This window comes from Paenarthrobacter sp. NPDC090520, assembly GCF_044769205.1.
In the GTDB taxonomy this organism is placed as follows: Bacteria; Actinomycetota; Actinomycetes; order Actinomycetales; family Micrococcaceae; genus Arthrobacter.
On the sequence record NZ_JBIVXM010000006.1, the window covers coordinates 144,958 to 202,628 of the forward strand.

Here is a 57,671-nt window from a genome sequence, read left to right on the forward strand (position 1 = left end):
ACCCCCCCGCACAACCAAAACCCCCCCCCCCCCCCCCCGCCGCCGCCCCCGGCCCCCCCCCCCCCCCCGGGGGGGGCCCCCACGTCGTTATGGGGTACTTGCCGTTAGTCCTCGATAGTCGCGATGACAGCGCCGGCGGCGACGGTCTCGCCTGCGGAGGCCGTCAGGCCGCGGACCGTACCGGACTTGTGGGCCGTGAGGGGTTGCTCCATCTTCATGGCTTCGAGCACCACGATCAGGTCGCCTTCGGCAACAACGTCGCCGTCGGCTGCTGCGATTTTGACGATGGTGCCCTGCATCGGCGAGGTCAGTGCGTTGCCTCCGGCAGCGGCTGCGGTAGCACCGGCGGAGCGGGAGCGCTTCTTCGACTTGCCTGACTTGGCGCCTGCACTGTTGGACGCAGCGGCAACACCGGCACCCAGGCCGGACGGCAGGACCACCTCAAGGCGCTTGCCGCCAACCTCGACGACGACGCGCTGGCGTTCACCGGCGTCGGAGGCGTCTGCTCCGGCGCCCGTGGGTGCCCAAGCGGGAATGTTGTTGACGAACTCGGTCTCGATCCAGCGGGTGTGGACCTTGAACGGGCCCTCTGCCGGTGCGAAGTCGGGGTCGGTGACCACGGCGAGGTCGAAGGGAATGACGGTGGGAATGCCTTCCACCACCATCTCCTCGAGGGCCCGACGGGAGCGCTGGAGGGCCTGCTCGCGGCTGGAACCGGTAACGATGAGCTTGGACAGCATCGAGTCGAAGTTGCCGCTGATGATGTCGCCCTGCTCAACGCCGGAATCAACCCGGATGCCCGGGCCCGTGGGGTTCTTCAGCGTGCTGATGGTGCCCGGAGCCGGCATGAAGTTCCGGCCCGGGTCCTCGCCGGTGATGCGGAACTCGAAGGAGTGGCCGCGGACTTCGGGGTCGTCGTAGCCGAGGGCCTCGCCGCGGGCAATGCGGAACTGCTCGCGGACAAGGTCGATTCCGGTGACTTCCTCGGACACGCAGTGCTCCACCTGGAGGCGGGTGTTGACCTCAAGGAAGGAAATGGTTCCGTCCTGGCCCACCAGGAATTCGCAGGTTCCGGCGCCCAGGTAGTTGGCTTCCTTGAGGATGGCTTTGGAGGACTCGTACAGACGCTTGATCTGCTCATCGCTCAGGTACGGGGCCGGAGCCTCTTCCACGAGCTTCTGGTTGCGGCGCTGCAGGGAGCAGTCGCGAGTGGAGACCACAACCACGTTGCCGTGGGCGTCGGCCAGGCACTGGGTTTCAACGTGGCGCGGGGAGTCCAGGAAGCGCTCGATGAAGCACTCGCCGCGTCCGAAGGCCGCAACGGCCTCACGGACGGCGGATTCGTAGAGTTCCGGGATCTCTTCCATGGTGCGGGCAACCTTGATGCCACGGCCACCGCCGCCGAAGGCGGCCTTGATGGCAACCGGGAGGCCGAATTCCTCGGCGAACTTCAGGATCTCGTCCGCGTCCTGGACGGGGTCGGCCGTGCCGGGAACCAGCGGGGCGCCAACCTTCTCGGCGATGTGGCGGGCCTGGACCTTGTCGCCCAGAGCGGAAATCGCCGCGGGGGAGGGGCCGATCCAGTTGATGCCGGCCTCGATCACCTTGGCGGCGAACTCGGCGTTCTCGGCCAGGAAGCCGTAGCCGGGGTGGATGCCGTCAGCGCCGGACTGCTTGGCGACGTCGATGATCTTGTCCATCACCAGGTACGACTCCGCGGCCGTGTTGCCACCCAGTGCGTAGGCCTCGTCGGCGAGGCGGACGTGCAGGGCGTCGCGGTCCGGGTCTGCGTAGACGGCTACGGAGGCAATGCCTTCGTCCCGGGCTGCTCGGATGATGCGGACCGCGATCTCGCCGCGGTTGGCAATCAAGACCTTGGTAAGAGGGCTGGAAATGGGCTGCGCCGGGTTAGCTGACAAGTTGTTGACTCCTTCTGTCCTTCAGGGAGCCTAGCGCGATTGTGAGGGTTCCGCCCATATTGATGGGGGATTCCGTGTGTGAAGCGCTGTTCCTTTGTAGGGTTGCTACAAAGTGGTCCCTTAGGCCTGGTGAGCCCACAGGTCTGTGACGCTGACGTTCGCGTGGACCAGCAGATCGCGGAGCGTTGAGATGGAAAGCCCGACGACGGCGTGCGGGTCCCCGTCCACCTTGCGGATGAAGGCCCCGCCCAAGCCGTCGATGGTGAATGAGCCCGCGCAGTGAAGGGGTTCGCCGGTGGCTATGTAGGCGTCGATGTCGTTTTCGGACATCTCCGCAAAGTGCACTTCCGCACTGGAGACGGCACCCAAGGTGGCGCCCGTGCCTTCGGCGGTCTCGTCGTCGTCCACGTCTGCTTCCGTGTCGCGGCAGTCCACCAACCAGTGGCCCGTGTGCAGCACGCCCTTCGAGCCGCTCATGCGGAGCATCCGTTCCTTCGCGACCTCGGCCGTGTACGGCTTGCCGTGCGACTCGCCGTCGAACTCGAATACGGAATCGCAGCCGATCACCAGCGCACCCTCGGCCTCGGGAAGCGACGCGACCGCCTCGGCCTTGGCGCGGGCCAGCAGGAGCGCCGTGTCGTGCGGGTCCGTCACTCCGTACTTGGCCTGCACCGCATCCTCGTCGACGTCCGAGACCAGGACGTCGTGCCGGATGCCCGCCTCCGTGAGGAGCTTGGTACGGGCAGGGGACTGGGAGGCGAGGATCAATCGAGTCACGCCTCCCAGCCTAATACGGACCCTCTCTCACCAAATCGCCCTTTTCGGTGATCGCTCTCTCACCGATTTGCTCTTTTCGGTGGTCGCTCTCTCACCGATTTGCTCTTTTCGGTGGTCGCTCTCTCACCGATTTGCTCTTTTCGGTGGTCGCTCTCTCACCTCGGCAGCCTCGGCTGGGCGAATGCTGCTTCTCGTAGATTTGGACAACACCTTGGTCGACAGGGCGTGGGCGTTCGATCAGTGGGCCAAAGAGTTTGTCCAACGCCTCGGACGTCCACGCCGCGACGCGGATTGACTCATTGGCGATGGATACGAGTCGAGGCTTTCCCTCGCGGGGCAAATGAAGATCAAGTTTGGCCTCAACCATGACATCGAGGATCTCGCAGGTTCTGCTTTTTGAGCATGTGGACCTCATGACCATGGACGCCCAAAACCTACAAGCGCTCGAGGCTGCCCGGGAGGCAAGTTGGCGGGTCGGCATCGTAACGAACGGAGCCACTGCACAGCAAAGCCGGAAAATCGATCTTCTGGGGCTGGAAGAATACGCCGATGCAATCGTCATTTCTGAGGAGGTCGGTGTCAGCAAGCCAGAGCGGGAGATATTCCAGATAGCCGCCCAACGCCTGGATACCGACCTTGACGACGGCTGGATGGTCGGGGATCACCCCATAGCGGACATCTTGGGTGGCAGAAACGCAGGTTGCGGACGGGTTGGGTTTCGCGTGGCACTCTCTGGTCCCGTGATGACGCCATCCCGACGCTTACCGGCTTAACCGCAGCTGACGTTATTGCTGAGGTCATGCGCCGAGCGTCGCGGTGAAAGAGGGTCCGCGGGGAGGGGCGGTTTGGTGAGAGAGGGTCCGCGGGGAGGGGCGGTTTGGTGAGAGAGGGTCCGCGGGGAGGGGCGGTTTGGTGAGAGAGCGTCCGGTGGGGAGGGGCGGTTTGGTGAGAGAGGGTCCGCGGGGAGGGGCAGTTTGGTGAGAGAGCGTCCGCGGGGAGGGTAAATGGAGACGACGAACGCCCCCTTGCCGGCGCCCGTGGGGCAACCGGTGAGAGAGCGTTCGTCGGAAGGGACGGTTTGGTGAGAGAGGGTCAGTGGACGAGTTCGCCGGAACTTGCCGAGCTGCGGTCGGAGCGCTGTAACTTGGCGCCTTCCACATCCACGTCCGGCAGGATCCGCTGGAGCCACTTGGGCAGCCACCAGGCCTTCTCGCCGAGAAGGTACATGATGGCCGGCACGATCGTCATGCGGACAACGAACGCATCGATCAGTACGCCGAACGCCATCGCGAAACCGAGCGGCCGGACCATGGTCAGGTGGCTGAAGATGAAGCCGGAGAACACGCTGACCATGATGATCGCGGCTGCGGTCACAACGGCGGCCGCGTGGCTGAAGCCGGTGCGGACTGCGTGCTTGGCGGATTCGCCGTGCATGAAGGACTCACGCATCCCCGAGGTAATGAACACCTGGTAGTCCATCGCGAGCCCGAACAATACGCCGATCAGGATGATAGGCAGGAAGCTCAGGACAGCACCAGGGTTGGCGACGTCGAACACGCTTCCCAGCCAGCCCCACTGGTACACGGCCACCACGGCGCCGAAGGCGGCGGCGAGCGAGAGCAGGAACCCGCCTGTCGCCAGCAGCGGAACAACGATCGAGCGGAACACCAGGAGCAGCAGGATCAAGGACAGCCCGACGACGATCGCCAGGTAAGGCGGCAGGGCGGCGCCGAGTTTGGCCGAGACATCGATGTTGCCCGCGGTTTGCCCGGTCAAGCCGATGGTCACACCGGTTTGATCGCGGATTTCCGTGCCCTTGTCGCGGAGTTCGGACACCACGTTTACTGTGCTGGCACTGGCCGGGCCTTCCTTCGGAATGACCTGGAACAGGGACGTGCGGCGGTCGTCGCTCAAGGCCACAGGAACCGCGGCGGTGACGTTTTCGACGCTGCGCAGCTTGTCGGCGACGTCGTACTGCTTGCCCTTGGCGTCGTTTTCGCTGAGCCCTTCAGGGAATTCGGCCACCACGATGATGGGTCCGGTCATGCCTTCGCCAAAGCTGTTGCGCGTGAGGTCATAGGCCTTGAAGGCCTGCGAATCCACCGGTTCCGAGCCGCCGTCGGGCAGTGCCAAACGCAACTGGGAGGCCGGCAGCGCAAGCGCGCCGAGCAGCACGATGCTTGCCACGAGCGACACCCATGGATGGCGGGTCACGAGGCCGCCCCAGCCGCGGGTGCTGCGCTTCTCTTCGAGGGCGCGATCGGCCGCCTCGTGGCCGGGTTCGGCGTTGTGTCGCGCGGCTTTGGCCCAGGCTCGCTTGGAAATCAGGCGACGGCCAATGAGCGAAAGGATGGCGGGTGTCAAGGTTAAAGCGACGACGACGGCGACAGCAACTGTCGCTGCGGCGGCAACACCCATGACCGCCAGGAAGGGCAGCCCGGGAACCACCAGTGCAGCCAGCGCGATGATGACGGTGAGCCCGGCGAACAGCACGGCGTTGCCCGAGGTGCCTGTAGCGAGGGCCGCGGATTCCTCGCCATCCATGCCGGCGAGGAGTTGGCTGCGGTGCCGGTTGACGATGAAGAGGGAGTAATCGATGCCCACTGCGAGGCCCAGCATGAGGGCAAGCATCGGCGAGATGGAACTCATGTCGATCACACCGGTCAGCGCAAACGTGCCCCCGACGCCTACTGCGACGCCGATCAACGCCATGATCAGGGGGAGGCCCGCGGCGATGAGCGTACCGAGCATGATGATCAGGACTGCGGCCGCCACGGCGACGCCGACGATTTCCGCGATGCCGAAGATCTGCGAGACGTCCTCGGTGATCTCCTTGCTGGCGTAGGCCGTGACGCCTGCGGACGAGACACCATGGACGATGTCCTGGACTTCCTTGCGGACGGCGGGATCCACTGCGTTGATGGAGGTCTTGAACTGGACCTGCGCGATCGCTGCCTTGTTGTCACTGGAGACGAACCGGAGGCCCGCGGACGCAGCGGCCTCCCGCTTGCCCAGCGCCAGCGTTTCGGCCCCGTCGGCAGCTTCCTTGGTCCCGGCGTCGAGCTTTTCCTTGCCTGCGGCCAGTTCGGCGCGCCGGGCACCAAGCTGGGCCTCGATCTGCTCGGGTGAAAGGCCCGAGGCGGCGAGTTGCTGCTCGGCGGCCGCAAGCTGAGCTTCCCCGGCTGTGATCTGGGCCCGGGAGGCGTCCAGTTGGGCCTGCCCGGCAGCTGCCTTCGCTTCGCCGTCAGCGATCCGGCTGGCGGCGGAGTCCAGCTGCTCCTGGGTGGTGAAGGGGTTCACCGTCCCCTGGACATCGGGCAGGGCCTTGAGCTTGTCCAAGGCAGCCGCGACGGCGTCTTTCTTGGCCTGGTCGAAGCCGGAGTCACCGGCGTCGAAGACCACGCTGGCTGAACCGCCGGACGACGCCGGAAGCGCTTCCTTCAGTTTGTCGGCCATCCGCTGGGTCTCGGTGCCCGGGATGGTGAAGTTGTTGGACATGGTGCCGTGGAAAGCAGCGGCCGATCCTCCCACGGCCACCAGGACGGCCAGCCACAGGGAGATGACCAGCCAGCGGCGGCGATACGAAAACTTGCCTAGACGGTAAAGGAGCGATGCCATGTCAGGACCGATCTGTGGAGGTTGGAACGGATGCTGTTTGAAGTGACGCTAACGACGACGGCGCGAAGCCGGCTCCGAGGAGCCACATCGCATCGATGAGGTGCTGGCGGAGGATCGCCAGGGATGTGGGGGACAGGTCCGGTCCGCATTCGGCGAACCAGACGGTCATGGCGGCTTTGCCGCAGGAAATGACGGCTCCGGCCAAGGCATAGAGGTACAGCTCGCTGACATCCGGACCCAACCTGGAGCGGGCAGCATCGATGATTTGTCCGGTGCAGTGCTCCCACGCCTCGAGTTCGGAACGGGCCAGCGAGCGGTTGTCCTGGGTCAGGCTGAACAGTTCCGCCATGGGGGCGACGGACATGGGATCGGCCAGGGCCATGAGGGCTGCCTGGGCTGATTCGAGGATGGTTTCGTCGCTGGGCCGCAGCCTGAACTGCTCCAAGGCCCGGTCCATGAAGCCGTCGGCAACCGAAGACAGGGCTGCCTCGAGGCTTGGGAAGTAGTTGAAAAAAGTCCGACGGGAAACGCCGGCGCTCGCGGCGATGTCCTCGACGGTGAAGTTTCCAGGACCGTTGCTTCGCAACAGGTCGAGGGCGGCTGCCGCAATGGAGGCACGGGTAGCGGCCTTGTTGAGTTCGCGGCGCGAGGGAGCACTTGGCTCCGTGGTGGCCGACGGGTTGGTTGGGGTCACATACTTACACTAAGTGCAACTTTGCACTCTGCGCAATTTGATTCAGGTTTTGCGCATATTGGCGCTTGGTCGGGCGCCCGCGACGGGTCCCGGAGACGTCTCGAAGCAGGACGCGAATAATGTCAGACCCCTCTGGAAGAGTTGAGGCATGGACGGAAAAGAGGTGCTGCTAGCGGAGATGGGGGACGTGCGGTCGCTTGCCTCGGGTAGTGGGCAGGAGACCTTCCGGGAGGCCCTCAATCGAGACGCTGTGACCCTGGCCGCGCTCCCGTCAGCGTCCGTCCGGAGCGCTGCAGGTCCGTCCGCTGCCGTCCGGAACGGCGCTGATCCTGCGACCGTTGCCACTCAGTTGATTGACCAACTGCGCATCCTGGAGGACATGAAGTCCGCGATTTCCGGCCTCCAAGCCAAGATCGCCGTAGTGTTCGATCACGCACAGCGCCAGGTCCAAGCTGAGCAAGGCGTTCCGGCATCAGAACGCGGCAAGGGGGTTGCTGCCCAGATTGCGTTGGCGCGGCGTGAATCGCCGAACCGTGGATCACGGCTGCTGGGGCTCGCGAAAGCGCTGGTGACCGAGATGCCCCACACGATGGCCGCTTTGGATGCCGGCCAGCTCAACGAATGGCGCGCAACGCTCTTGGTCAAGGAAACTGCATGCTTGTCAGCCGAGGATCGCTGCGCTGTGGACGAAGAACTCGCAGCGGATACTGGAACTTTTGAAGGCGTCGGAGATCGTTCGATCATCGCCGCGGCCAAGGCTGCGGCTTATCGGCGGGATCCGCGTTCAGTGACGCAACGAGCGGCGCGGGCGGCCTCGGAGCGGCATGTGGGCCTTCGGCCGGCGCCGGACGCCATGGCAATTTTGACTGCGCTGCTTCCTGTCGCCCAAGGGGTAGCGGCTTACAAAGCCCTGAAGGAGGCTGCAGATTCGGCTCGTTCGGCAGGCGATGAACGTTCCCGCGGCCAAGTCATGGCGGACACCCTCGTCGAGAGACTCACGGGTAGGCCGGGCGGCATTTCCAAGGTGGAAGTGCAGGTGGTCATGACTGACCGCACGCTGTTCCAAGGAGACAGCGAGCCCGCAAGGCTTGAAGGGTACGGGATAGTCCCGGGGGGTTGGGCCAGGGAACTCGTGGGCAGGGCTGAGCAGGCGCTGGTGGACGCCGGTGCGCCGTTCGAGGTGTATCTACGCCGCCTCTTCACCGCCCCGGTCAATGGGGAACTCGTGGCCATGGATTCCAGGGCAAGGCTCTTTCCTGGCGGCATGAGGAGGTTCATCGAGGCGAGGGACGCTCTGTGTCGAACGCCTTACTGCGACGCGCCCATTCGGCATATCGACCACATCGTTCCGTGGCATGCCGGAGGCCCAACCACCCTGCGCAACGGCGCAGGGCTCTGCGAGCAGTGCAACCATACTAAGGAAAACCCCGGTTGGACAGCGAAGCCACCGACCAGTGGGCAGGGCGCGCACCACCCGGGACCGCACACCCTGGAAGTGACCACGCCAACGGGGCACACCTACAGATCGAAGGCTCCGCCGCTGCCGGGGCATGGTCCTGCATTGAACCCGGCTGCCCGTCTGCCGGGTGGGCCGTAGCGCGAGGGCATCAGGCTTACGCAAGCCCCGTCCCTGCTCGCCAAAGCGCCGCGAATGAGAGGTGCCACGAGCATGGACGGGACCTGGTTTGCCGAGGTGGGGCTAGTACTGCGACTGACCCGGGAACTGCTGACCCGGCTGCTGCGCGCCCGGCTGCGACTGGCCGGGGAACTGCTGACCCGGCTGCTGCGCGCCCGGTTGCGTCGGGGGCGCCGGCTGGGAGGGGGCGGACTGCCCCGTGCCCGGCTGGGGCTGCTTGGTCAGGTAAATCGACTGGCCGGTAGCGCCGGGCTCACCTTCACCGAGGGGGAGGACATAGACGGCCGTTCCGTAGGCGCAGACTTCCGTCCAGTTGGTGCCCATTTCCGAGGTGTCGAAGCGCATAGCCACAATCGCGTTGGCGCCACGCTGCTGTGCCTCGTTGACCATGCGCGCCATGACTTCCTGGCGGCTTTCATACAGGGCCCTGGTCATTTCGGGGAGCTCGCCTCCGCCCAGGGAACGGAAACCGGCGAGCATTTGCGATCCGATGTCGCGTGAACGGACGGTAAGGCCCATGACTTCGCCGAAGACGGCGTCAATGCGGTGGCCGGGAATCTCATTGGAAGTAACGATCAGCATGAACCTGAGCCTACTCAGTGTCCGGCCTTAAATGGCGCAATCCCTTGGGAGAAGTCCCCAAGGGATTGCGCAAGGCTACCGGAACGAGGTTCCTAGCCCTTGGCGTCCGCCAGTTCGCGTTCGTCAGCCGCAGCGGCAGCGGTCTCGGCTGCGTACTCGTCGGAGAAGGCGGCACCGTTGCGCGGTGCGTTGTACAGCGACTCGTCCAGGATGCCCTGGCGCTTGGCCACGATCGCGGGGACCAGGGCCTGTCCGGCCACGTTGACGGCGGTGCGGCCCATGTCCAGGATGGGGTCGATCGCCAAGAGAAGGCCGACGCCGGCCAGCGGCAGTCCCAGTGTGGAGAGCGTCAGCGTCAGCATGACGACGGCGCCGGTGGTGCCTGCCGTTGCTGCCGAACCGAGGACCGAAACCAGCACGATCAGCAGGTACTGGCTGAAGTCCAGGTTGATGCCGAAGAACTGGGCCACGAAGATCGCAGCGACGGCAGGGTAGATCGCCGCGCAGCCGTCCATCTTGGTGGTGGCGCCCAGCGGCACGGCGAAGGATGCGTAACCGGAGGGAACGCCGAGGTTGCGCTCAGTGACGCGCTGCGTGAGCGGCAGCGTGCCGATGGAGGAGCGGGAAACGAAGGCGAGCTGCACGGCGGGCCAGACGCCGGAGAAGTACTGCTTGATGGAGAGTCCGTGCGTGCGGACCAGGATCGGGTACAGCACGAAGAGCACCAAGGCCAGCCCGATGTAGATGGCCACGGTGAACTTGCCGAGGGAGCCAATGGTGTCCCAGCCATAGATGGCCACGGCATTGCCGATCAGGCCGATGGTGCCGAGCGGAGCCACGCGGATGATCCACCACAGAACCTTCTGGATCACGGCCAGGGCGGAGGCGTTGAACGTCAGGAACGCTTCGGCCTGCTTGCCCACCTTGAGGGCGGCAACGCCAACGGCGATCGCCACCACCAGGATCTGGAGGACGTTGAAGTTCACAGAGGTGCTCACCGTGGTGGCTGTGTTGGCAGCTTCGGTGACCGTGGAGTTCGCGCCCAGGCCAAGGAAGTTCTTGGGGAACAGCCCGATCAGGAAGGCCCACCAGTCGCCGGTCTTGCCTGCGTATTCCGCCTTCTGCGTGATCCCGGTGGCCGCACCGGGCTGCAGGAGGACGCCCAGGCCGATACCGATCAGCACCGAGACGAGCGAGGTGATGGCGAACCAAAGCAGCGTGTTCCAGGCGAGGCGCGCAGCGTTGGACACTTGGCGCAGGTTCGCGATGGAACTCACTACGGCGGTGAAGATCAGGGGAACGACGGCGGTCTGCAGCAACGAGACGTAGCTGGAGCCGATCGTCGCGAGGGTAGCGCCGAGACCGTTGGGGGCGGTTTTCGTGCTGCCGGTGTACTTGGCAACCAGGCCAAGAACCAACCCGACGATGAGGGCGGCGATGATCTGGACGCCGAAGGAACTGGCCCACTTGGGGAGCCGGGAACCGGTCTTGCCGGTCGCGGGAGTGATGGTGTTTGAGGTGCTCACCGGAACACGGTAGGTGCTTCGCGAATAACATAGCGAACGGACGTTTAGAAATGTTACGTGCGTAAAAGTTATTCCGTGTTCGTTTGTGACGTTGCTCTCCGGCAGTCGGAAATATCAGCGCACCCATTGCCGCCGAGCGCACCCGTAACCACTGGTGCGCTCGGCGGGAGCGGGTGCGAACCCGGCGCCTGAGTGGTGCGCTCGGCGGGAACGGGTGCGTACCCGGCGCCTGATGCTCCCCGGCCGAAAGAGCGCTAGCCCAGCAACGCCCTTCGCAGCACGTCCAGGCCTACCGAACCAATGTTGAGTGCTTTGCTGTGGAAGGACTTGAGGTCGAAGCCGTCGCGGGTTTCGAGCTCGGCCCGGATCTGTTCCCACAACCGCTGGCCCACCTTGTAGGACGGCGCCTGTCCGGGCCAGCCGAGGTAACGGGTGAATTCGAACTGCAGTTGGCCCTCGCTGATGTCCAGGTTGGCCTTGAGGAAGTCGAAGCCCTTCTCCGGGGTCCAGGTGCCCGTGCCCCAGCGTTCGGGGACGGGGAGCTCCAGGTGCACGCCAATGTCGAAGACCACGCGGGCCGCACGCATGCGCTGCCCGTCGAGCATTCCCATGTGGTCGCCGGGATCCTTGAGGTAGCCGAGTTCCAGCATGAGCTGTTCTGCGTAGAGCGCCCAGCCTTCACCGTGCCCTGAGACCCAGCAGACGTTGCGGCGCCAGTTGTTGAGCAATTCCCGCCGGTAGGTTGCCGTGGCCACCTGAAGGTGGTGGCCGGGAACGCCCTCGTGGAACACCGTGGTGGTCTCGGACCAGGTGGTGAAGGTGTCCTCACCGGCAGGAACGGACCACCACATGCGGCCCGGCCGGGAGAAATCGTCGGAGGGCCCGGTGTAGTAGATGCCGCCCTCATCCGTCGGCGCGATCATGCATTCGAGCGTCCTCATGACGTCCGGGATCTCGAAGTGGACGTCGGCGAGCTCGGACACGGCCCGGTCGGAGAGCTCCTGCATCCAGGCTTTCAGGGCGTCGGTACCCTTGATCTGCCGCGCGGGATCGTTGTTGAGGATGCTCTTGGCTTCCTCGATCGACGCGCCGGGCTTGATCTGGTTGGCCACCTTTTCCTGCTCGGCGATCAGGCGCTCAAGCTCCTGGACGCCCCAGGCGTAGGTTTCCTCGAGATCAACCGTCGCACCAAGGAAGGACCGTGAGGCCAGGGCGTACCGTTCCCGGCCCACAGCTTCCTTTTCGGGGGCGAGGGGGAGGAGTTCGTCCCGCAGGTAGGCCCCCAACGCACTGTACGCTTCACGCGCTGCGGCAGTGCCGGCGTCGAGCTTTGCCTGGACGTCTGCCGGAAGCGGCGAACCACCAGCGGAGGCATCGGCGGCGAGCTTCGCGAAGAAGCCGTCTTCGGCGGCGTACCGGCCGGTCTGTTCGATGACGATGCGGACCTGGCGTGCCGCGGAGACCTTCCCCGAGGCTGCGCCGGCGCGCAAGGACGAGATGTAGCCATCAACTGCGCCAGGAACGTTGGCTGCCCGGCCTGCGATGTGTCCCCACTGCTCCACCGTATCCGTGGGCATGAGGTCGAAGATGGCGCGGATGTCCTGGGAGGGCGACGCGATGTTGTTCAGGTCTGCGGCGTCCCACCCCGACTCGTGGATTTCCAGTTCCAGGCCGAGGCGTTCGCGCATGGCGTCGAGCGTGACGGCGTCCACGTCATCGCCCGGTTCAAGGCCGGCCAGGGCATCCAAGGCCAACCTTGCGGCGTCCGCGTGGGCTTCCGCGCCGGCGGGAGAGTAGTCCTGGTATTCGGTCTCGTGGCCAGGAAGCCCCAAGGTGGTGGCGAAGCTGGGATTGAGTTCGATCAGCTTTTCTGTGTACGCGTCAGCTACGGCATCGATGGCGGACTTGGCTCGTACGGGCGTGTTTGCAGTAGTCACCCGAAGAGCCTAACCGCCACCTCCGCCATGTGAAAGGGTTATTGAAGGCTTCAGCCGCGACTGCGCCGCCACGCGCCGGGCCCCGGGGTGGGGTCCAGGCGCAACTGTTGGCGGCGCACCCAGTGGCGGACGTTCGGCTTGGCGGCCGGTTCCGGTGTCTGGGGTACTCCAACGGAAGCGACGACGGCGGCAAGGGCCGCAAGTTCTTCGGGCGTGGGATCTCCCTTGACCACGGAGAACATGGGGAGCACCGGCTCGTTGGCCGGTACCGGGTTCTGGGCCGCGCTCACAGGGGAATGTTCCCGTGCTTCTTGGTGGGCAGGCTGGCGCGCTTGTCCCGCAGGGCGCGCAGGCCCCGGATGATCTGCACGCGGGTATCGGACGGTGCGATCACGGCGTCAACGTAGCCAAGCTCGGCGGCCTGGTAGGGGTTGAGCAGTTCTTCCTCGTAACCCTGGATGATCTCCGCGCGGCGGGCTTCCACGTCGCCGCCGGCCTCGGCAACCGCGGCGAGGTCGCGGCGGTAGAGGATGTTCACGGCGCCCTGGGCTCCCATGACGCCGATCTGGGCGGTGGGCCAGGCGAGGTTGAGGTCCGCGCCGAGCTTCTTGGAGCCCATCACGATGTACGCGCCGCCGTAGGCCTTCCGGGTGATGACCGTGAGCTTGGGGACAGTGGCCTCAGCGTAGGCGTAAAGGAGCTTGGCGCCGCGGCGGATGATGCCCTGGAATTCCTGGTCCTTGCCCGGCAGGAAGCCCGGAACGTCCACCAGGGTGATGATGGGGATGTTGAAGGCGTCACAGTGCCGGACAAAGCGGGCTGCCTTCTCGGACGCCGAGATGTCCAGCGTGCCGGCAAATTGCATGGGCTGGTTGGCCACGATGCCTACCGTGTGCCCTTCAACGCGGCCGTAGCCGATGATCACGTTGGGGGCGTAAAGGGCCTGCATTTCCAGGAAGTGTGCGTCATCGACGATCTGCTCGATGACCTTGCGCATGTCGTACGGCTGGTTGGCGGAATCGGGGATCAGGCCGTCCAAGGCGAGATCGTCCTCGTCGATGTCCAGTTCCTGGTCGTGTTCCACAACCGGGGCCTCGGACAGGTTGTTCGAGGGCAGGAAGTCCAGGAGTTCGCGGACAAACTCGATGGCGTCGGCTTCGTCGGACGCGAGGTATGTGGACGTACCCGTGGTGGCGTTGTGCTGGCGTGCGCCACCCAGGGTTTCCATGTCCACGTCTTCGCCGGTGACGGTCTTGATCACGTCCGGGCCGGTGATGAACATGTGGGAGGTCTTGTCCACCATCACCACGTAGTCGGTGAGGGCGGGGGAGTACGCGGCGCCACCGGCGCACGGACCCATGATGAGGGAGATCTGCGGGACGACGCCGGAGGCGTGGACGTTGTTGCGGAAGATGTCCGCGAACATGGCCAGGGAAGCAACGCCTTCCTGGATGCGGGCGCCGCCGCCGTCGTTGATGCCCACTACAGGGCAGCCGTTGCGGAGGGCGAATTCCTGCACCTTGACGATCTTCTCGCCGTTGACCTGGCTGAGGGAGCCGCCGTAGACGCTGAAGTCCTGGCTGTAGATGGCGATGAGGCGGCCGTCCACGGTGCCGTAGCCGGAGACCACGCCGTCGCCGAGGGGCTTCTTCTTCTCCATACCGAAGGCCGTGGAGCGGTGGACGGCGAGGGCGTCGAACTCAACAAACGAGCCGGGATCAACCAGGAGGTCGATGCGTTCGCGTGCGGTGTTCTTGCCGCGTGCGTGCTGCTTCTCGATCGCTTCCGGGCCGGAAGGCTGCTCGGCACGTGCCTGGCGGTCGCGGAAGTCGGCGATCTTTCCCGCTGTCGTTGTCAGATCGTGGCTCATCAAGTGTCTCCGGCTCTGTAGCTGATATTCCTTGGCGCGGTCCATGTCCGGGAAAGCAACTGGTTAAGTAGCTTCCGTACAAAGAACAGGCCCTGTTGGCCAGTCTAGTGACGCCTTTGCCGCGAACCGCTGTAGAAACCCTACAATTTTCGGCGCCCTTGCCCGATGGGGCTCGCCGTGGCGGATGCGGAGGAGTGCCTTCTTCTGCCAACCCGGACCACCCTAAGTTACCCGTGAGTAACATAACTGGGCTAGAGTGTCCCCATGACTCAGAGCAACGTTGCTTCGTCCCCTTACACCGCCCAGGGATCGCTCAAGGGCCGCACCATCATCATGTCCGGCGGAAGCCGCGGCATCGGCCTGGCCATCGCCACACGCGCTGCCCGCGATGGTGCCAACATCGTCTTTCTGGCCAAGACCGGCGAACCGCACCCCAAGCTTGAAGGGACCGTCTTCACCGCGGCCGAACAACTGGTCGCCGCAGGCGGCCAGGCCCTGCCCCTGGTGGGGGACGTCCGCAAGGACGAGGACGTCGCCGCTGCCGTGACTGCCGCCGTCGAACGATTTGGCGGGATCGACGTCGTGATCAACAACGCCTCAGCGATTGACCTGTCCCGCACCGATGCCGTGGACATGAAGCGGTACGACCTCATGCAGGACATCAACGTCCGAGGAACCTTCCTGCTGTCCAAAATGGCGCTGCCTGCGCTGCGTGAATCGGGGCATGGCCACATCCTGACGCTGTCCCCGCCCCTGAACCTCGACCCCAAGTGGGCGGGCATGCACCTGGCGTACACCATGGCCAAGTACGGGATGAGCCTCACCACCCTGGGGCTCGCCGAGGAGTTGAAGGACGACGGCGTGCAGGTCAACTCCCTCTGGCCGTGCACCTTGATCGATACTGCCGCCATCCGGAACATGCCCGGTGGGCAGCAAATGGTGCAGGCCGCCCGGGGGCCGGAAATCATGGCGGACGCCGCCCACGCGATCCTGGCCGGGGCGGGCAACTACGGGACCGGCAACTTCCATACGGACGAAGAAGTCCTGCGTGCGGCTGGTGTGCGCGACTTCTCTCCGTACAGCCTCGGGGCACCGGAAGACCGGCTGGTTCCGGACATCTTCCTCTAAGCGGATTCACACCTCCGGGGAGCGGTCCGGCGCCCGGTAACTGGATAGGATTCAGCTATGGACGCCGAACAGCCTGAAAGCCGCGAACCGAACGAGCCCCAGCTCCGCGCCGCCTTGGACCGCGAGGCGCTGTTGTCGCCCGATTTCCTTGCAGCGAGTGGCATTTCCCAGCTCAACATCGTGGAATCCACGGGATCAACCAACGCCGACCTGGTGCGCGCCGTGACGGTTGAGCCGAAGAAGTGGGCAGACCTGGCCGTGCTGACGGCCGAGCACCAGACAGCAGCGCGCGGGCGGCTCGACCGGCATTGGGAATCGCCCGAGCGCTCGGCGGTGTCGGTGTCCATGGTGCTCCGTCCGGTGACGGCCGAGGGCATGCCCGTTCCCACGCAAAGCTATTCCTGGCTGTCCCTGCTTGCCGCCGTTGCCTTGCGCGAAGCGCTCCAGCAGACCGCGGGAGTCACTGCGGAGATCAAGTGGCCCAACGACGTCCTGGTCAACGGAAGGAAAATCGCGGGCATCCTGGCGCAAATGACCCCTCTGGGCGACGGCTCGGTCCCGGCCGTGATCCTCGGCGTGGGACTCAACGTCACGCTGTCCGAGGACGAACTGCCCGTCCCCACGGCAACGTCGCTCGCCTTGGAAGGAACCACGACGACGGACCGCACCGCGCTGCTGAAGAGTTACCTTTCGAGTTTCGCCCGTCTCTACCGGAGCTTCTGCAACGCCGAAGGCGACCCCGCGGCCGGACTCGCCGGCGGACCGTCGCTGCACAAGCGGGTCGAATCGGCCATGGTCACGCTGGGCCGCGAAGTCCGGGCGCACCTGCCCGGCGACCATGAGCTGGTGGGCCACGCATCGCGCCTCGACGAGCACGGGTCCCTGCTGGTGGTGGACCACGGAGGCCGTGAGCACGTGGTGACGGCCGGAGACGTGGTGCACCTGCGTGCCACAGAAAGCGGTTATGCGTAAGGAACTGCTTCCGGGGGAGCAGGTGCTGACCATCACGCGGCAGCAGCCGCGCGCCCTTTTCTTTCCGGTGCTGGTGCTCATCCTTCTTCCCGCCGTGGCCGGGTATGCGACTGCGTGGATTGCCAAGGGAAATCCGCAGCGCCTGGCACCCTTCATCACCAGCGCATGGACGCCGTGGCTGATGGGTGTTTGCTTGGGTCTCGCTGCCTTCGCGATCCTGGCCTACAGCGTCAAGCGTTTCCTGCGGTGGCGGTCCCTGCGCTACATCCTGACAAGCCGCCGCATCATTGCCAAGCACGGGATGCTGCGGCGAGGTGACTGGCAGGTTCCGTTGATGTCCGTCCGCAATGTAGGCATCCAGCAGAGCCTCCTCCAGCGGACCTTGCACTCGGGGAATATATCCTTGGATACCGGGCACTCCGGAATGACGATCCTCGCGGACGTTCCCGAAGTGGGGAAATTCCGTGGCTTCATCATCGATGCCTTGGAGGATCTGCCGAGGGACGGAGTCCTCGAAGGAGAAGTGCTGCCGGATTTTGAGGAATTGCCGTGGGAAGTGAGAGAAGGTGGAAGAGATGAGCGTTGAGGATCAGCAGTCCGGCGAGGACCTGGACCGGGAGTTCGACGCCGTACCCGAACCTTCAGTGGATGAAGACACGGAACCAGTACCCAGCCAGGCTGTGCCCACCGGGCCGCCGACCGGCGTGATGTCCGCGGAACGGCTCGCCATCAAATCGCTGGAGGCCCGCCTGCTGGGCGGCGAACGCAAGCTCCGCCGTCGTGAAGTTGCTGCCGGTGCCGGCGTCTCCGTGCTGTCCGCCCGGAAACTGTGGCGCGCTTTGGGTTTCCCCAACTGGGGTGATGAGGACGTGGCCTTCACGGAACGGGACCAGGCCGCGTTGACGACCATCCTTGACCTGGTCCGCGCAGGTCTCCTGACTGAGGAAGCGGCCATCTCGGTGACCCGGTCCATCGGCCAAATGACGGACCGCATGGTGGTGTGGCAGGTCGAAGCCCTGGTGGAGGACATGGTCCAGGAGCAAGGGATCCCGGATGCCGTTGCCCGCAAGCAATTGGTGAACCAACTCCCCGCCTTGGTGGATTCCCTGGAGGAGATCCTGGTCTACTCCTACCGCCGTCAACTCAACGCCGGTGTGCAACGGCTGGCCGTCCGCGCCGAAGCGGGCCTCCAGGCCAGCGAGGAAGGCCGTGAAGGTGACGAAGACGATGCTCCGCTGCCCCTGGCCCGCGCCGTAGGCTTTGCCGACCTGGTGTCCTACACCAGTTTGTCGCGCCGCATGAACGAGAAGACGCTGGCGCAAATGGTGCAGCGCTTCGAAAACAAATGCGCCGAAATCATCTCGGTGGGTGGCGGACGCTTGGTTAAGACCGTGGGCGACGAAGTCCTGTACATCGCTGAAACGCCTGCTGCCGGTGCCGAGATTTCCCTGGCGCTGGCCCATGCGTTCACGGAGGACGAGATTCTTCCGCAGGCCCGCGTTTCCATGGTTTGGGGCCGCATCCTGTCCCGCCTCGGTGACATCTATGGACCCACGGTGAACCTGGCGGCGCGTTTGACCAGCTTGGCCCAGCCGGGAACGGTGCTGGTTGATGCCATGACGGCGGCTGCCTTGGGACAAGACGAGCGCTTTGTGCTGGTCCCGCAGGCTTCGGAAAATGTGCGCGGCTTCGGTGAAATCCACCCCGTGATGCTGGCCCGCGGCCAAGGCAGGGGCCTGGTCCTCGACTAGTCCCCGGCCGGGCTGTCGATCGGCCGTGAACGGGCAGTTGTACCCATCACATCTTCGCTAATCGATGGATTAAACCGGTAGGCTGGGTGACTGTTCGCGTCAAGCCAGCCGCGCGAAGGGTGACGGCTGCCAATTTCACGGGGGATTGTTGATGGCACCGTCCATGAGGCCTGGCCGCCGGGCGCCCGGAAACAGCGCGGCAAAGCAGCGCCGCAACAGGGTCATCGGGGCAGCGTCGCTGGTGGTGGCCGTTGCTGTAGTTGTCACCGGCGCCATTCTCTACCCGGGGTTCAAAACCACCGAAGTGGACCTGAACGACGGCGGCGTGTGGGTGGTCAGCAAGGCCAACAACGCTGCCGGCCGCCTGAACTACCCGTCCAAGTCTCTGGACGGCGCGGTGGTCCCGGCCAGCGACGATTTCGACATCCTGCAGCAAGCGGGCGATATTTTCATCGACGACTCACGCGGGGCAACCATCAACCCCGTCAGTGCCGCAAACATGCGGCTCGGCGGCGACCAGAAACTTCCAGGCTCCGCGAAGGTGAGCTTCGGCAGCAAGGTCCTGGCTGTCACGGACCCGTCCAAGGGCAAGGTGTGGGCGGTCTCTCCGACATCCGTCAGCGGATTCAGCGACGAATCCAAGCCGCTGATCGAACAATCCGCGGGAATCACCTCCATAGTTGGGGCTGACGACGCCATCCACACCCTGGACCCCAAAACCGGCAAGCTCACCACCACCACAGTGGATGGAGAAGGCAACGCGGTGGACTCCCGGGTCCGGACCGACGACGCCCTCAAAGCTGCCGGTGAGGTCCAGCTGACAGCCGTGGGGGACAAGGCAGTGGTGCTGAACCTGGCCAACGGAAACCTGGTCCTTCCGGGTGGCTCCACTGTTCACCTTGACGATGCCAAGGACGCCAAACTCCAGCAAGCCGGACCCGACGCGGACGCCGTGGCCATCGCTACCAAGAGTGCGTTGCTCCTGCAGCCCCTGGACGGTGGGACGGCCAAGACCGTCAAGCCCGATGGCCAGGGCATTCCTGCGGCGCCCGTCCACATGGGCAGCTGCACCTACGCCGCCTGGTCCGGAGCCAACAAGTACCTTCGCGAGTGCGCCAACCAGGCTGACAGCCACCGCGCCGCTGTACCCAAGGCGAGTGCATCGCCGTCGTACGTTTTCCGCGTGAACCGGGACCTGGTGGTCCTCAACGACGTCAACTCCGGCAACGTCTGGATGGTCAACCAGAACATGCAGCTGGTGAACAACTGGCTGGACGTGATTCCGCCCCAGCAGACCTCAGACGATGCAGACAAGGATTCCGCCGATGAGGTCCAGCAGACAGTACTTCCGGACCGCAGCAAGCCCAACACGCCTCCCGTGGCCAAACCGGATGCTTATGGCGTGCGGGCCGGAAAGACCACGTTGCTTCCCGTCCTGGACAACGACGCCGATTCCGACGGCGATGTCCTGACGGTCAGCGCCGGAGAACCGCTCAAGTCCGGCGCGTTGTCCGCGGTCTACGGTGGAACCGGCTTCCAGATCGCGGTCCCGGCCGGAACCACTGGTTCGGAATCGTTCAAGTACACGGTGGACGACGGCCGTGGCGGGACGGCGTCCGCGGAGGTGGACCTGCGGATTGTGCCGCCGGAAGAAAACAACGCTCCGCAGCCCAAACCCAACCGCAACACCACACTGGTGGTCCAGTCGGGCAAGATCGCCAACCAGTACATCCTGACGGACTGGATGGATCCCGACGGCGACGACCTCTTTGCGGTCTCGGCCTCCAGCAGCGATCCCGCGGACCAGGTCCGGATCAGGCCCGATGGCTTGCTCACGTTCCAGGACTCCGGCGCGGGTCCGGGCCGGAAGACGATCAACGTGACCGTCTCGGATGGCTCACTGACCACCGAAGGCCAGATCAGCGTGGACGTCCGCGCTGCCGGGGCACTGCCGCCCATCGCGAACGCGGACCACGTGGTGGCCGTGGCCGGCCAGGACACCGTCATTGCGCCCCTGAAGAACGACACCGATCCGCAGGGCGGCACGTTGCGGCTGGCCCAGGCACAGCCCGACGGCCAGTCCACTGCAGTGGTGGGACCGGACCAGCAGACCTTCACGTTCAATTCCACCGCAGTGGGCGCACACTACGTCACGTATATGGTCACCAACGGACCGGCGAGCGCCCAGCAACTGGTTCGCGTGGACGTGGTCTCCGGAAACAGCGACGGCGCGCCGGTAGCCGTTCGCGATATCGCCTTGCTGCCCAGCGGCGGGAGCACGGTTGTGGACGTCCTGGGCAATGATTCGGATCCTGCCGGCGGAGTGCTGGTAGTGCAGTCGGTTACGGCGGCCGATGGCCTTCCGGTCAGCGTGGCGGTCCTGGACCATTCGGTGGTGAAGATTACGGACATCCGGGCCGAGGGCCAGTTGTCGCTGAAGTACACGATTTCCAACGGGAAGTCCTCGGCCACCGGGGACATTTCCGTCCAAGTGGTCCCCGCGCCCACCAAGCTGCAGGCTCCGCAGGCCAAGCCGGACGAAGTCACCGTCCGTGCCGGGGACGTGGTGACCATTCCCGTGCTGGAGAACGATACCGATCCCAACGGGGGCGATCTCACCCTGGACCCCGTCCTGGCGCAACAGCCGGACGAAGCGGATGGGCGCATGTTCGTGGCAGGCAAAACGCTCCGGTTCATCGCCGGCGAAGAGGCCAAGACGGTCTATGCGATCTACAAAGTAAGCAATGCATCCGGGCAGACGGATTCCCAGCAGGTGACCATCCGGATCCGCGCCCGCGACGATGCTGCGAACACCCGTCCTGAACCGAAGAACCTGACGGCGCGGGTGGTTGCCGGGATGACCGTGCGGGTTCCCGTTCCGCTGGACGGCATCGATGCCGACGGCGACTCGGTGCAGTTGATCGGGATCGACAAGGCACCCTCCCTTGGCACAGCCATCCTCCGGGACGGGTACCTCGAATACACGGCCGGTGGAAAGTCCGCCGGAACAGACACCTTCAGCTACCGGGTCCGGGACAGGATCGGGGCCGAGAACACCGGCACCGTGATCGTAGGAATCGCCCCCGCGGAAGCGGACAACCAGAAGCCGATCGCCGTGGACGACGTCATCGACGTCCGTCCCGGACGGCGCGTCGCCGTCGATGTGCTCAAGAACGACTCAGACCCCGACGGCGATCCCATCGCCTTGGTGCCCACGTTCGAGGCCAAGCCTGAGCTCCAGGTAGAGGCTGCCGCCGGCAAGGCTGTCCTGACGGCGCCGGGCGTGGCCGGGGTGGAAAGTGTCAGCTACCGGATCCAGGATGACAAGAAAGCCGAAGCCAGCGCCGTGATCCGTGTGCAGACCAGTGCCACGGCACCCCTGCACGCCCCCATTGCCGTGGACGACCACGTGACGCTCGCGGAAACGCTCGGCAAGACCGCCGTGGATGTGCCGGTGCTGAAGAACGATTCCGATCCCGATGGCGTGGCCGAGGACCTGAAGATTTCCCTTCCGGACGGCAACCCGAACGCGCGGGTGGGAACGTCCGGCAACGTGGTGGTCACGTTGGCTCCCGTGGACCAGTTGATTCCCTATACCGTCACGGACATCGACGGACAGTCCGCGACTGCCGTCATGTGGATTCCCGGCCAGGGGCTGCAGTACCCGACGCTGGCCAAGACGGACGTGGTGGAGGTGACCGCCGGCAAGGAAGTGACGTTGTCCCTGGCGGACTACGTCAAGGTCCGGGAAGGTCGAAGCCCCCGGATCACCGTTGCGGACGCCATCAAAGTCCAAGGCGGCGACCCCCTGAATGTCATTGCCGGAAACGGCACGGCGCTCCGTTACGCAGCGCAGGCAGACTACGTGGGGCCGGGCTCCATCACCTTCGAAGTGACCGATGGTTCAGGGCCTGACGACTCCGAGGGCCTGAAATCGACACTGACCATCATCACCAAGGTGCTTCCTGACCCGAACGCCAACCATCCGCCAACATTCAGCGGAGCCTCCATGGACGCGCCCAAGGGCGATACCACCGAACTGGAACTGGGCAACCTTGCCAAAGACGTGGATGAGCAGGACCAGGGCAAGCTCAAGTTCGAGTTCGACGGCCAGCAGCCGGGCGGTTTCGACGCACGCATTGACGGCACTGTCCTGAAAGTCACTCCGGGTGGCTCCCTGAACCCGGGCGCTCGCGGCGTCCTTCCCCTGCGCGTCACCGACGGGCGGTCCGAGCCCGTCAAGGCAGCCGTCACTGTCACGGTTGTGTCCTCCAACCGCCCCAAGCCGGTGGCCAATGACGACACCGTGGACAAAGCCGATGCCGGCAAGCCGCAAACGGTCAACGTGCTCGGCAACGACTTCAACCCGTTCAGCGAACCGCTCACGATCGTTTCGGCCGTGACCGAGACAGGTTCAACCGCCGGGCAACCGTCCATATCCGGAGACTCGATTTCCGTGACCCCGGCTCCCGGGTCCAAGGGCGTGCTGGTGGTCAGGTACACCATCAAGGACAAGACGGACGATCCTGGCCGGCAGGCCGTTGGCCGGGTCCGGATCACCGTCCGGGACAAACCTGACGCGCCATCGGCACCGACGGCAACCGATGTCCGGAGCCGCACTGCCGTGCTCAAGTGGGCGCCGCCGTCGGACAATGGCGCGCCCATTACCAAGTACACCGTCAAGTCGGCAGGCTTCCAGCAGGAATGCCCCACCACCACGTGTACGCTGACCGGGCTGACCAACAACGTCAAGTACGTCTTCACCGTGACCGCCACCAACGAAGTAGGGGAGTCCCCAGCCTCGGTGGCGTCGAACGAGATCAGGCCCGACGAAAAGCCTTCGCCGCCCGCGCCGCCCACGGTCAAAGCGGGCGACAAGGACCTGGCCATCACCTGGACCCCCGCCAAGACCGAGGGCTCGCCCGTGAAGCACTACAACCTGGAAATCTCGCCACCTCCTGCCAACGGCATTGCCGTGAAGAACGACGTGACCGGGCTCAGCTACACCTGGCCTGGCCTCACGAACGGCGTGAAGTACAAGGTGCGGGCGCAGGCCGTCAACGACCTCGGACCTTCGGACTGGAGCCTGTATTCCGCCGAAGACCACCCGGCGGGCCTTCCCGGTGCCCCCGCGGCGCCGACTACCGCCGTCGTGTCTTCCGTTGGCTCCCAAAACCAGCTCCGGGCCAGTTGGACCGAGCCGGACATCAACGGCGACCCCATCAAGAACTACTACGTCACCATGAGCGGTGGCGGTGGGAGCCCGCAAACCCAGACGGTGGCAGGCAGCGTCCGCACCGCGACGTTTACCGCCAACAACTCCGAAACCGGCTACACGTTCACGGTCCAGGCCGAGAACAAGGCCGGGAAGGGCGGGGTCAGTGCCGCATCCGCCCCGCGACGGGCCACCGGCAAGCTGGGAACCGTAGGCAACGTCAGTGCAACCCCGGCGAACACCGGGGGAGCGGGCGGACAAGTGACCATCAACTTCACTGTGCTCAACCAGGCCCAGCGCAACGGCTCGAGCGCCAGCGAGGTCAGCTACACCTACCGGGCCAGCACGGGGCAGTCCGGACCCATCCAGCCGGGCCAGACCGTAGGTGGCTTCGCCAATGGACAGGCCAGCAACATCACAGTGACGGCGCAGTCGTCGGTGGCGCCGAGTTCGGATGCGAGTGCGCCGGCATCAGCCACTCCGTACGGGGCGCCGGGGACGCCGTCCGCGTCGGGTACGAATGGTGCCATGAATGATCCATCGGTAACCCTCAATTGGTCTTCGCCGTCCTCAGCAAGCAACGATGTCCGGACCACCAAGATCCGCATCAACGGCGGAGGATGGGAAACCGTGGCGGCCTCGGGCAGCAGGACCATCAACACCGGCGGCTATGAACAGACCCGGACCATTGACGTGCAAACGTTCAACTCCCTGGGCCAAGGCGGACCGGTGGCCAGCGCCAGCGCCAAGTCCGGCAAGAAGGGGGAATGGACCACCACCATGAACCCGGGTGCTGTGCAACGCTCGTGCAGCTACACCCTGGGTGGATCGAACTACGATCCGAACAAGTACACCTGTGACGGCAAGGGCGGCAACCAGCCTCCGTGGATGTACACCTCGGACCAAGGGCAAATCGTCGTCCGTTGTTACATCGACCAGACGGACGGCTGGGTAGGGATGCAGCGCTGGTGGCGGATCGAATCCGGTTCCTACCGCAACGTTGGCCGCTACATCATTGCAGGTCACACGTACCTGGGCGATCCAGCAGGCCTCGGAGCACCCCGATGCTGACGCTGACCCCATGGTTGCAGAGCCAAGCCCCGCCGTTACGCCGGGTACTTGTACCCATCGCGCCGCCTGCTGCGAAGACAGTATGCTGTCAAAGCCAATGGAGAGCCCGGTATCGGGTTCCCATGGATGGCCGTGTGGCGTGTGGGATATTCTTAGGCACTGAAAATTCCGCCGCTGTATGGGGGTACTGCGGAATGTCTGGCTGCCGGCGCCTGCCGGTTGGCCTGGAAGCTGCTTCGCGCAGCTGGAACAACAAGGGAATTTTGGGGCTGTGACTTCTTTCTTCGGCAAGGACTGGCTGAAAAAGCGTCGAAACAAGAAACTCGTCTCTGCCACAGCCGTGACCGCGGCCGGGGCAGTGCTTGTGGCGTTCGCCGTGCTGTACCCGGGCTTCAAGACCGCCGAGGTGGACCTGAACGACGGCGGCGTGTGGGTGGTGAGCAAGACCAAGAACGCGGTGGGCCGGTTGAACTACCCCAGCCGCGTCCTCGATGGTGCCGTGACGCCTGCGAGCACGACGTTCGACGTCCTGCAACATGACGGCAACGTCTTCGTGGACGACGAGTCCGGTTCCACCATCAACCAGGTGTCCGCAGCGAACCTGAAGCTCAGTGGCGACAAGCAGCTCCCGTCGTCCTCGCGGGTCAGCTATGGTTCCACCGTCCTCTCGGTGACCGACCCCGCAAAAGGCAAGGTGTGGGCGCTTTCGCCTTCCACCGTCAACGGCTTTGACGAAGAAGGCACCGAGCCGGTCCTCACCGGCTCCCAGGGCATGGTCTCGGCAGTAGGCCAGGACAACCGGATCTACACCGCGGATCCGGGCAAGGGCGAAATCACGGTGACCACCGTTGATGCCAACGGTGAGCGGACCACCTCGGACGTCACCAGAGTGGACGAACTGAAGGGCGCGGGGGACCTGCAACTCACGGTGGTGGGTGACAAACCGGTAGTCCTCGATGCAGCGTCCGGAAACCTCTTCCTGCCTGGCGGGCGGAAACTCAACCTGCAGGACGCCCGCGAAGCCAAGCTCCAGCAGAGCGGCGGGGACAGCGGCTTCGTGGCTATCTCCACGCGGAAGGCGCTGCTGAAGCAACCGCTGGACGGCTCGACGGCGGATACGGTTGCCGCCGGGGGCGAAGGCGTTCCGGCGGCTCCCGTACAGGTGAACAAGTGCGTCCACGCTGCGTGGGCCGGTGCCAACAAGTACGTCCGTGACTGTGAAAACGACGCTGACGACAAGAAGAACGATGTCCCCAAGGCAAGTGCTTCGCCAAGTTACGTTTTCCGGGTCAACCGTGACCTGGTGGTCCTGAACGACGTCAACTCCGGCAGCGTGTGGCTGGTCAACCAGAACATGCAGTTGGTCAACAACTGGGACGACGTTGTCCCGCCGAAGAACCAGTCCAACGACCAGGACGAAGAATCCGCGGATAACAACACCATCAACGTCCTGCCGGACCGCACCAAGCCCAACAGGCCGCCGGAAACCAAGCCGGACGAGTTCGGCGTGCGTCCCGGCCGGACGTCCATCCTGAGCATCCTGGACAACGACTCGGACCCCGACGGCGACGTTCTCACCGCGGCAGTCGGCGCCAACGGTCCCAAGGCAGGCGCGCTGGAGAGCATCTACGGCGGCTCGGCCTTCCAGATCAAGGTTCCCGCGGAAGCGAAGCCGGGCACGGAGACCTTCGATTACAACGCCTCCGATGGCCGTGGGCTCTCCGCAGGCGGCAAGGTCACCTTGCGTGTGGTTGGACCGGAGGAAAACAAGCCGCCGTTCTTCAAGCGTGCCGAGCCCACCACCATGCTGGTGGAGCAGGGCAAATCGGTCAGCCAGAACATCCTCACCGACTGGATGGACCCCGATGGCGACGACCTGGTGCTGCTCGATGCCAAGGCAGACAATGACCAGGACCAGGTCAAGGTCCGCCGCGACGGCCTGCTCACCTACCAGGACGCAGGCGCCGCGCCGGGCAAGAAGAATGTGACGATTACCGTGTGGGACGGCAGGGCTACCACCACCGGCCGCGTGGTGGTCAACGTGCAGCCACCGGGCGCACTCGCTCCCGTGGTCAATGCCGACCACGTCACTGCAGTGGTGGGCCAGGACCTGGTGATTTCGCCACTCAAGAACGATGTGGATCCCAACGGCGGTGCCTTGCGCGTGGCCCACGTGGAGGCGGCGGGCCAGGCCGAGCTGGGCGCCATCACCGATGGCGGCACCTTTACGTTCAAGAGCAACACTCCCGGTCCGGTGTACCTGACGTACATCGCCAGCAATGGCCCGCAAAGCAGCCAGGGGCTGATCCGCGTGGACGTGGAGTCCGGGAAGGATTCCGGCGCGCCGGTGGCGGTTCACGACGTCGCCTTGCTCCCGGTGGGCGGCAGTGTACTCGTGGATCCGCTCGCCAATGACTCCGATCCATCCGGTGGCGTCCTTGTGCTGCAGTCGGTGACGGTCCCGGAGGGGTCCACAGCCTCGGTCAGCGTGATCGACCACAGCGTCCTGCGCGTCACGGATGTGCTGGGTTCCAAGGATCCGTTCGTCTTCAGCTACACCATGTCCAATGGCCGTTCCTCGGCCACCGGAACAGTGGGCGTCGTTCCGGTGCCGGCTCCCGCCGTCGTCGAAGCTCCCCAGCCGAAACCCGACGAAGTCAACGTGCGCGTCAACGACGTGGTCACCATTCCCGTGCTGGACAACGACACGCATCCGCAGGGCGAAGAGCTCAAGGTTGATCCGGTCCTGGCCCAGAACATCGTGGAGGAGGACGGCAAGGCGTTCGTGTCCGAGAACACGTTGCGCTTCATCGCAGGACCCACGCCCAAGACCGTGCGCGCCATCTACAACGCGGTTGACCCGCAAGGCCAGAAGAGCGCGGCGGCCGTGACCATCCACATCCTTCCGCTGGAAGGGGCACAGAACTCGCGCCCGCAACCGCAGAACCTGACGGCCCGCGTGGTGGCCGGAGGAACGGTGCGGATTCCGGTACCGCTGGACGGCATCGATCCCGACGGCGACTCGGTGCAGCTCACCGGCATCGACAGCACCCCCACCATGGGAACCGCGACGGCGGGAAGCAACTTCATCGACTTCGTCGCCGCCGGTGACAGCGCGGGCACCGACTCGTTCCGTTACAAGGTGGTGGACCGCCAGGGCGCGGTCAACACAGGCACAGTGACCGTCGGTGTTGCGCCCCGGGGCGAAAACAACCAAAAGCCCGCCCCCGTGGATGATGAAGTGAAGGTCCGCCCGGGACGCCAGATCGCCGTTGACGCGACAGCCAACGACACCGATCCCGACGGCGACCCCATCCGGATCCTCACGGACAGCATCGAGGCTGACAAGTCCCTCGACGCCCACGTGAGCAAGACCAGTGGCCGCATCCTGGTCACCGCTCCGGCGGTGGAAGGAACAGTGAATGTCCGCTATTCCGTGGCCGATGACCGCGACGCGGTGGGGCAGGCGAGCATCAGGGTGATCGTGAAGAACGACATTCCGCTGCAGGCGCCGATTGCCCGTGACGACCGCGTCACGTCCGCCCAAACCCTGGGCAAGACGGCCGTTGACGTGCCCGTGCTCAAGAACGACGAGGATCCGGACGGCGTGGGGGAGAACCTCAAAGTCAGCACCGACATTCCCACCGCACGGCCAGGCTCCGAGGGCAACGTGATTGTCGAGCTCACTGAGCAGCCGCAGCTTGTGCCGTACACCGTTGAGGACGTCGACGGCCAGAAGTCCACGGCGATCATTTGGGTCCCCGGCGTTGGACAGCAGGTTCCCACGCTCGCCAAGGACGAGGTCATTGAACTGGTCTCCGGCCAGTCCGTCACGGTAAACCTCGCCGAGTGGGTCAAGGTCCGTGACGGGAAGTCGCCCCGGCTCACCCAGGCCGACCGCATCAAGCTGATCGGCGGGGACGGAAGCGATCCCATCGCCAACAACGGAACGGCCATCAAGTACACGGCTGGTGCCGAGTACGTTGGCCCCGGTTCCATCAGCTTCGAGGTCACCGACGGCAGCGGACCTGACGACCCCAACGGTTTGAAGGCCACGCTGAGTATCCGCACCAAGGTGCTGCCCGATCCGAACAAGAACAACCCGCCGGAACTCCTGGGCAGTGACGTCGAGGTGCCCAAGGGCGATTCGGCGAGCCTGGACCTGGGGAAGCTCACGTCCGATCCGGACACCGATGACGTGCAGAACATGGGCTACGAGCTGGTCGGTTCGGTGCCGGGAGGCTTCCGGGCCAGTGTGGACGGCAAGACCCTCAAGGTCTCCGCCGACGACTCCGTCCAGATCGGTCAAAGCGGCACGGTACAGGTCAAGGCCAAGGACCGCCGGGGACTGGAGGCGATCGCCAACTACAAGTTGACCCTCACGGCGTCCAACCGTCCCAAGCCGGTGGCCAACGACGACGTGGAACCGGACGCCCAGTCCGGAAAGCCCGTCACTGTCAACGTTCTGGCCAACGACTCCAACCCGTTCCCGGACACGGCCTTGAAGATCGTCTCCGCCGTTGTGGAAACCGGCCAAGGCACGGCCGAGCCCGGGGGCGACAGCGTCACCGTGACGCCGGCCGGCGGTTTCACCGGGACCATGGTGGTGGCGTACACCATTTCGGACAAGACCGGCGAGTTGTCGCGCTATGCCACGGCCCGTGTCCGCCTGACGGTGAAGGACAAGCCGGCAGCGCCCACCACCCCGCAGGCCCAAAGCGTGGGCGACCAGACAGCGCTGTTGACGTGGACTGCGCCCGCAGACAGGGGCTCACCCATCACCAAGTACACCGTGTACGGCGAGGGTGGCTTCAAGCAGGACTGCCCCGCGAACACTTGTACGCTGACGGGCCTGACCAACAACGTGAAGTACCACTTCGCGGTGACGGCAACCAACGCCATCAACGAGTCCGAAAGGTCGCCGGTCTCGGCCGAGGTCCGGCCGGACGTCAAGCCGGACACCCCGGTGGCGCCGTCGCTGAAGTTTGGCGACAAGCAACTGTCCGTGGCCTGGGTTCCGCCCGCCAGCAAGGGCTCCCCGGTCAAGTCCTACGACCTGGAGATTTCACCGGCACCCGCCGGACAGAACGCGCAGATCCAAAACCTCACCGGTTCCAGTTATGTCTGGAAGGGACTGACCAACGGCGTGGCCTACAAGGTCCGTGTACTGGCGAGGAATGACGCCAAGGAGCCTTCCGAGTGGAGCCCGTACTCTGCTGCCGAGACTCCTGCCGGAATTCCGGCGACGCCGTCCGCGCCCTCAGTCTCGGGGGCTGGATCGGTGGGCACCCAAAGCCAGTTGCGGGTCAGCTGGGCGGCACCGAACAACAACGGTGACGCGGTGTCCGCCTACACCTTGACCACCTACCGCGGCGGCGCCGTCGTGGGTTCCCAATCGGTGGCAGCGACGTCGCAGAACGTGACCGTTGCCAACTCCGAGGCGGACTACACCTTCACCGTCTCGGCAACCAACAAGGCAGGCGTCAGTGGAGTCAGCCAGCAGTCCGCTGCCATCCGCGCCGCGGGCAAGCCGGGGACCGTGGGCAGCGGCTCGGTAGTTGCCACCGGTACGAGCGGGCAGTTGCGCGTGACCTTCACGCCGCTGACGGCTGCCGAACGCAACGGTTCGCAGGACAACGAGATCACCTACCGCTGGCAGACGGCTTCGGGTTCCGGCCCGATCGGCCGCGGCGGTGGGGACATCGGTGGCCAGCCCAACGGCACCAACGTGGTGGTCAACATCATCGCGACGTCGGTCAAGAACAACCAGTCCGGCGACGCCAAGGCGATCGGTACCGGCAACCCGTACGGACCACCGAATGCACCGAACGTCAACGGCGGCAAGTCGGCCAAGGGCGACGGCCAGGTCCACTGGACCTGGAACAACCCGGCCACCAACGGCCGCCCGCTGGACCACTACGAGGTCAGCCTGGACGGCGGCGGCTGGACGGGTGTGGGCAAAGCCAACCGGTTCGATGCCGGAGGCGGAGGCTGGGACAAGCAGCACACCCTGCGGGTGCGTGCCGTGACGGTCGTTGCCGGTCCCGTAGGCAGTGCCAACGCCACCAGCGGCGACGATCCCACGCCTCCGCCTCCACCGCCCACACCATCGCAAATTCTGGTGCACAACAACACGTGCCCCGGAAAGCCGGGCCAAGCGGACACGTACAACCCGAGCGGACCATCGTGCGGTGTTGGCTGGGTGTCCCGTTCCGAGGGCAAGTTGAACGTCAACTGCACGAAGGACATCTACAACAACGGCACCCCCTGGTACCGCGTGACCGAGGGAAGCCACCCAGGCTGGTTCGTGAAGTCCACCACCGTGGACCTCAGTGGACCCAGGCCCGGTGGTTGCTGATGCTGCCCCAGTCCGCCAAACAACTTCATCCGAACACCCACACAATGAACAGGATCAACCGATGACCATGACAAACGAGCAGGCCGCGTGGTTTGCAGAGACGTTCGAGAAGCTCGTTGCCAACGTGGGCCAGGCAGTCCTGGGCAAGGAACACGTCATCCGGCTGACCTTCACGGCGATGCTGGCAGAAGGCCACGTGCTCTTCGAGGATGCCCCGGGAACCGGTAAGACCTCCTTGGCCCGTGCTTTGGCGGCAACGGTCCAGGGCTCGCACAACCGCATCCAGTTCACCCCCGACCTGCTGCCCTCGGACGTCACGGGTGTGACCATCTACGACCAGAAGACCCAGAAGTTCGAGTTCCACAAGGGCCCGGTCTTCAGCAACATCGTCCTGGCCGATGAAATCAACCGTGCTTCGCCGAAGACCCAGTCTGCGCTGCTCGAGGTCATGGAAGAGTCCCGCGTCACCGTGGACGGCACCACGTACGACGCCGGGCGGCCGTTCATGGTCCTGGCGACCCAGAACCCGATCGAGCAGGCAGGCACGTACCGCCTGCCGGAAGCACAGCTGGACCGCTTCCTGATCAAGACCTCCATTGGCTACCCGGACCATGCCTCCACCGTGCGGTTGCTGGGCGGCTCCAACCTCAAGGACCGTTCGCGGGACCTCTCGGCCATCATCACCACCCAGGCCGTTGCGGACATGGCCGACCTCGCGGCCACCACGCACGTGGACACCGCAGTGCTGGAGTACATTTCCCGGCTCTGCGAGGAAACCCGCAACGCTTCGGAGACCCGCCTGGGAGTTTCTGTCCGTGGCGCACTGGCCATGGTCCGCGCGGCCAAGGTCTGGGCTGCCGGCCAGGGACGGAACTTCGTCCTGCCGGACGATATCAAGGAACTGGCCCCCGTGGTGTGGACCCATCGACTGGTGATGGATCCGGAGGCGGAGTTCTCCGGTGCCACCCCCGAGGTGGTCCTCACGCGCGTCCTTGCGGACGTCGCCGCCCCGCAGCAACGCGCCAGCGCCTAAGCCTGCGCCAGTCACGGCTCACGCACGAACCACCCGCACCCCGGCACGAACAAAGGTCCACACATGTCCTCCAGCACACCCCTGAACAGGGCTGCTGATTCGCTCAAGCGCGCAACATCGGCGCTTGGCAGCAAGATTCGCTCCCTGGGCGGCTCCGGCAAGGGGACCGGCGCCCGGCCGGGCGGCTCCCGGCCAGGGAAGCCCGGCAAACTCCATCCCGCAGCCGTGTGGGCCGAAGCCGCCGGGACGCTGGGGGAGGTGCTGGCCCCCGCGTGGGCCACCGTGCGCCGGCTCTGGCTGCGCTTCGTGTGGCCCGTCCTGTCCGTGGTGAGCGTGCTCGGTTGGGTGGTGCTGGCCACGGCCATCGGCTTGTGGATTGCAGGGCAGTCCTGGGGCTGGCAGGAAGCCAAGTCCGCCTCCATGGTGGCATTCCTGTTGTTCGTGTTCGCCATCGTGTTCATTGTTGGCCGCTCGGCCTACGGCGTGGTGCTGGACCTTGCACGCACCCGCGTGGCCGTGGGTGACGATGCCGTGGGCAGCATTGCCGTGTCCAACGTGTCCACGCGCCCGCTGCTGCCGGCCACGCTGGAACTTCCTGTGGGTTCCAACACGGCCATCTTCCACTTGCCGCGCATGAAGCCCGCCCAAGTACACGAGGACTTGTTCACTATTCCCACCGCCCGCCGCGCCGTGATTGTTGTTGGCCCGGTGCGCTCCGTGCGGGCCGATCCACTGCACCTCCTCCGCCGCCGCGTGTTGTGGACCGAACCCGTGGATTTGTTCGTGCACCCGCGCACGGTTCCCCTCGGCGGATCGGCAGCAGGCTTCATCCGCGACCTTGAAGGCATGCCGACTACGGAGCTGTCCAGCGCGGACGTTTCCTTCCACGCCCTGCGCGACTACGTTCCCGGCGACGACCGCAGGCACATCCACTGGAAGACCACTGCCCGCACCAACAAGCTCATGGTCCGTCAGTTCGAGGAGACCCGCCGGGCGCACCTGGCCATTTCACTCTCGATCAACCTGGACGAATATGACTCCGAGGCCGAGTTCGAGATGGCCATTTCCGTGGCTGGCTCCATCGGGCGCCAGGCTATCCGCGAACAGCGCGAGCTGGATGTCATGACGCAAAAAGGCCCCCTCCGCTGCGAAACAGGCCGCAACCTGCTGGACGACATGACCAGGATCGTCGGAGCACCGATGCGGAAGACCGCCGTCGACCTCGCCCGGACCCTGGCCGATACGGTTCCGAACGCCTCCGTGGTGTTCTTCGTGGTGGGCAGCCAGGTGACGGCGACGCAACTCCGTTCGGCGGCTGCCTCTGTTCCGCCCGGAGTCCGCAGCCTCGCTGTTCGCGTCCAACCTGGCGCCGCGCCGTCGCGGGCCAACATCGCGGACCTGACAGTCCTCACCGTGGGAGATCTCGACGACCTCGCCATAGTTCTTCGAAAGGCGGCAGCATGAGCACCGCGCCGAATACCCGCAACCGCCAGCGGCGGGACGGCAGGCCGGATGCCCGCACGCGGAGGCGGGCGGCCAACAGCAGCGCCTCGATCTTCGCCGATGGGCGGCCCCTGTGGCATTTTGCCGTTGACTGCGGTGCCCTCGTGGCGTTGTTGTTCCTGGGCGTGCTTGGCTTCAGCCTGAGCTTCGGCGGAGACGCACGCTACCTGGTGGCCGGATTGGGCGGCATCCTGCTGGGCCTGGGCATCGCGGTGCTGAACGCGCACCTCCGGCTGGGCCTGCTGATCACCACAGCCATGGCCTTCGGCGCCTACATGCTGTTCGGCTCGGCCCTGGCAGTGCCGGACACCGCCGTGCTGGGATTCCTGCCGAGCCTGGATTCGCTGCGCACGCTGTTGCTGGGCATCGTGTTCTCGTGGAAGGACATGTTGACTGTAGGCGTGCCCGTGGGCACCGCGAACGGCATGCTCATTGTTCCGTTCCTGAGTTCCCTGCTGACGGCCCTGGCAGCGGGCCTGCTGGCCTGGCGCCTCAAGAGCCCGTACTGGCCGCTCCTGCCCGTGCTGGCACTGTTTGTCACCGGCATTGCCTTCAGCACCAGTGCAAGCTTCCTCAACGTCGAGCGCGGTGTTTCCCTCACCATCATTTCGATCGTGTGGGCCACCTTCCGCCGGGACGTGTTGCGCCAGAGCAGCACCCGGATGGTCTCGGCCAACCGGCCGGATCACGACGCCGGTACGGCCCGCCGCGGCAGGCTCCGCCGCCTGGGGACTGCTGCAGCCGTGATCGCCGCCGCCGTCGGCATCACCGCGGTGGCCTCGCCGTTGGTCACCGCGAGCGATGACCGGAAGGTGCTGCGCAACACGATCGTTCCGCCGTTCGATCCCCGCGACTACATCACACCGCTGGCGAGCTTCCGCAACTTCGTGAAGGACCAGAAAGACGAGACGCTCTTCTCCGTCAAGGGCCTGCCCAAGGATGGCCGTGTCCGCCTGGCCGCGCTGGACTCCTTCAACGGCTTGAACTACACCATGGACCCCAACAGTTCGGGCAACTTCAGCAAAGTAGGCGATGCCCGTTCACTGAACACCCTCGCCGACACGGGCAGCCCGGTGGCCAGCACCAACTACACGCTGGACATCACCATCGAGGACTACCAGGGCTACTTCGTCCCCGGCGGACGGCACACCACGGGCCTGGGTTTCCTGCAGAATTCAGAGGCAGCTTCCGGGCTGTACTTCAACGCCGGAACGGACACCGCGGTGACCACCAAGGGCCTGGCCAAGGGCGATGAGTACACCGTCCAGGTTTCCGATCCCGGGATGCTGGAGCACGGGCAGCTCACCCAGTACGACTTTGCCAAAATCACGCTGCCCGACGCGCAGGAAGTCCCGCCGATCGTGGCCTCCCAAGCCAACGAACTCTCCGCCGACGCACCAACGGCGATCGACCGTGTCCGGCAGATCGAAGCGCACTTCCAGAAGAGCGGCGCCTTCAGCAACGGACTCGTTGCCGACGGACAGTTGCCCAGCCTGCCTGGGCACAGCGCTGCGCGCGTACGCAACCTGTTGTCTGCCAAGCAGATGCTCGGCGACGACGAGCAGTACTCGGTGGCCATGTCCTTGATGCTGCGCCACCTGGGTATCCCTTCGCGCGTGGTGATGGGTTTTTATCCTGACCCCAAGAGCCCGGAGAACGGCGCCGGCGATATCAACATCACCGGCAAGGACGTGCACGCCTGGGTGGAAGTCGCCTTCGACCGTGTTGGCTGGGTGGCCTTCGATCCCACCCCGCCCAAGGACAACGTCCCCATTCCGCCGGACCCCGAGACCAAGTCCAAGCCCAAGCCGCAGGTGCTCCAGCCGCCGCCCCCGCCGCAGGAGCCCGCGGACCTGCCGCCGGACTCCACACCGGACGCGCTTGATGCTGACGAGAAGAAGAACAACCCCTGGCTTTTCTGGGGTCCGCTGTTGGCTGCGATCGGTGTTGCGTTGATCCCGATCGGGATCCTCGCCTTGCCGCTGTTGCTGATTCTCCTGTTGAAGGCACGACGCCGGAAGGCCCGGTTCCGGGACGGTCACGCCGCCCAGCGCGTGGGCGGAGGCTGGAACGAAGTCTTGAGCCTGGCTACGGACATGGGTGCCTCGATCGACGGCAAGTCCACCCGGCGCGAGTCGGCTTCGGTGATCGCGGAGGCCTTCCCGGTCACCGGAACCACCACAACGTTGTTGGCGCACCGGGCCGATGCTGCTGTCTTCGGCGCCGGCCAGCCCAGCGAAGCCGAGGTCAAGGAGTACTGGGAGATCGTGGATTCGTCACTGGACGGCATCACGGGAAGCGTGGGCTTCTGGAAGAGGCAGCAGGCCCGTTTCTCGCCCCGCTCCCTTCTCTCGGACGGCCGGGCTGCCCTCCGGCGCAGGGACCTGGAGGGGCGGGCTCCGAAGGACCCCGCAGCCAAGGGACTCCGCGGCAGGCTCGCGTGGTTGTTCACGAAGGGCGGCAAGGGTGGGCAGTGAGGCCGAAGCATGCCCGGCTTGCCGCCACACGGTGCGTCCCGGTGCATCGTTCTGTACCTTCTGCGGCTCCCCGCTGAACAACCGTGGAGCCCGCAGGGACCGGAACGTCAACCACGCCCAGGCGGCTGCACAGGATCCCTTGACCCGGCAGGTCACGCCCGGTGCCGGTAGTATCTCGGTAGTGTCCGCGCCAGCCGGATCCGTTCAACCGTTCCCGGTACAGACCGGAGCCGGTGCCGGCGCAACGTCGAATCCAGGGGGAGGGACCACTTTGACGACGAAGCTTGAACTCGCGCCGGCGTCTGCCGGTAAACGCTTGGGTGCCGCCGTTTTGGACTGGCTGGCTCCTGTCGCTGTGCTTGCCACTACCTTCGCCATCGGCATCGCCGGCATCACCCAGACCCGCCGGAACGGCTTCATTGTCTACGACACCGGGCTGCTGGTCCTGTTGGGCAGCATCGGCCTGGGCTTCACTGTGGTCTACATGATGGTGCTCTTGGCCTTGGAAGCCAAGTCCGGCAACACCATCGGCAACCAGGTGATGGGCATCCGCAGTTCGGATGCTGACGGCTATGCGCCCGGAGCGGGTGCCGTCTTTGTCCGTGGCATCATCACCGGGGGAGTGCTGCTGCTCGGCAGCATAGCGGCCGGCGTGTTCTCCGGTCTGGGACTTATTGGGCTGATGTTGTTCATTGGCCTCCCGTTGATGGGCCTTGGCGTGGTGTGGGCCATCCTGGTGGTGGTTTCCAACGCCTGGGACAGCAACGGCAAGCTCCGGGGCTGGCATGACAAGGCAGCCAAGTCCCTGGTGTTCGATGTCCACGCCGGCCGAAACCCCGTGGCGACGGGCGGCATCCAGGGACCTTACAGCTTCGCTCCCGTGGACCTGCCGCCTGTGCAGCCCGTGGCTTCGCCGGTACCCGGTTCGGCAACGGCATCCCAAGCCCCTGGAGCAAAGGCGGCCGCGGTGCCTCCCGTCGTGCCTGCCACGGCGCCCCACGCTCCCGACGTCCAGCCTTCCCACGACCCCAACCAGTGGCGGCCCCCGGTGGCTCCGCGGCCCGGGAACGCAAGCCCCGCCGTCGTACCTCCACATGCCGCAAGCCCCGCGGCTGTGCACCCCGATGATGACCTGGACCGGACCCAGATGCGGCCGGGTGCCGCACGCGTGCAGGCGGTACTGCGGATCCGCGTGGACGACGGGCAGGACGTCCAGCTCGGGGGCACCGTGCTCGTCGGCCGAAACCCTGCACCCCAGCCAGGAGAAGCCACCCAACAGCTGCTCCCGGTTTCCGATCCCGGCCGGTCGATCTCCAAGACCCATCTGCATTTGCGGGTGGACGGCGACGGCGTCTGGGTGACCGACCGCAACTCCACCAATGGCAGCGCGGTCACCACGCCTGACGGCATCCAGACCCGGTTGCATCCGGGCGAGGCCGTTTTTGTTCGACCCGGTTCCACCGTTCACTTCGGGGACCGTTCCTTCCACCTAGGACAAGCATGAACTCACAGCCGGCGAGCCCGGATGCCGACGCCCTTGCCGCCCCCAGTGGCCCCAGTTTCCAGCTGAGCTACGGCTACGGGACGGACCGCGGCCTGCGGCGCGAATTGAACGAGGATTCGTTCATCGCCTCCGATCCCGTCTTCGCAGTGGCGGATGGCATGGGCGGCCACGAGGCCGGGGAGATCGCCAGCGGCATGTGCGTCCGCACCCTGGGCAGCGCTCCGGAACTGGCCACCGGCACCCGTTCGGCGACGGCCGGGGAACTCCAGGCGTGCCTGCTCAAGGCAGATGCGGCCATCCGCAACGCGACCGGTGGCCGGGCCGGGACCACGTTGTCCGGCGTGGTGGTGGTGGAGCAGATGGGCGTGCCCTACTGGCTGGTCATGAACATTGGCGACTCCAGGACCTACCTGCTCAGCCAAGGCGGCTTCTCGCAGGTCAGCGTTGACCACTCGGAGGTCCAGGAACTGGTGGATTCCGGAGACATCACCCCGGAACAGGCCTCGATCCACCCGCGCCGCCACGTCGTTACCCGCGCCTTGGGTACCGGCGACGAGACCGAGGCGGACTTCTGGCTCTTGCCCATCCAGGAGGGTGACCGTGTGATGGTCTGCTCCGACGGGCTCAACGGAGAGCTCGGCGATGACCACATGTTCCGTGTCCTCAGCACTGTGGCGCACCCCCAGGATGCCGTGGATGCCTTGATCCAGGCAGCGCTCCGCAGCGGCGGCCGGGACAACGTCACGGTGATCGTGGTTGACGCCAAGAACGTGCTGAACGACGCCGGCATCGCCACCACCGCTCCGCGACCGGAGGTGGAATCCGAGGTGGAGGAAGACACCCTCCCACGCGCTTGGGTGAACGGTACGGAAGAGCACGGCACCGATGCCGTTGACGCCGGCCCGGAGACCGAGGCCGGTGCAGATGCCAAGCAGTAACAGGCCGATGGTTGCCCGCTACGGCCAGGGTGACTGGTTCGGTGTGGTGCGCCAGGGAACCGTGGTCCTGCTGGGGCCGGACACCCCTGCATCGCTGATCGAAGCGGTGTGGAGTGTCCTGGCGTCCGCGCCGGAAGCCCACGAGGTCCTCCACGAAGTCACCGATGCCTTTGGTGTCTCCCTGAGCCGGATTCCGCCGTTCGGAATCATCGACGCCAAGGACGGTTTGCGGGTGTTCCTCCGCGGCGACCTTGAACTCACGGTCCAGTCCACCGGGATGCCGTCCGGCTCCGGCTCCGGCGGCGAGCAGGTCAGCGGCAGGGACGTCACCACGTGGACGGAGCGGCGGTTCAGCTCCGCTGACGCCTACAGCCTGCGGATCGTTTCAAGCACGACGGCGGGTGCCAGCCTGCCGCTGTTGGACGGCTCAACCCTGCCTTTACTTGAAGGTGTGGTGCGCTTGTCCGGCGTGGATGTTGTGCTCACGGACGGGGTGGCCCTTGAAGCGCTCGTACAGCCGGCCGCGGGAGTCACGGCCACAGCGGTGGGGGTCCCGGGCGAGGCCAACGCGGCTGAAGCGGCGGCCGGGATTCCGAATCAGCCTGGCTCCGAGGCACCGGATACTCCGGCACCGGTGTCCGATGAGACGGTTCTCGGCTACCCCGACGCCGATCTTGGCTTGACCATTGCGCCGCACGCGCTGGCCTTCGGGCAGGGTGAAGAAGACGCGGTGGACGAGGAGAGCTCCGCCGCACGTGGCGACAGCGCTGGACGTCGTGAAGGATCCGCCTACGCCGGGCCTGCCAGTGAGACTTCGGCAGAAGACGGATCCGGCGAGCCCACACACGAACCGGAAGTAGCCTCGGGTGGCGCGGCGGATACGCCCTCGGCAGTGGTTGAAGGGCTGGAACAGGGAAGTGGCCCGGGTGAGGTGGCAGGCTCGGATCAGGCGGGCGGCTCTGATCAGCCCGGTAGCCCCGAACTTCAGGACTCCGATCAGTCCGGACCAGACAAGCCTGCCAACTCCGGCTCCGAGCCAGAGGTCTCGGAAGATTCCACCGGAGTTCCCGTGCACACCAGCACCACGGATCCGCTGCTTCCCACCTTGGAAACCACCACCAACTATGACCATTTGTGGGACAAGACGGTGATGCGGAACATCGAGGATGCTGCCGTACGGATCGCGGACGATTCCGACGAGCACGATGTCCCCGCGCCCCCGGCACCCAAGACCACAGATCTCGCTGAGCCGGCCCCGACGGTGGGGGAGCAGGCAGTCGGGGAGCCGGCAGCGAACGGGGGCTCCGGCGTCGTGCCTTCGCCTGCCGCTCCGGCTGGGCCTGCCGCCGCTCCTGCGGAACCGGCGGCCGCCCCCCTCGGCGTGCCCGCTTTGATCGACTCCGTTCCGTGGCTGCGCAGCAGCACCGGAGCGTCGGCGCCGCAGGGTGGGCCCGAAGCACCCGGCCTTGCGGGTCCGCCGGCCGCTGTCCCAGCTTCGCCAGCGCCGCCGGCCCAGTCCATGCCGGAGCACGATCCTGACCATGACGGCCAGACGATCATGAAGAGCAGCGTGGCAGACGACCTTCCCACGGCGGCGACTGCTCCGGACCAAGCCAACGCGCCCGCCGGCAACGGTCCGAGCGTTTTGGCACGCGTGTGCTCCCAAGGCCATGCCAATCCACCCACCTACCCGCAATGTGGGGCGTGTGGGGTGGCCTTGTCCGGCGACGCGGTGCAGGTTCCCCGTCCGCGGCTGGGCAGGATGCGGTTGTCCACCGGCGAGCTGATTGACCTTGACCAGTCGCTCATCATCGGCCGCCAGCCCTCGGTCTCCCGGGTGCAGGGCGGCACCATGCCGCGGCTCGTCCAAGTTGAGAGCCCTGGCGGGGATATATCACGCTCCCACGTCGAGGTGCGGCTGGAAGGCTGGCACGTCATGCTCTGCGACCTTAAGGCCACCAACGGCACCGTCCTGATCAGGGAAGGCCAGGCCCCGCGCCGCCTTGCCCAAAACGAGATGGCCATCCTGCTTGACGGCGACATCGCCGAACTGGGTGACAACATTTCATTGCGTTTCGAGGAGATTCTTTGAGTTCCAAGAGGCCCCCCGCGCCGCCTCCCCCCATCCCCGGGTTCAAGTACATCAGCCTGCTCGGCTCCGGTGGTTTCTCCGACGTCTTCCTGTATGAGCAGGACAGGCCGCGCCGTAAAGTTGCCGTCAAAGTGCTGCTTTCCGACCTGAAGACCGAGGGCGCGCGCCGCCGCTTCGAGTCCGAGGCGAACCTGATGGCGCAACTGTCCTCCCACCCGTACATCGTGACCATCTTCGAAGCGGAGATCACCGAGAACGGGCACTCGTACCTCGCCATGGAGTACTGCTCGCGGCCGAGCCTGGATGTCCGGTACCGTCGCCAACGGTTCAGCGTGGACGAGGTCCTGGCCGTCGGCATCCAGGTGGCTTCCGCCGTCGAGACCGCCCACCGGGCCGGCATTGTCCACCGTGACATCAAGCCAGCCAACATCCTGGTCACGGACTACAACCGGCCCGCCCTGACGGACTTTGGCATTTCGGGAACCATCGGTACGGACAGTGATGACGACGCCGGTATGTCCATCCCGTGGTCGCCCCCCGAACAGTTCCGCGGCGGTGCCGTGGATGGTGTTCCCGTGGACATCTGGGCTTTGGGCGCCACGCTCTATACCCTGTTGGCAGGCCGTTCCCCGTTCGTCCTTCCGGGCCAGGACAACTCGCAGCGCGAGCTGATTTCACGGATCACCAACTCGCCCGTGCCGCGGCTGGGTCGGGCCGATGTGCCCGAATCGCTGGAGCTGGTCCTTGCCACGGCCATGGCCAAGTCTCCGGACTCGCGCTACTCCTCGGCCCATGCCTTCGCGCTGGCCCTGCAACGCATCCAGGCTGAGCTGAACCTCTCGGTCACGCCGTTCGAGGTCCTCGCCGAACCTGGGCACGGTGATGAGCAGCATCCGGACGACAATGTGGAGGAGACCCGCGTCCGGAGCATCGCTTCGATCGATCCCGATGCCTCGGGAACCGCAACTACCGGCTCGGCTCCCACGTTCCCGGCCCGGACGTTCCCTTCCACGATGCCCGGAACCAGTCCGCAGACCACGCGTCCTGGGCCAGCCCGGCAGCAGCCAGCCCAGCAGCAGCAGCCGACCCAGGCTCCGCAGCTGCCGCCGGCCCAGACGTACCCGCCGCAGTTCCAGATGCCGGATGCCAGATCCATCCGGCCTGCCGAGACGGAACCTGAGACTGCGGAATCCACTGTCCTTCGGGGCTGGCAACCGGCGTCGGACAACCTCGATGCAACCGTCAACCGTTCGGCGCCCGCCGCCGCGCCAGCGGCGGAAGAGGCGTCGCAAGCCGACCACGGCAAACGTAACCTTTGGCTTGCCGTCACCGGCGGCGCGGTCCTGGTTGTCGCCGTCGTGGTTGGCGTGGTGCTGGGCGGTTCGGCGCAGCCCAAGGTGGCACCGACGGAGTCGGCGAGCAAGCCACCGGCGGATCCTTTGGGAGACGGGAACGTTCCTGATGTCGCGGGACTCAGCGCGGCACGGGACACCAAGGATCCGAACATTGTGGTCTTCTCCTGGAAAAACCCCCAGCCAGGGAAGGACGACTCCTATAAATGGCGGACCAAATCGGCCAAGGCAGATGGTGCGTACCAAACCACGGGCATCGAGAAGGCTTTTGTCTCGGGCTTCAGTGAGTTGCCCATCTGCGTCCAGGTCATCATTGTCCGCTCCGACGGTTCCGCTTCGCCCGGTGGTCCTGACTCCATTGCGTGCCTGGAGAAATAACAGGCCATGAAAGACACACACTGCCCAGCGAGGAGGCACAGATCATGGGGGATCTAGCAATAGATTTCTGTGGGGAATGGTACGAACCGTCTGATGAGGACGTCTTTGACATTGGCCGCGAAGGCGACCTCGAAGTCGACGATAACCCTTACCTGCACCGGCGTTTCCTGCAGATTGCCCGGTATGACGGCATCTGGTGGCTCAGCAACGTGGGCAGCATGCTGTCCGCCACCATCGCCGACGGCTCCGGCGGCATGCAGGCCTGGCTTGCACCCGGTGCCCGGATTCCGCTGGTTTTCAGCCACACCAACGTCATTTTCACGGCCGGACCCACCACGTACGAATTCGCCGTGCATTTGAAGACGCCCTCGTTCCGGCACGAAGCCCGGGACGAGGACCAAGCCGGCGACACCACCATTGGTCCCGTGGTGTTCACGGACTCGCAGAAGGCCCTGATTGTTGCCCTGGCCGAGCCCATGCTCCGCCGTGAAGGAACCGGGTTCAGTGCCATCCCGTCCTCGGCCGAGGCTGCCAAACGGCTTGGCTGGGCCTTGACCCGGTTCAACCGGAAGCTGGACAACGTGTGCGACAAGCTGGACCGTGTGGGCGTTGTGGGCCTGCGTGGGGGAGCGGGCAAACTCGCCACCAACCGCCGCGCCCGCTTGGTGGAGCACGCCGTGACCTCCCACCTGGTGACCGCCGCAGACCTGTACCTCCTGGAAACCGAGACTGGAGTCGACGAAGGATGAAGTTCCGCCTGACCTTGCGGCGAGACCCCGCGGAAGCCAAGGACCTCGCCGTCACGGTGGACGGCCGCGCCACGGTGGCCGATATTGCCACAGAACTCTGGGCAGCGGACCCCGCACGGAAGGGGACCGAACCGCCGTCGAACCTGTCCATCAGCGTGGACGAAGCGTTCGTGGGCGGGGGGCTCTCCGGCCAGATCCTCAAGCCTGCCGATAACCTGCTGGAGTCCGGACTGCGGCCCGGCTCGCGTGTGTCGCTTGCCCAAGTGAGCGAACAGTTCGCCTCGGACGGGCACGGCCCGGACCGCGGACCCGCTGCGGCCACCTTGCGCGTCATGGCAGGGCCCGACGTCGGACGCGAATTTTCGCTGCCGTTCGGCACCAGCTACATCGGCCGGGACCGGGACGCCGACATCCGGCTGAGCGACCCGTTGACGTCCAAGCGCCACGCGCGGATCACCGTGGGCGAAACGGTGGAAATCGTTGATACCAACTCAGCCAATGGCCTCCTCATGGATGGGCTGCCCGTCACCCGGGCAACGCTGGAATCCTCGGATACCGTCACCCTGGGCGACACCACCGTGGGTGTGGTTTCGCTCTCCCGCAACCACTCGGGCGGGCCGACGTCGCCGCTGGTGGATTTCAACCGCTCGCCGCGCGTGGTGCCGAGGTTCGAATCTCCCAAGCGCGTTCCGCCCGCGGGCCCCAAGCGCCCCGAGCACCAGCCGTTCCCGTACATCATGCTCATCACCCCGCTCCTGATGGGTGGTGTCCTGTTTGCCTTGACGCAGAACCTGCTCTCGGTGATTTTCATGGCCATGATGCCGCTGTTCGTCGTGGGCCATTACGTGGACCACAAGATGCAGGGCAAGAAGCAGGCCAGGGAGGGCCACAAGCAGTTCAAGGCCGCCATGCTGGCCTTCCGCGAGGACATCGACCGGCAACAGAACATCGAGCGCGCCGTCCGGCTGCAGGAGGAGCCCTCAGTCAGCGACACCGTGGATGCGATCTACAAGCTGGGACCGCTGCTCTGGACCAACCGGCCTGAACACCAGCACTTCCTGGGCGTGCGGTTCGGCCTGGGGTCCGCGCCATCCCGCATCCAGTTCGACGAGCCGGGTGCCAACGAGACCGAACCCAGATACATGCGGGAAATCCAGGAGTGCCTGCAGCAAGTCCGTGTCATCGAAGGCGTGCCCATCGTGTCCCAACTGCGGACCTCGGGATCCTTTGGCGTGGCGGGCGACCGCAGTGTGGTGGACGACGTGGCCCGGGGCATGGTGCTCCAGTTGGTGGGCCTCCATTCGCCGGCGGAACTGGTTGTCACGGCGTTGACGTCCCCGCGCTCACGTGAGCGCTGGGACTGGCTGCAGTGGCTGCCGCATGTCGGTTCCGGCCACAGCCCGCTGTCCGGCGACCACCTCGCCGCCGGCCCGGCCGCCGGGTCCACGCTGCTGTCCCGCCTGGAGGACCTCGTGGAGCAGCGGGAAGCACAGGCCAAGGAACCCGGGCAGCAGCCGAGGCCCGGGCTCAAGGATGAGCACGAAGACACTCCGGGGCCGGTAGTCCCAGCCGTGCTGGTGGTGGTGGAAGACGATACCCCCGTGGATCGCGGACGCCTCACCCGTCTCGTGGAACGCGGCCCGGATTACGGGGTCCACGTCATGTGGGTGGCTGCCAACGTGCAGTCCCTGCCGGCCGCGTGCCGCGATTTTCTGTCCGTGGACGGCGATCACGGCACCACCACGGGACAGGTCCGGCTGGGCCGACACACCTACCCCGTGAGCTGTGAAAGCCTCGACGCCGGACTGGCCACCCAGCTCGCCCGGATGATGTCGCCCTTGGTGGACGTCGGTAATCCGCTCGAGGACGATTCCGACCTGCCCCGCGCGGTGTCCTACGCTGCGCTGATCGGCAAGGAATTCATGGACAACCCGCAGTCGGTGGCCGAACGGTGGCGGGAGAACAACTCCGTGCACGCCAGTGCCGTGCCCAACCGCAAGGACAACGGCAGCCTGCGTGCCCTGGTGGGCTCCAAGGGTGTGGAGCCGTTCTACCTCGACCTCAAGAACGAAGGCCCCCACGCGCTGGTTGGTGGAACCACCGGTGCCGGCAAGTCCGAATTCCTGCAGTCCTGGGTGATGGGAATGGCCGCCGCGTACAGCCCGGACAGGGTCAGTTTCCTGTTCGTCGACTACAAAGGTGGCGCTGCCTTCGCGGACTGCCTGCACCTGCCCCACACGGTTGGCCTGGTGACCGACCTTTCGCCGCACCTGGTACGCCGGGCGCTGACCTCGCTCCGCGCCGAACTGCACTACCGCGAACGCCTGTTGAACCGGAAGAAGGCCAAGGACCTCCTTGCCCTGCAGCGCGAAGCGGACCCCGAGGCACCTCCGTACTTGATCATCATCGTGGACGAATTCGCGGCCCTGGCCACCGAAGTTCCGGAGTTCGTGGACGGCGTGGTGGACGTCGCCGCCCGTGGCCGTTCCCTTGGCCTGCACCTGATCCTGGCCACCCAGCGTCCTGCCGGCGTCATCAAGGACAACCTCCGGGCCAACACCAACCTTCGCGTGGCCCTCCGCATGGCCGATGAAGTGGACGCCGTGGACATCCTGGGAGTTCCCACCGCAGCCTACTTCGATCCCTCTATTCCCGGCCGTGGCGCTGCCAAGACCGGGCCGGGGCGGATCCAGGGTTTCCAGACCGGATACGCCGGTGGCTGGACCACGGACAAACCGCAGCGGCCGCGCATCGACATCGTGGAAATGGCCTTTGGCTCAGGACCGTCGTGGGAACCGCCGCCAGCCACGGACATCGTGGAAGATCCGGCCGGTCCCAACGACATTGCCCGGATGACGGCCAACATCATCAGGGCCGCGGACGTGCTGGAGATCGAGCCGCCCCGCAAGCCGTGGCTCAACGAACTCGCCACCACCTACGACTTCTCCAAGCTGCCCAATCCCCGTACGGACGAGCGGCTGTTGTTGGGCGTCGCCGACGATCCTGCCCACCAGGACCAACCCACGGTGTTCTACGAACCGGACCGCGACGGCAATATGGCGGTCTACGGGACCGGTGGCGCCGGCAAGTCGGCCGCGCTGCGGGGCATCGCGATCGCCGCTGCCGTGACTCCCCGCGGCGGTCCCGTCCATGTGTACGGGATCGACTGCGGCTCCTCCGGCCTGAAGATGCTGGATGGCCTGCCGCACGTGGGCGAGATCATCAACGGCGACGACGTGGAAAGGGTGGGCCGCCTCCTCCGTTGGCTCAAGGACATCGCCGATGACCGGGCCACCCGCTTTGCCGAGGTCCGCGCCTCCACCATCGTGGAGTACCGGGAGCTGGCCAACCGACCCGACGAGAAGCGGCTCTTCATCCTCGTGGACGGCATGTCCTCCTTCCGGGAGGGCTACGAGTACAGCAACCTGTCCGCACTGTGGGACATCTTCCTCCAATTGGCCACCGACGGCCGTCCCCTGGGCATCCACCTGGTTGTTGCCGGTGACCGACCCAACTCCGTTCCGGCGTCGCTCCTTGCCTCCATCCAGAAGCGGCTGGTCCTGAGGCTGAGCTCCGAAGACGACTACATGACCCTCGATGTTCCCAAGGACGTCCTCAACGCGGCTTCGCCTCCCGGGCGCGGTCTTTTGGACGGCCTGGAAGTGCAGCTAGCCGTCTTGGGCGGAAACTCCAACCTGGCCCTCCAAGCCCGCGAGGTATCCAAGCTTAGCCAGGCCATGGTCCGCCAAGGCCTGGACCATGCGCCGCAGATCCAGCGCCTGCCCGAACTCGTGGACCTGGACATCCTGCCCGTGGGTTCTGCCGACAACCCGGTGATCGGCGTCGACGACGAGACCCTCGGCTCTGCTGCCATCGCCGCCAAGGGCCCGCTTTTGTTGGCCGGCCCTCCGGGCTCAGGACGCACCGTCGCCCTGGTCACGCTGGCCTACGCCTTGCGGCGCTCGAACCCGCGCACGGACTTGATCTACATCGGTTCGCGCCGTTCGGCCGTGGCATCCCTGAACATCTGGAGCCGGTCCCTGGTTGGCCCCGATGAAGTCTCGGACGTGGTGGACGACCTCGTGGACAAGGCCGCGGACAACCCCGGCACCATGGCGATCTTCATCGAAGGCTTGACCGAGTTCACGGACACGCTGGCCGAGTCCGGGGTGGGACGGCTTGTCACTGCGGCCATCAAGGCCGACCAGTGGGTGGTGGGCGAGTCCGAAACGTCCACGTGGTCGCAGGCATGGTCGCTGGCCCAGCCCTTCAAATCGGGCCGGCGGGGACTGCTGCTCAACCCGGGCGACGTGGAAGGCGACAGCCTCCTCAACACGTCCCTGGGACGTCTCGGGAAGGACTTCATTCCGGGGCGCGGCTACATCGTGGGACGCGGCAAGGTGCGGAAGCTGCAAGTGGCCATGCCCCCGGAGAACCGCGGCTAGGATTTGCATCTGCAGGGCCTCGTGTAGGAGGATGCCGAAAACATTCGCCTTTCCGGATCGCCTCAAGCGCCCCAACGCCCCCAGCGAGGTCATGCTCCATGCAACGCACCGTTCTCCATACCGTGATGCCCTCCGGCCTGCGACGCCGGGTACCTGCCGTCCTGGCGGGTATGCTGCTCGCCGCAGGTGCGTGGGTGCTGCCGATGGACACCGCCCACGCGGCGCCGTGCGTTCCGGCGACCGCCGGTTCGTGCCCGTCCTTGGCCGCGCCAACGGAACCGACGCCGACCCAGCCCGGGCTCGCGCCGGAAACGGGCAAGACGAAGCCCACGCCTCGGCCTGAGCCCACGCGTGTCCGTGAGACCCAGCAGCCGGCTCCTGCTCCGGCGGCGCCGGCACCCGCGGTGCAGGCACCCCAACCTGCGGTTGTCGCCCCGGTGACCGTTACACCCGAGGTATCCTCACCGCCGTCGGCCGCTCCTGAAGCGAGCACGACGGCGGCAGCCCCGGCTACCGCTTCGGCAACCTCTTCCGCGAGCCCCAGCCCCTCGAAGTCCTCCAACTGGGACACGCCCGTCGACAAGGGCAAGGGGACGCAGGCTGCCGTGCTTGCCAACGCGAGCTACAACGGCCCGAACCTGATGGGCCTGTTCGGGATCCTCGGCGGTGTGCTGCTGGTGGGCCTGGGCGGCCTGGCCTTTGCCCTGTGGAGCAAGAACCGCCTGTCCTCGCACTGACCGCGGGCACATATTGTCACTGCCTTTTGGCAAGATAGACCCTGTGAGCACTCCAGAGAATCCAGATCGGGTCGAAACCACCTCCAGGGCCGCCGCGGCCATCGTCGCTGAGGAGGTGGCGCCGCCGTCGGAGAATCTCCGGGACGAATACCAGGAATTGGCGGACCTGGTCCGGAAATACCGCTACGCCTATTACCAAGAAGACGCGCCCACGGTTTCGGACGCCGAGTACGACGTCCTGTACCGGCGACTGGAGGAAATGGAAGCGCTCCACCCGGAGTTGGTTTCCAATGATTCACCCACCCAAGAAGTCGGCGGCGAAGTATCCGCCGCCTTCGCCGCGGTGGAGCACTTGCAGCGCATGTACAGCCTCGACGACGTGTTCTCCCTCGACGAGTTGGAGGCCTGGGTCCGCAAGGCCGAGGCGTCGGTGGCCAAATTGGGCGACCGGGTTCCGCCCATTGCATGGCTGACCGAGCTGAAGATCGACGGCCTCGCCGTCAACCTCCTCTACCGCGACGGCAAGCTGGTCCGCGCTGCCACGCGCGGGGACGGAACCACGGGTGAGGACATCACCCACAACGTGCTCACCATCAAGGAGATCCCGCGGCAGCTGAGCGGTTCGGGCTATCCGTCCGAGGTGGAGATCCGCGGTGAGGTGTTCATTCCCTCCAAGGCCTTCGTCGAATTCAACGAGGCCCTGGTCGCAGCCGGCAAGGCCCCTCTGGCCAACCCCCGCAACGCCGCCGCCGGTTCCCTCCGGCAAAAGGATCCGGCTGAAACGGCCAAGCGCCCACTGAGCATGTTCGTCCACGGCATCGGTGCCCGGGAAGGGTTGGATGCCACCAGCCAATCGGAGACGTACAGGCTGCTGGGCGAATGGGGACTGCCCGTCAGCCCCTATTCGAAGGTCCTGGACACCTATGAAGGCGTGCTGGAGTTCATTGCGGACTACGGTGAGAAGCGCCACAGCCTTCTTCACGAGATCGATGGCATCGTGGTCAAGATCGACGATTTCGCCACGCAGCGTGCCCTCGGCTACACGTCCCGCGTGCCCAGGTGGGCAGCGGCCTACAAGTACCCGCCGGAGGAAGTGCACACCAAGCTCCTGGACATCATGGTGAACGTTGGCCGGACGGGCCGCGTGACGCCGTTCGGGCTCATGGAGCCGGTCAAGGTTGCAGGCTCCACTGTCGGCATGGCCACGTTGCACAACCAGGACGTCGTGAAGGCCAAGGGCGTCATGATCGGCGACATCGTGATCCTCCGCAAGGCCGGCGATGTGATCCCCGAGATCGTCGGTCCGGTCCTGGCCCTGCGCGACAAGCAGGATCCGCCAGTCCGCGAGTTCGTGATGCCCACTGAATGCCCCTCCTGCGGAACACCGTTGGCGCCCTCGAAGGAAGGCGACGTGGATATCCGTTGCCCCAACGGAAAGTCCTGCCCGTCCCAGTTGCGTGAGCGCGTGTTCCACGTAGCCAGTCGCGGCGCCTTCGACATCGAAGCGCTGGGGTGGGAAGCCGCGATCGCCCTGACCCAGCCCGCCGAGCCGGAAATCCCGCCGCTTACCAGCGAGGCTGCCCTGTTCAGCCTGACCCGGGAAGACCTGGCCAGCGTGCTGATCCGCCGGGAAAAGAAGTCCAAAGGCGTGGCCACAGGCCAGTACGAGTTGGTGCCGTACTTCTACACCAAGGCAACGGCCAAGACTCCTTCCAAGCCGACGGCCACCACGGAGAAGCTCTTCGCGGAATTGGAGAAGGCGAAGAAGCAGCCGCTGTGGCGGGTGCTGGTGGCGCTGTCCATCCGCCACGTTGGCCCCACGGCGTCGCGCGCACTGGCAACGAATTTCGGCAGCATGGACGCCATCAGGAATGCCACCGAAGAACAGCTCGCCCACGTTGACGGAGTAGGGCCCACTATCGCGGCCGCCCTTACGGAGTGGTTCGCCGTGGATTGGCACAACGAGATCGTGGAGAGCTGGGCCGCCGCCGGTGTCCGCATGGAGGACGAACGGGACACCGCCACTCCACGTACTCTGGAGGGCCTCACCATTGTGGTCACGGGATCGCTGCCCAACTTCAGCCGCGACGAGGCCAAGGAAGCCATCATCATCCGGGGTGGCAAGGCCGCAGGTTCCGTTTCCAAGAACACGAGCTACCTCGTGGCCGGAGAAGCCGCCGGAACCAAGCTGGACAAGGCAGAACAGCTGGGTATCCCCGTGCTGGACGAGGACGGCTTCCGTGATCTGCTGGCCAACGGGCCCGCCGTGCCAGACCCCCAGGAAGGCGAAGACGAAGCTTCCGTGCAGACCGGGGAGGAGGCCGAATGACGCCGCAATCCGCCGATGTCCTGGAACTTCTGGAGGCGGCCAAGACAGCGGCCGCGGCCGGAGCTGCCGTGCTCGCCCAACGTTCCGTCACGGGCAGCGGCGGCGATGGCCTGGGCATGTCCAACAAGGGCGAGGCCGGAGACTGGGTCACCGAGTTTGACGTCGCCGCGGAGAATGCCGTGCGCAGGGCCATCAATGAGGCCCGCCCGAACGACACCGTGACCGGCGAGGAACACGGCACCACCCGCCCGGAGGATGCTTCCGGATACCGCTGGTCGATCGACCCGCTGGATGGCACCACCAACTTCATCCGCAACATCGCCTACTACGCCACGTCGGTGGCCGTCGCGGATGCCGACGGCGTGTGGCTGGCCGGCGTCGTGCACGCACCTGCTCTGGGACGCATCTACTCGGCGGCCCGCGGCCACGGCGCGTGGCTGGAGGTGGCGGGGGAGTCCACACGGCTGGCCGGTCCCGTCCCGGGGCGGAAAGGCCTGATCCTGGCCACAGGATTCAGCTACGATCCCGCCACTCGCGCCAGCCAGGCCGAAGGGCTGGTGGGGCTCATGGACAGCTTCGCGGACATTCGAAGGCTCGGCTCCGCAGCGCTTGACCTTTGCTTCGTGGCGGACGGCACAGTTGACGCCTTTGGCGAGCGTGGCCTGAACGAGCACGACTTCGCCGCCGGCGCCCTGATTGCGGAGGAAGCGGGGTGCTGGGTTCGCAGGCCTCGCCTGCAGAGCCCGCTCGACGGCGGTCCAAGCACCGAGGACCGGCTGGCGGCGTGGATGTGTGCCGGGACATTGGAGTTGTCCGGCACGTTCCCGCTGTGATGAACCGATGATCAGAACCCTCGCCATCGCGAACTACCGTTCCATCCGGGACCTGACCATGGAACTCCATGGCCTGGATGTGGTGACGGGGGCCAACGGCAGCGGGAAGTCCTCGCTCTATAGGGCGCTGCGCCTGCTGGCCGAGTGCGCTGGCGGGGACTCGGGCAATGTGGTGGGTTCGCTGGCCCGCGATGGTGGACTGGCGTCCACGCTGTGGGCGGGCCCCGAAACCATCAGCGAGGCCATGAGGCGTGGAGAAGTGCCGGTCCAGGGCACCGTCCGGAAGGACGTCGTCAACTTGAAACTGGGCTATTCGGGGGATGACTTCGGGTACCTGGTGGACCTCGGCATCCCGGTGCCCGGCGGTGCGGGATTCGATGAAGAGACCGGCAGGCCCCGGCCAACGGTGTTCAGCCGCGATCCCGAGATCAAGCGGGAGCAGATCTTCTCGGGACCGGTGGCGCGGCCTGGCTCGTTGCTGGTGGACCGCAAAGGCGGCCTGGCCAGGTTGCGGGGCGCGGATGGCAACTGGGCCGAACTGTCCCGGCGCCTGGACACGTTCCAGAGCATGCTGACTGAGGTCTCGGACCTGGACAGGGCTCCCGAAGTCCTCAGGGTCCGGGATTCGGTGCGCTCCTGGCGTTTCTACGACCATTTCCGCACCGATGCTGAGGCGCCGGCCAGGCAGGCGCAGTTGGGGACCCGTACGCCGGTACTGCACCACAGCGGGAAAGATCTGGCGGCGGCCCTGCAGACCCTCCGGGAGGTGGGCTTCGAGCGGCAGCTGGATGCCGCCGTCGCCCACGCCTTCCCGGGGAGCCGGCTCAGTGTGGCGGTCAGCGAGGAAGGCCGGTTCAGTGTTGAGCTGAAACAGCCGGGGATGCTCAGGCCCATGAAGGCGGCGGAACTCTCGGATGGCACTCTCCGCTTCCTGCTGCTGACGGCGGCCCTCCTGACACCGCGTCCGCCGGAGCTCATGGTGCTCAACGAACCCGAAACCAGCCTCCACGTGGACCTGATGCCGGCACTGGCAGGACTGATCGTCCAAGCCAGTGCCAGCAGCCAGGTCATTGTGGTGACCCACTCGAAGCCCTTGCTTGACGCCCTGCGGGAGAGCGGCGCCGCGCAGGAGCACGAGCTTTACAAGGACCTCGGGGAGACCCGGATCAGGGGACTGGGGTCGCTGGAGGGTCCCCTGTGGAGCTGGCCCAAACGCTAGAAGGCAGAGCCGATGGAGGTCAGTTCCCGTGCCTCGGCGTCCGTGAAACGGTTCTCCGGCCGTTCCAGTCCGTAGTGGCCGCGCAGCGTGGATGCCGTGTACTCGGTCCGGAACAACCCACGCTGCTGGAGGATGGGCACCACCTGGTCCACGAACACCTCCAATCCGGAGGGCAGCACCGGCGGCATGATGTTGAAGCCGTCGGCGGCACCGGCGTCGAACCAGTCCTGGATGGCATCCGCAACCTGTTCGGGGGTGCCGGAGAACGTCCGGTGGCCGCGGCCGCCGCCAAGGCGCCCGATGAGCTGGCGGACCGTGAGCTGCTCGCGCCGGGCCAGCTCCACGATCAACGTGTAGCGGCTCTTGGCTCCCTCGATCTCGTCTTCGGAGGGGAGGTCGGCTGGAAGCTGGCGGTCCAGCGGGAGATCCTCGGACGAGAGGCGCAGGGTCTTGGCCAGTTGTTCCCGGGCGTACTCGGGCTTGATCAGCTCGTCCAGTTCGCGCTCCAGCTTGAGGGCCTCGGCCTCGGTTGAACCAATCACCGGAACAATGCCAGGGAGGATCTTGATGCCCTCCGGGTTCCTTCCCGTCGCAGCGGTCCTGGCCTTGAGATCCGCGTAGAACGCCTGCGCGTCGGCCAGGGTCTGGTGGGCGGTGAACACGGCTTCGGCGTACTGAGCGGCGAGCTTCTTGCCGTCATTCGATGATCCGGCCTGCACGATCAACGGGTGGCCCTGCGGGGAACGCGGGACGTTGAGCGGTCCGCGGACGCGGAAGTGCTTGCCCACGTGCTCGATGGCGCGGATCTTGGTGGAATCTCCCCACACGCCCTCCGCTTTGTCGGCCAGGACGGCGTCGTCTTCCCAGCTGTCCCAGAGCTTCTGCGCAACCTCAAGGAATTCCGCGGCCCGCTCGTAGCGGACAGCATGGGCGGGCTGGTCGTCCACGCCGAAGTTCCGGGCGGCATCCGGTCCGGCTGTGGTCACGACGTTCCACCCGGCGCGGCCGCCGCTGACCCAGTCCACCGAAGCGAAGCGGCGGGCGAGGTTGAAGGGCTCGTTATAGGTGGTGGAAGCGGTGGCGATCAGGCCGATCTTCTGCGTTGCTGCTGCGATGGCCGTGAGCAGGACAGTGGGTTCCAGCTTGCCGACGGGCCGCCGGCCCACTTCGCCGAAGAGCACGGGTGAGTCGGCGAAGAAGATGGAGTCCAGCTTGCCCCGTTCGGCGGTCCGGGCCAGGTGCTGGTAGTGCTCGATCCTGGTGGAGGAGAAGGGATCGCTTTCCGGGAGCCGCCAGGACGCTTCGTGGTGGCCGGTGCTCATGAGGAAGGCGTTGAGGTGGAGGTGGCGTGGCGGGGTAGTCATGGTTGTTTCCTTTGCGGGTTGGGATTCAGGCGGCGGCTGTGACGCCGAGGGCGCGCAGCAGTTCGGTTCGGAGGGTGGAATGTTCGACGGCGGGACCGGCCTCGCGGGAACCGGTGACCCGCTCGAGGGCCACCCGGCCGTCCTGGAGCACGATGACGCGGTCGGCGAGGGTGATGGCTTCATCCACGTCATGGGTGACCAGCAGGACGGCAGGACGATGGGCGGCAACCAGGTCCTTCAACAGGGCATGCATCTTCAAACGGGTGAGCGCGTCCAAGGCCCCGAAGGGTTCGTCGGCCAGCAGCAGCCGGGGCTCACGGACCAGCGACCGTGCCAAGGCCACGCGTTGCTGTTCGCCCCCGGAGAGCTGGTGCGGCCATGCCTTTTCGCGTCCGGCGAGTCCCACTTCGGCGAGTGCGCGGCGGCCGCGGACATCGGCGTCGTGATCGCGCAAGCCCAAGGTGACGTTGCCCAGGACGGTGTCCCACGGCAGCAGCCGCGAATCCTGGAACACCACCGAGACCTGCTCGGGAACCTGGACCACGCCGCTTCCCCGGACATCACGGTCCAGCCCGGCGAGGGCCCGGAGCAGGGTGCTCTTGCCGCAACCGCTGGGTCCCAGGAGGGCCACGAACTCGCCGGGCGCAATGTCCAGGTCTACGCCGTTGAGGACTCCCTTCGGTCCGAAGCTGCGGATGAGGTTGCGGACGGAAACCTCCCGGGTGGGAGGAGCGGCGAGGTCTAGCCCGCCAGTGTTCGCTGCCATGACAAGGCCTTTCGTTCCAGGAGCCGGACGGCTGCGTCTGAGAGGAGTCCGAGGATGCCGTAGACAGCCAGTCCCAGGACGATGATGTTGGTTTGGCCGTAGGTGCGGGCGAGCTCCATCATGTAGCCGATGCCGCTGGTGGAATTGATCTGCTCCACCACCACCAGGGACACCCAGGCGCCGGTGACCGCGAAGCGCAGGCCCAGGAAGAACCCGGGAAGCGCGCCAGGCAGGACCACCCTGCGCAGGAACCCTGCCCGGCTAAGTCCCACTGTTTGGGCCAGTTCGACGTACCGCAGATCGATGCCGCGCAGTCCGGCGTGGGTCTGCAGGTAGATCGGGACGAACACGCCCAAGGTGATGGTGAGGACCTTCATGGTTTCATCGATGCCGAACCAGAGGATCAGCAGCGGAATGAGCGCCAGGCCGGGAATGGCGCGCTTGATCTGCACGGGACCGTCGATCAGCGATTCACCCACCCGGCTGAGTCCGGCCACCAACGCCAGCACTGCACCCACGACGATGCCGAAGAACAAGCCGAGCCCGGCCCGCTGTGCGGAGATGGCGAGGTGTTCCTGGAGGCGGCCATCGGCAATGAGTTCACCGGCAGTGCCCACCACGGTCCACGGTTCGGAGAGGATCCGCGGATCCAACAGGCCCGTGGCCGAGGCGACCACCCAGAGCAGGACCACCGCTGCCGGTCCCACGAGTCCGGCGAAGCGGCGCCGCGGGCCGGGGCCAAGCCGGCGGGTGCCTGGCCTGATGTCAGGCCGGCCGGCAAGCGCCGGGTCCAGATGAGGCGCGACGGCGGAGCCTGGCCGGGTGCCGCCGTCGGGCGTCGCCGTGGTGCGGAAGGAAGAACGACGGGCAGCAGCCGTGGTGGTCATGCTGTACCTCCCTTGGCTGCGTACGCGGTTCCGCCGATGGCCTCGAAACGAAGGTCGTAGAGTTTGGCGGCGTCCAGCTTGGGTTTCTTCTGTTCGCGGGCCAACAGGTCGATGGTCTGCTGGTGGCGGGCGATGGCCTCGGACCAGGACGTGGGCAGCTCGCGCACTCCGGCCGAGTCGATCAGGTACTGGCCGTCCTCCGCGGAGAGGCCCTGGTTCTTCACGTAGTACCCCTCCAGCCATTCCTTGGGATGGTCCTGGATCCAGCGCTGGGCCTGGCCCCACAACCCCACGTATTCGGCGAGTGCTGCAGCTTTGGCCGGGTCGTCCAGGACCTTGGCGGGGGAGTAGAGGTGCCCTGGGTCGTCGCGGAGTCCGTGCCGGAGCGTCGTTCCGCCGTCGGCGCCGTACTTGGCCAGGTAGCGCTTGATCTGGACTCCGCCCAGCGGCGCGGCGTCCACCTGCTTGCCGGAGAGGGCCGTGGAGTAGGCGTCACCGGTGCTCGGCAGTTCCACGAGTTTCACATCGCCTTGCTGTAATCCCGCCTTTTCCAGAATGCGGAGCACCAGTGCGCCTTGGGCCTGCCCCGGGCTGTAGGCGATCTTCTTCCCACGAAGCCCTTGCAGGTCCGTGATTCCGGCGCCGGGCGCGATGCCCAGTTCGTAGAGCGGGTGGTTGACTGCGTCCTGGCGGAACACGCTGGCGATGATGCGGACGTCCAGGCCGGTCCACGTGGCGTGGATGGGCGGGATGTCAGCTACCGAACCGACGTCCAGCGCATTGGCGCGGAAGGCTTCGGTAGTGGCTGGGCCTCCGGAGATATTGGCGAACTTCACGGGAAAGCTGAGCTTCTTGTCCAGGCCGGACAATTCCAGGGCCACCTGGACGGTGGGATCGCCAACCACCAAGGTTGTCCCGGCCGGAACGGTAGTGGCCAGCGGCGTGGTGACCTGGGCTGCCTGCGTGGCTTGGGTGCCTGCGGTAGCCGTGGCATTGCAGGCCGTGACGAAGGCGATGGCGGGGAGGGCAAGGAAGCCACTGAGGACCTGGCGTCGGTTGGGGGTGTTTTTGGCTGGCGTGGTGAATGGTTTTTGGGCGCGGGGGAACGCGGATGACATGGAAGGCCTTTCAGGTGCGGGGGTCTGCCGGGCCCGGCCGGTAGGGGACCTCGGGCGGCAGCGGTGCAGAGCGCTTAGGGCTGAAGGCAGGGCGGACAGCAGGAGTGCGCCGGCGTCATGCTGAAGTGGGCCTGGAGCATCGTTCCTCCTGTTCGTTTTCCGGGGATGCTGCGGTTGATCCGTGTGGCAACTCAAGCACGGGGTGAATGCCCCGCGCCAGCTTTGTGAAACAGCCCGCAACGGCAGGAAATCCGGCTTCACTGAGCGCAACGCAACTCAACCCGGGGCCACGTGGAGCAACACAATACGCCGGATAAGACTGATAGTTCGGTCACGGAAACGGCAGTTTCGCACAATGCAACTCCCGGTTACCTCTACCATTGACAGGTGCTTTCGCCGATTACCGTCCGCCCCGCCCTGCCCGAAGACTACGACGCCGTTGCCCGGATCACGCTGGACTCTTATGTCACAGCGGGCTACTACGGCAGCGCCGACCACCCGTACCTGTTGGAACTGCAGAACGTAGCGGGCCGGGCTAAGCACGCCGACATCCTGGTGGCCGAGCGCGACGGCCGGATCATCGGGTCGGTCACGGCCGCCCCGGCCGGTGGCGGGTTCTCGGACATCGGTCTGGACGGCGAATTGGAACTGCGGACCCTCGTGGTGGACCCGGCAGTCCAGCGTTCAGGTGCCGGGCGCGCCTTGGTGCAGGCCGTCGTCGAGCAGGCCCAGGCGACCGAAGGCATCGACGCCGTGTGCCTGACCACCGGCGCCACGTGGGAAAGCGCCAACGCGTTGTACCAGCGGACCGGTTTTGACCGTGCGCCCGAGCGGGACTGGTTCGTTCCGGGGACCGACATAAAGCTGTTCGTTTACAGGCTTGGGCTGCAGCA

Annotated in this window: 35 protein-coding genes (1 of these 35 running past the window's edge); 22 read left to right on the plus strand and 13 right to left on the minus strand. The window is 65.8% G+C overall.

Going from position 1 to position 57,671, the window contains the following annotated elements:
• Positions 1-104 precede the first annotated feature (104 nt).
• The gene (locus ACIQTZ_RS09740) at positions 105-1,919 is read right to left on the minus strand and encodes an acetyl/propionyl/methylcrotonyl-CoA carboxylase subunit alpha (RefSeq protein ID WP_402979913.1); all 1,815 of its coding nucleotides are present in this window, start codon (positions 1,917-1,919) and stop codon (positions 105-107) included.
• 120 nt (positions 1,920-2,039) lie between these two features.
• Positions 2,040-2,696, minus strand: coding sequence for a Maf family protein (locus ACIQTZ_RS09745; RefSeq protein ID WP_402979916.1), 657 nt, complete (start codon positions 2,694-2,696; stop codon positions 2,040-2,042).
• Between the two features lie 365 nt (positions 2,697-3,061).
• On the opposite strand from ACIQTZ_RS09745, the gene ACIQTZ_RS09750 reads away from it, so the two are divergent.
• A complete protein-coding gene (locus ACIQTZ_RS09750) occupies positions 3,062-3,469 on the plus strand; it encodes an HAD family hydrolase (protein WP_402979919.1) in 408 nt (135 codons plus the stop codon).
• A 319-nt stretch (positions 3,470-3,788) separates the two neighbouring features.
• Here ACIQTZ_RS09750 and ACIQTZ_RS09755 read toward each other — a convergent pair whose 3' ends face one another.
• Together ACIQTZ_RS09755 and ACIQTZ_RS09760 are read right to left on the minus strand one after the other, a co-directional pair.
• Positions 3,789-6,314, minus strand: a complete 2,526-nt coding sequence (locus tag ACIQTZ_RS09755) for an MMPL family transporter (protein ID WP_402979922.1) — start codon at positions 6,312-6,314, stop codon at positions 3,789-3,791.
• 1 nt (position 6,315) lies between these two features.
• Positions 6,316-7,008 (minus strand): TetR/AcrR family transcriptional regulator, encoded by a 693-nt coding sequence (locus ACIQTZ_RS09760; protein WP_402979925.1) that lies wholly within the window; start codon positions 7,006-7,008, stop codon positions 6,316-6,318.
• 148 nt (positions 7,009-7,156) lie between these two features.
• Between ACIQTZ_RS09760 and ACIQTZ_RS09765 the strand changes: the two genes are divergently transcribed.
• Positions 7,157-8,605 (plus strand): DUF222 domain-containing protein, encoded by a 1,449-nt coding sequence (locus ACIQTZ_RS09765; RefSeq protein ID WP_402979928.1) that lies wholly within the window; start codon positions 7,157-7,159, stop codon positions 8,603-8,605.
• A 102-nt stretch (positions 8,606-8,707) separates the two neighbouring features.
• Here the strand turns inward: ACIQTZ_RS09765 and ACIQTZ_RS09770 are convergent, their stop codons facing one another.
• The 5 genes from ACIQTZ_RS09770 to ACIQTZ_RS09790 form a co-directional block, all read right to left on the minus strand.
• Positions 8,708-9,226, minus strand: a complete 519-nt coding sequence (locus ACIQTZ_RS09770; protein ID WP_402979931.1) for a YbjQ family protein — start codon at positions 9,224-9,226, stop codon at positions 8,708-8,710.
• A gap of 92 nt (positions 9,227-9,318) precedes the next feature.
• On the minus strand, positions 9,319-10,752 hold the full coding sequence (locus ACIQTZ_RS09775; RefSeq protein WP_400331101.1) for a dicarboxylate/amino acid:cation symporter: 1,434 nt from the start codon (positions 10,750-10,752) through the stop codon (positions 9,319-9,321).
• Between the two features lie 254 nt (positions 10,753-11,006).
• Positions 11,007-12,689, minus strand: coding sequence for a DUF885 domain-containing protein (locus ACIQTZ_RS09780; protein ID WP_402979934.1), 1,683 nt, complete (start codon positions 12,687-12,689; stop codon positions 11,007-11,009).
• Positions 12,690-12,739: 50 nt separating this feature from the next.
• Positions 12,740-12,931, minus strand: coding sequence for an acyl-CoA carboxylase epsilon subunit (locus ACIQTZ_RS09785; RefSeq protein WP_387434159.1), 192 nt, complete (start codon positions 12,929-12,931; stop codon positions 12,740-12,742).
• A gap of 44 nt (positions 12,932-12,975) precedes the next feature.
• Complete coding sequence (locus tag ACIQTZ_RS09790; RefSeq protein WP_400331106.1) at positions 12,976-14,559, minus strand: acyl-CoA carboxylase subunit beta; 1,584 nt, start codon at positions 14,557-14,559, stop codon at positions 12,976-12,978.
• Positions 14,560-14,823: 264 nt separating this feature from the next.
• Here ACIQTZ_RS09790 and ACIQTZ_RS09795 point away from each other — a divergent pair, with 264 nt between their 5' ends.
• The 19 genes from ACIQTZ_RS09795 (at position 14,824) to ACIQTZ_RS09885 (ending at position 52,643) form a co-directional block, all read left to right on the plus strand.
• Positions 14,824-15,687, plus strand: coding sequence for an SDR family oxidoreductase (locus ACIQTZ_RS09795; RefSeq protein WP_402979936.1), 864 nt, complete (start codon positions 14,824-14,826; stop codon positions 15,685-15,687).
• Positions 15,688-15,744: 57 nt separating this feature from the next.
• A complete protein-coding gene (locus ACIQTZ_RS09800) occupies positions 15,745-16,659 on the plus strand; it encodes a biotin--[acetyl-CoA-carboxylase] ligase (protein ID WP_400331112.1) in 915 nt (304 codons plus the stop codon).
• Positions 16,652-17,245, plus strand: coding sequence for a PH domain-containing protein (locus ACIQTZ_RS09805; RefSeq protein WP_400331114.1), 594 nt, complete (start codon positions 16,652-16,654; stop codon positions 17,243-17,245). Before ACIQTZ_RS09800 ends, ACIQTZ_RS09805 begins: the two co-directional genes overlap by 8 nt.
• Positions 17,235-18,410, plus strand: coding sequence for an adenylate/guanylate cyclase domain-containing protein (locus ACIQTZ_RS09810; protein WP_402979939.1), 1,176 nt, complete (start codon positions 17,235-17,237; stop codon positions 18,408-18,410). The genes ACIQTZ_RS09805 and ACIQTZ_RS09810 overlap by 11 nt, the downstream gene beginning before the upstream one ends.
• A 151-nt stretch (positions 18,411-18,561) precedes the next feature.
• Complete coding sequence (locus ACIQTZ_RS09815; RefSeq protein ID WP_402979942.1) at positions 18,562-24,696, plus strand: Ig-like domain-containing protein; 6,135 nt, start codon at positions 18,562-18,564, stop codon at positions 24,694-24,696.
• Between the two features lie 178 nt (positions 24,697-24,874).
• On the plus strand, positions 24,875-31,054 hold the full coding sequence (locus tag ACIQTZ_RS09820) for an Ig-like domain-containing protein (protein ID WP_402979945.1): 6,180 nt from the start codon (positions 24,875-24,877) through the stop codon (positions 31,052-31,054).
• Positions 31,055-31,115: 61 nt separating this feature from the next.
• Positions 31,116-32,087 carry an AAA family ATPase gene (locus ACIQTZ_RS09825; protein WP_400331126.1) on the plus strand — a complete coding sequence of 324 codons (972 nt, stop codon included), beginning with the start codon at positions 31,116-31,118 and terminating at the stop codon, positions 32,085-32,087.
• A 63-nt stretch (positions 32,088-32,150) separates the two neighbouring features.
• Positions 32,151-33,551: a DUF58 domain-containing protein gene (locus tag ACIQTZ_RS09830; RefSeq protein WP_402979948.1), complete on the plus strand. Its 1,401-nt coding sequence runs from the start codon at positions 32,151-32,153 to the stop codon at positions 33,549-33,551.
• Positions 33,548-36,067 carry a transglutaminase family protein gene (locus ACIQTZ_RS09835; protein WP_402979951.1) on the plus strand — a complete coding sequence of 840 codons (2,520 nt, stop codon included), beginning with the start codon at positions 33,548-33,550 and terminating at the stop codon, positions 36,065-36,067. Before ACIQTZ_RS09830 ends, ACIQTZ_RS09835 begins: the two co-directional genes overlap by 4 nt.
• The gene (locus ACIQTZ_RS09840; RefSeq protein ID WP_402979954.1) at positions 36,057-37,571 is read left to right on the plus strand and encodes an RDD family protein; all 1,515 of its coding nucleotides are present in this window, start codon (positions 36,057-36,059) and stop codon (positions 37,569-37,571) included. The genes ACIQTZ_RS09835 and ACIQTZ_RS09840 overlap by 11 nt, the downstream gene beginning before the upstream one ends.
• A complete protein-coding gene (locus ACIQTZ_RS09845) occupies positions 37,568-38,509 on the plus strand; it encodes a PP2C family protein-serine/threonine phosphatase (RefSeq protein ID WP_400331138.1) in 942 nt (313 codons plus the stop codon). Before ACIQTZ_RS09840 ends, ACIQTZ_RS09845 begins: the two co-directional genes overlap by 4 nt.
• Positions 38,496-40,601, plus strand: coding sequence for a hypothetical protein (locus ACIQTZ_RS09850; protein WP_402979957.1), 2,106 nt, complete (start codon positions 38,496-38,498; stop codon positions 40,599-40,601). The genes ACIQTZ_RS09845 and ACIQTZ_RS09850 overlap by 14 nt, the downstream gene beginning before the upstream one ends.
• The gene (locus tag ACIQTZ_RS09855; RefSeq protein WP_402979960.1) at positions 40,598-42,331 is read left to right on the plus strand and encodes a serine/threonine-protein kinase; all 1,734 of its coding nucleotides are present in this window, start codon (positions 40,598-40,600) and stop codon (positions 42,329-42,331) included. The genes ACIQTZ_RS09850 and ACIQTZ_RS09855 overlap by 4 nt, the downstream gene beginning before the upstream one ends.
• A 44-nt stretch (positions 42,332-42,375) precedes the next feature.
• Positions 42,376-43,080, plus strand: a complete 705-nt coding sequence (locus ACIQTZ_RS09860) for a hypothetical protein (RefSeq protein WP_397325788.1) — start codon at positions 42,376-42,378, stop codon at positions 43,078-43,080.
• Positions 43,077-47,525, plus strand: coding sequence for an FtsK/SpoIIIE domain-containing protein (locus ACIQTZ_RS09865; protein WP_402979963.1), 4,449 nt, complete (start codon positions 43,077-43,079; stop codon positions 47,523-47,525). The genes ACIQTZ_RS09860 and ACIQTZ_RS09865 overlap by 4 nt, the downstream gene beginning before the upstream one ends.
• A gap of 98 nt (positions 47,526-47,623) precedes the next feature.
• A complete protein-coding gene (locus tag ACIQTZ_RS09870) occupies positions 47,624-48,262 on the plus strand; it encodes a hypothetical protein (RefSeq protein WP_402979966.1) in 639 nt (212 codons plus the stop codon).
• A gap of 43 nt (positions 48,263-48,305) precedes the next feature.
• Positions 48,306-50,591 carry an NAD-dependent DNA ligase LigA gene (gene ligA, locus ACIQTZ_RS09875; RefSeq protein WP_402979969.1) on the plus strand — a complete coding sequence of 762 codons (2,286 nt, stop codon included), beginning with the start codon at positions 48,306-48,308 and terminating at the stop codon, positions 50,589-50,591.
• The gene (locus tag ACIQTZ_RS09880) at positions 50,588-51,424 is read left to right on the plus strand and encodes an inositol monophosphatase family protein (protein ID WP_402979972.1); all 837 of its coding nucleotides are present in this window, start codon (positions 50,588-50,590) and stop codon (positions 51,422-51,424) included. The genes ligA and ACIQTZ_RS09880 overlap by 4 nt, the downstream gene beginning before the upstream one ends.
• A 7-nt stretch (positions 51,425-51,431) precedes the next feature.
• The gene (locus ACIQTZ_RS09885) at positions 51,432-52,643 is read left to right on the plus strand and encodes an AAA family ATPase (protein ID WP_402979975.1); all 1,212 of its coding nucleotides are present in this window, start codon (positions 51,432-51,434) and stop codon (positions 52,641-52,643) included.
• Here the strand turns inward: ACIQTZ_RS09885 and ACIQTZ_RS09890 are convergent.
• From ACIQTZ_RS09890 to ACIQTZ_RS09905, 4 genes are read right to left on the minus strand one after another with little or no spacing between them, the layout of a single operon-like run.
• On the minus strand, positions 52,640-54,007 hold the full coding sequence (locus ACIQTZ_RS09890; RefSeq protein WP_402979978.1) for an LLM class flavin-dependent oxidoreductase: 1,368 nt from the start codon (positions 54,005-54,007) through the stop codon (positions 52,640-52,642). The genes ACIQTZ_RS09885 and ACIQTZ_RS09890 overlap by 4 nt on opposite strands.
• Before the next feature lie 25 nt (positions 54,008-54,032).
• Positions 54,033-54,773, minus strand: a complete 741-nt coding sequence (locus ACIQTZ_RS09895; protein WP_400331162.1) for an ABC transporter ATP-binding protein — start codon at positions 54,771-54,773, stop codon at positions 54,033-54,035.
• Positions 54,749-55,660: an ABC transporter permease gene (locus ACIQTZ_RS09900; protein ID WP_402979981.1), complete on the minus strand. Its 912-nt coding sequence runs from the start codon at positions 55,658-55,660 to the stop codon at positions 54,749-54,751. Before ACIQTZ_RS09900 ends, ACIQTZ_RS09895 begins: the two co-directional genes overlap by 25 nt.
• Complete coding sequence (locus ACIQTZ_RS09905) at positions 55,657-56,778, minus strand: ABC transporter substrate-binding protein (RefSeq protein ID WP_402979984.1); 1,122 nt, start codon at positions 56,776-56,778, stop codon at positions 55,657-55,659. Before ACIQTZ_RS09905 ends, ACIQTZ_RS09900 begins: the two co-directional genes overlap by 4 nt.
• A 387-nt stretch (positions 56,779-57,165) precedes the next feature.
• Here ACIQTZ_RS09905 and ACIQTZ_RS09910 point away from each other — a divergent pair, with 387 nt between their 5' ends.
• A protein-coding gene (locus tag ACIQTZ_RS09910; protein WP_402979987.1) for a GNAT family N-acetyltransferase crosses the window boundary here: on the plus strand, positions 57,166-57,671 show its 5' portion. It continues 7 nt past the right edge of the window; 506 of the gene's 513 nt are visible here — the first part of the coding sequence; it begins with the start codon at positions 57,166-57,168; its stop codon lies off the right edge, out of view.

Excerpts from the sequence above, each read along its gene's own strand:
- ACIQTZ_RS09845 (WP_400331138.1), top strand. The coding sequence starts at position 37,568 with ATGAACTCACAGCCGGCGAGCCCGGATGCCGACGCCCTTGCCGCCCCC.
- ACIQTZ_RS09755 (WP_402979922.1), bottom strand. The coding sequence starts at position 6,314 with ATGGCATCGCTCCTTTACCGTCTAGGCAAGTTTTCGTATCGCCGCCGC.
- ACIQTZ_RS09885 (WP_402979975.1), top strand. The coding sequence starts at position 51,432 with ATGATCAGAACCCTCGCCATCGCGAACTACCGTTCCATCCGGGACCTG.
- ACIQTZ_RS09805 (WP_400331114.1), top strand. The coding sequence starts at position 16,652 with ATGCGTAAGGAACTGCTTCCGGGGGAGCAGGTGCTGACCATCACGCGG.
- ACIQTZ_RS09790 (WP_400331106.1), bottom strand. The coding sequence starts at position 14,559 with ATGAGCCACGATCTGACAACGACAGCGGGAAAGATCGCCGACTTCCGC.
- ACIQTZ_RS09835 (WP_402979951.1), top strand. The coding sequence starts at position 33,548 with ATGAGCACCGCGCCGAATACCCGCAACCGCCAGCGGCGGGACGGCAGG.
- ACIQTZ_RS09865 (WP_402979963.1), top strand. The coding sequence starts at position 43,077 with ATGAAGTTCCGCCTGACCTTGCGGCGAGACCCCGCGGAAGCCAAGGAC.
- ACIQTZ_RS09900 (WP_402979981.1), bottom strand. The coding sequence starts at position 55,660 with ATGACCACCACGGCTGCTGCCCGTCGTTCTTCCTTCCGCACCACGGCG.
- ACIQTZ_RS09795 (WP_402979936.1), top strand. The coding sequence starts at position 14,824 with ATGACTCAGAGCAACGTTGCTTCGTCCCCTTACACCGCCCAGGGATCG.
- ACIQTZ_RS09785 (WP_387434159.1), bottom strand. The coding sequence starts at position 12,931 with ATGTTCTCCGTGGTCAAGGGAGATCCCACGCCCGAAGAACTTGCGGCC.
- ACIQTZ_RS09825 (WP_400331126.1), top strand. The coding sequence starts at position 31,116 with ATGACCATGACAAACGAGCAGGCCGCGTGGTTTGCAGAGACGTTCGAG.
- ACIQTZ_RS09765 (WP_402979928.1), top strand. The coding sequence starts at position 7,157 with ATGGACGGAAAAGAGGTGCTGCTAGCGGAGATGGGGGACGTGCGGTCG.
- ACIQTZ_RS09815 (WP_402979942.1), top strand. The coding sequence starts at position 18,562 with ATGGCACCGTCCATGAGGCCTGGCCGCCGGGCGCCCGGAAACAGCGCG.
- ACIQTZ_RS09810 (WP_402979939.1), top strand. The coding sequence starts at position 17,235 with ATGAGCGTTGAGGATCAGCAGTCCGGCGAGGACCTGGACCGGGAGTTC.
- ACIQTZ_RS09820 (WP_402979945.1), top strand. The coding sequence starts at position 24,875 with ATGGGGGTACTGCGGAATGTCTGGCTGCCGGCGCCTGCCGGTTGGCCT.
- ACIQTZ_RS09895 (WP_400331162.1), bottom strand. The coding sequence starts at position 54,773 with ATGGCAGCGAACACTGGCGGGCTAGACCTCGCCGCTCCTCCCACCCGG.
- ACIQTZ_RS09850 (WP_402979957.1), top strand. The coding sequence starts at position 38,496 with ATGCCAAGCAGTAACAGGCCGATGGTTGCCCGCTACGGCCAGGGTGAC.
- ACIQTZ_RS09880 (WP_402979972.1), top strand. The coding sequence starts at position 50,588 with ATGACGCCGCAATCCGCCGATGTCCTGGAACTTCTGGAGGCGGCCAAG.
- ACIQTZ_RS09870 (WP_402979966.1), top strand. The coding sequence starts at position 47,624 with ATGCAACGCACCGTTCTCCATACCGTGATGCCCTCCGGCCTGCGACGC.
- ACIQTZ_RS09750 (WP_402979919.1), top strand. The coding sequence starts at position 3,062 with ATGACATCGAGGATCTCGCAGGTTCTGCTTTTTGAGCATGTGGACCTC.
- ACIQTZ_RS09830 (WP_402979948.1), top strand. The coding sequence starts at position 32,151 with ATGTCCTCCAGCACACCCCTGAACAGGGCTGCTGATTCGCTCAAGCGC.
- ACIQTZ_RS09905 (WP_402979984.1), bottom strand. The coding sequence starts at position 56,778 with ATGTCATCCGCGTTCCCCCGCGCCCAAAAACCATTCACCACGCCAGCC.
- ACIQTZ_RS09890 (WP_402979978.1), bottom strand. The coding sequence starts at position 54,007 with ATGACTACCCCGCCACGCCACCTCCACCTCAACGCCTTCCTCATGAGC.
- ACIQTZ_RS09860 (WP_397325788.1), top strand. The coding sequence starts at position 42,376 with ATGGGGGATCTAGCAATAGATTTCTGTGGGGAATGGTACGAACCGTCT.
- ACIQTZ_RS09770 (WP_402979931.1), bottom strand. The coding sequence starts at position 9,226 with ATGCTGATCGTTACTTCCAATGAGATTCCCGGCCACCGCATTGACGCC.
- ACIQTZ_RS09800 (WP_400331112.1), top strand. The coding sequence starts at position 15,745 with ATGGACGCCGAACAGCCTGAAAGCCGCGAACCGAACGAGCCCCAGCTC.